General features: G+C 40.5%; 51 protein-coding genes and 1 other RNA gene (2 of these 52 cut by a window edge). 35 read left to right on the top strand and 17 right to left on the bottom strand.

Annotated features, from left to right (window positions below; genetic code table 11):
• Nucleotides 1-1,524: the 3' portion of a SurA N-terminal domain-containing protein gene (locus I6F43_RS13270; protein WP_197102731.1), read on the top strand. It extends 378 nt beyond the left edge of the window; 1,524 of the gene's 1,902 nt are visible here — the last part of the coding sequence; its start codon lies beyond the left edge, outside the window; it ends in the stop codon at nt 1,522-1,524.
• A gap of 108 nt (nt 1,525-1,632) precedes the next feature.
• Here I6F43_RS13270 and I6F43_RS13265 read toward each other — a convergent pair whose 3' ends face one another.
• From I6F43_RS13265 to pspF, 7 genes are all read right to left on the bottom strand, one after another.
• Nucleotides 1,633-2,118, bottom strand: coding sequence for a VOC family protein (locus I6F43_RS13265; RefSeq protein WP_165721610.1), 486 nt, complete (start codon nt 2,116-2,118; stop codon nt 1,633-1,635).
• Between the two features lie 89 nt (nt 2,119-2,207).
• On the bottom strand, nt 2,208-2,969 hold the full coding sequence (locus tag I6F43_RS13260) for an ATP-binding cassette domain-containing protein (protein ID WP_165721611.1): 762 nt from the start codon (nt 2,967-2,969) through the stop codon (nt 2,208-2,210).
• Nucleotides 2,969-3,961 carry a peptide ABC transporter ATP-binding protein gene (locus tag I6F43_RS13255; protein WP_007580952.1) on the bottom strand — a complete coding sequence of 331 codons (993 nt, stop codon included), beginning with the start codon at nt 3,959-3,961 and terminating at the stop codon, nt 2,969-2,971. Before I6F43_RS13255 ends, I6F43_RS13260 begins: the two co-directional genes overlap by 1 nt.
• Nucleotides 3,962-4,855 carry an ABC transporter permease subunit gene (locus tag I6F43_RS13250; RefSeq protein ID WP_007580954.1) on the bottom strand — a complete coding sequence of 298 codons (894 nt, stop codon included), beginning with the start codon at nt 4,853-4,855 and terminating at the stop codon, nt 3,962-3,964.
• Complete coding sequence (locus I6F43_RS13245; RefSeq protein WP_101217618.1) at nt 4,842-5,876, bottom strand: ABC transporter permease; 1,035 nt, start codon at nt 5,874-5,876, stop codon at nt 4,842-4,844. Before I6F43_RS13245 ends, I6F43_RS13250 begins: the two co-directional genes overlap by 14 nt.
• Complete coding sequence (locus I6F43_RS13240; RefSeq protein ID WP_165721612.1) at nt 5,876-7,483, bottom strand: ABC transporter substrate-binding protein; 1,608 nt, start codon at nt 7,481-7,483, stop codon at nt 5,876-5,878. Before I6F43_RS13240 ends, I6F43_RS13245 begins: the two co-directional genes overlap by 1 nt.
• 15 nt (nt 7,484-7,498) lie before the next feature.
• Complete coding sequence (pspF, locus tag I6F43_RS13235; protein ID WP_010553754.1) at nt 7,499-8,563, bottom strand: phage shock protein operon transcriptional activator; 1,065 nt, start codon at nt 8,561-8,563, stop codon at nt 7,499-7,501.
• Between the two features lie 186 nt (nt 8,564-8,749).
• Between pspF and pspA the strand changes: the two genes are divergently transcribed.
• The 9 genes from pspA (at nt 8,750) to I6F43_RS13190 (ending at nt 16,606) form a co-directional block, all read left to right on the top strand.
• The gene (pspA, locus tag I6F43_RS13230) at nt 8,750-9,409 is read left to right on the top strand and encodes a phage shock protein PspA (RefSeq protein WP_002958333.1); all 660 of its coding nucleotides are present in this window, start codon (nt 8,750-8,752) and stop codon (nt 9,407-9,409) included.
• A gap of 67 nt (nt 9,410-9,476) precedes the next feature.
• Nucleotides 9,477-9,710 carry an envelope stress response membrane protein PspB gene (gene pspB, locus I6F43_RS13225; protein ID WP_002958332.1) on the top strand — a complete coding sequence of 78 codons (234 nt, stop codon included), beginning with the start codon at nt 9,477-9,479 and terminating at the stop codon, nt 9,708-9,710.
• Nucleotides 9,707-10,108 carry an envelope stress response membrane protein PspC gene (gene pspC / locus I6F43_RS13220; protein ID WP_007580963.1) on the top strand — a complete coding sequence of 134 codons (402 nt, stop codon included), beginning with the start codon at nt 9,707-9,709 and terminating at the stop codon, nt 10,106-10,108. The genes pspB and pspC overlap by 4 nt, the downstream gene beginning before the upstream one ends.
• A gap of 63 nt (nt 10,109-10,171) precedes the next feature.
• The gene (locus tag I6F43_RS13215) at nt 10,172-11,590 is read left to right on the top strand and encodes a YcjX family protein (RefSeq protein WP_197102730.1); all 1,419 of its coding nucleotides are present in this window, start codon (nt 10,172-10,174) and stop codon (nt 11,588-11,590) included.
• The gene (locus I6F43_RS13210; RefSeq protein ID WP_197102728.1) at nt 11,587-12,615 is read left to right on the top strand and encodes a YcjF family protein; all 1,029 of its coding nucleotides are present in this window, start codon (nt 11,587-11,589) and stop codon (nt 12,613-12,615) included. The genes I6F43_RS13215 and I6F43_RS13210 overlap by 4 nt, the downstream gene beginning before the upstream one ends.
• 148 nt (nt 12,616-12,763) lie before the next feature.
• Nucleotides 12,764-13,945 carry a methionine gamma-lyase gene (gene megL / locus I6F43_RS13205; protein WP_007580969.1) on the top strand — a complete coding sequence of 394 codons (1,182 nt, stop codon included), beginning with the start codon at nt 12,764-12,766 and terminating at the stop codon, nt 13,943-13,945.
• Between the two features lie 236 nt (nt 13,946-14,181).
• A complete protein-coding gene (phhA, locus tag I6F43_RS13200) occupies nt 14,182-14,979 on the top strand; it encodes a phenylalanine 4-monooxygenase (RefSeq protein WP_197102726.1) in 798 nt (265 codons plus the stop codon).
• A 37-nt stretch (nt 14,980-15,016) separates the two neighbouring features.
• Nucleotides 15,017-15,361: a 4a-hydroxytetrahydrobiopterin dehydratase gene (locus I6F43_RS13195; protein WP_002958326.1), complete on the top strand. Its 345-nt coding sequence runs from the start codon at nt 15,017-15,019 to the stop codon at nt 15,359-15,361.
• Between the two features lie 225 nt (nt 15,362-15,586).
• Nucleotides 15,587-16,606: a DUF2971 domain-containing protein gene (locus tag I6F43_RS13190; RefSeq protein ID WP_197102725.1), complete on the top strand. Its 1,020-nt coding sequence runs from the start codon at nt 15,587-15,589 to the stop codon at nt 16,604-16,606.
• Between the two features lie 112 nt (nt 16,607-16,718).
• Here the strand turns inward: I6F43_RS13190 and dapD are convergent, their stop codons facing one another.
• From dapD to map, 3 genes are all read right to left on the bottom strand, one after another.
• A complete protein-coding gene (dapD, locus tag I6F43_RS13185) occupies nt 16,719-17,546 on the bottom strand; it encodes a 2,3,4,5-tetrahydropyridine-2,6-dicarboxylate N-succinyltransferase (protein ID WP_165736407.1) in 828 nt (275 codons plus the stop codon).
• A gap of 9 nt (nt 17,547-17,555) precedes the next feature.
• Nucleotides 17,556-20,174 (bottom strand): [protein-PII] uridylyltransferase, encoded by a 2,619-nt coding sequence (gene glnD, locus I6F43_RS13180; RefSeq protein ID WP_197102723.1) that lies wholly within the window; start codon nt 20,172-20,174, stop codon nt 17,556-17,558.
• Between the two features lie 66 nt (nt 20,175-20,240).
• Complete coding sequence (gene map / locus I6F43_RS13175) at nt 20,241-21,026, bottom strand: type I methionyl aminopeptidase (protein WP_007580976.1); 786 nt, start codon at nt 21,024-21,026, stop codon at nt 20,241-20,243.
• Between the two features lie 271 nt (nt 21,027-21,297).
• On the opposite strand from map, the gene rpsB reads away from it, so the two are divergent.
• The 14 genes from rpsB (at nt 21,298) to I6F43_RS13105 (ending at nt 34,658) form a co-directional block, all read left to right on the top strand.
• Entirely contained in the window at nt 21,298-22,026 is a 729-nt protein-coding gene (gene rpsB / locus I6F43_RS13170) for a 30S ribosomal protein S2 (protein ID WP_007580978.1), read from the top strand.
• A gap of 103 nt (nt 22,027-22,129) precedes the next feature.
• Nucleotides 22,130-22,981, top strand: coding sequence for a translation elongation factor Ts (gene tsf, locus I6F43_RS13165; RefSeq protein ID WP_007580981.1), 852 nt, complete (start codon nt 22,130-22,132; stop codon nt 22,979-22,981).
• Nucleotides 22,982-23,138: 157 nt separating this feature from the next.
• A complete protein-coding gene (gene pyrH / locus I6F43_RS13160) occupies nt 23,139-23,888 on the top strand; it encodes a UMP kinase (protein WP_007580982.1) in 750 nt (249 codons plus the stop codon).
• 49 nt (nt 23,889-23,937) lie between these two features.
• Nucleotides 23,938-24,459, top strand: a complete 522-nt coding sequence (gene frr, locus I6F43_RS13155) for a ribosome recycling factor (protein ID WP_206006177.1) — start codon at nt 23,938-23,940, stop codon at nt 24,457-24,459.
• A gap of 58 nt (nt 24,460-24,517) precedes the next feature.
• Entirely contained in the window at nt 24,518-25,297 is a 780-nt protein-coding gene (locus tag I6F43_RS13150; RefSeq protein WP_007580985.1) for an isoprenyl transferase, read from the top strand.
• A 19-nt stretch (nt 25,298-25,316) separates the two neighbouring features.
• Nucleotides 25,317-26,183 carry a phosphatidate cytidylyltransferase gene (locus I6F43_RS13145; RefSeq protein ID WP_007580986.1) on the top strand — a complete coding sequence of 289 codons (867 nt, stop codon included), beginning with the start codon at nt 25,317-25,319 and terminating at the stop codon, nt 26,181-26,183.
• Nucleotides 26,180-27,385, top strand: coding sequence for a 1-deoxy-D-xylulose-5-phosphate reductoisomerase (gene ispC / locus I6F43_RS13140; protein WP_024590724.1), 1,206 nt, complete (start codon nt 26,180-26,182; stop codon nt 27,383-27,385). The genes I6F43_RS13145 and ispC overlap by 4 nt, the downstream gene beginning before the upstream one ends.
• A gap of 1 nt (nt 27,386) precedes the next feature.
• Nucleotides 27,387-28,739, top strand: coding sequence for a sigma E protease regulator RseP (rseP, locus tag I6F43_RS13135; protein ID WP_197102721.1), 1,353 nt, complete (start codon nt 27,387-27,389; stop codon nt 28,737-28,739).
• A 96-nt stretch (nt 28,740-28,835) separates the two neighbouring features.
• Complete coding sequence (bamA, locus tag I6F43_RS13130; RefSeq protein ID WP_197102719.1) at nt 28,836-31,307, top strand: outer membrane protein assembly factor BamA; 2,472 nt, start codon at nt 28,836-28,838, stop codon at nt 31,305-31,307.
• 11 nt (nt 31,308-31,318) lie between these two features.
• Complete coding sequence (locus I6F43_RS13125) at nt 31,319-31,837, top strand: OmpH family outer membrane protein (protein WP_007580993.1); 519 nt, start codon at nt 31,319-31,321, stop codon at nt 31,835-31,837.
• A 7-nt stretch (nt 31,838-31,844) separates the two neighbouring features.
• A complete protein-coding gene (lpxD, locus tag I6F43_RS13120; protein WP_007580995.1) occupies nt 31,845-32,867 on the top strand; it encodes a UDP-3-O-(3-hydroxymyristoyl)glucosamine N-acyltransferase in 1,023 nt (340 codons plus the stop codon).
• Nucleotides 32,868-32,893: 26 nt separating this feature from the next.
• Nucleotides 32,894-33,346, top strand: coding sequence for a 3-hydroxyacyl-ACP dehydratase FabZ (gene fabZ, locus I6F43_RS13115; RefSeq protein WP_007580997.1), 453 nt, complete (start codon nt 32,894-32,896; stop codon nt 33,344-33,346).
• A 2-nt stretch (nt 33,347-33,348) separates the two neighbouring features.
• Nucleotides 33,349-34,119, top strand: a complete 771-nt coding sequence (lpxA, locus tag I6F43_RS13110) for an acyl-ACP--UDP-N-acetylglucosamine O-acyltransferase (RefSeq protein WP_197102717.1) — start codon at nt 33,349-33,351, stop codon at nt 34,117-34,119.
• 146 nt (nt 34,120-34,265) lie between these two features.
• On the top strand, nt 34,266-34,658 hold the full coding sequence (locus tag I6F43_RS13105) for a septal ring lytic transglycosylase RlpA family protein (protein WP_010553743.1): 393 nt from the start codon (nt 34,266-34,268) through the stop codon (nt 34,656-34,658).
• On the opposite strand, the gene cydC is transcribed toward I6F43_RS13105, so the two are convergent.
• The 5 genes from cydC to I6F43_RS13080 are packed head-to-tail and all read right to left on the bottom strand — an operon-like array spanning nt 34,641 to nt 41,058.
• On the bottom strand, nt 34,641-36,386 hold the full coding sequence (gene cydC, locus I6F43_RS13100; RefSeq protein ID WP_197102715.1) for a thiol reductant ABC exporter subunit CydC: 1,746 nt from the start codon (nt 36,384-36,386) through the stop codon (nt 34,641-34,643). The genes I6F43_RS13105 and cydC overlap by 18 nt on opposite strands.
• Complete coding sequence (cydD, locus tag I6F43_RS13095) at nt 36,379-38,172, bottom strand: thiol reductant ABC exporter subunit CydD (protein ID WP_197102713.1); 1,794 nt, start codon at nt 38,170-38,172, stop codon at nt 36,379-36,381. The genes cydC and cydD overlap by 8 nt, the downstream gene beginning before the upstream one ends.
• Nucleotides 38,162-38,326: a cytochrome bd-I oxidase subunit CydX gene (gene cydX / locus I6F43_RS13090; protein WP_002958303.1), complete on the bottom strand. Its 165-nt coding sequence runs from the start codon at nt 38,324-38,326 to the stop codon at nt 38,162-38,164. The genes cydD and cydX overlap by 11 nt, the downstream gene beginning before the upstream one ends.
• Nucleotides 38,327-38,338: 12 nt before the next feature.
• On the bottom strand, nt 38,339-39,478 hold the full coding sequence (cydB, locus tag I6F43_RS13085; protein ID WP_010553740.1) for a cytochrome d ubiquinol oxidase subunit II: 1,140 nt from the start codon (nt 39,476-39,478) through the stop codon (nt 38,339-38,341).
• On the bottom strand, nt 39,475-41,058 hold the full coding sequence (locus tag I6F43_RS13080) for a cytochrome ubiquinol oxidase subunit I (protein WP_024608695.1): 1,584 nt from the start codon (nt 41,056-41,058) through the stop codon (nt 39,475-39,477). The genes cydB and I6F43_RS13080 overlap by 4 nt, the downstream gene beginning before the upstream one ends.
• Nucleotides 41,059-41,359: 301 nt before the next feature.
• On the opposite strand from I6F43_RS13080, the gene lpxB reads away from it, so the two are divergent.
• The 6 genes from lpxB to I6F43_RS13050 all read left to right on the top strand — a co-directional run bounded on the left by lpxB (nt 41,360) and on the right by I6F43_RS13050 (nt 49,317).
• Nucleotides 41,360-42,517, top strand: coding sequence for a lipid-A-disaccharide synthase (gene lpxB / locus I6F43_RS13075; protein ID WP_165735657.1), 1,158 nt, complete (start codon nt 41,360-41,362; stop codon nt 42,515-42,517).
• Nucleotides 42,507-43,109, top strand: coding sequence for a ribonuclease HII (gene rnhB, locus I6F43_RS13070; RefSeq protein WP_010553737.1), 603 nt, complete (start codon nt 42,507-42,509; stop codon nt 43,107-43,109). The genes lpxB and rnhB overlap by 11 nt, the downstream gene beginning before the upstream one ends.
• Before the next feature lie 2 nt (nt 43,110-43,111).
• Nucleotides 43,112-46,603, top strand: a complete 3,492-nt coding sequence (gene dnaE / locus I6F43_RS13065; protein ID WP_010553736.1) for a DNA polymerase III subunit alpha — start codon at nt 43,112-43,114, stop codon at nt 46,601-46,603.
• A gap of 16 nt (nt 46,604-46,619) precedes the next feature.
• A complete protein-coding gene (accA, locus tag I6F43_RS13060; protein WP_007581016.1) occupies nt 46,620-47,576 on the top strand; it encodes an acetyl-CoA carboxylase carboxyl transferase subunit alpha in 957 nt (318 codons plus the stop codon).
• An 82-nt stretch (nt 47,577-47,658) separates the two neighbouring features.
• Entirely contained in the window at nt 47,659-48,963 is a 1,305-nt protein-coding gene (gene tilS, locus I6F43_RS13055) for a tRNA lysidine(34) synthetase TilS (protein ID WP_197102710.1), read from the top strand.
• A complete protein-coding gene (locus tag I6F43_RS13050; protein ID WP_010553734.1) occupies nt 48,964-49,317 on the top strand; it encodes a hypothetical protein in 354 nt (117 codons plus the stop codon).
• A gap of 29 nt (nt 49,318-49,346) precedes the next feature.
• On the opposite strand, the gene I6F43_RS13045 is transcribed toward I6F43_RS13050, so the two are convergent.
• The gene (locus I6F43_RS13045; RefSeq protein ID WP_024590733.1) at nt 49,347-50,243 is read right to left on the bottom strand and encodes a GGDEF domain-containing protein; all 897 of its coding nucleotides are present in this window, start codon (nt 50,241-50,243) and stop codon (nt 49,347-49,349) included.
• 133 nt (nt 50,244-50,376) lie between these two features.
• Here I6F43_RS13045 and I6F43_RS13040 point away from each other — a divergent pair, with 133 nt between their 5' ends.
• Entirely contained in the window at nt 50,377-52,350 is a 1,974-nt protein-coding gene (locus I6F43_RS13040) for a monovalent cation:proton antiporter-2 (CPA2) family protein (RefSeq protein WP_197102701.1), read from the top strand.
• 28 nt (nt 52,351-52,378) lie between these two features.
• Here I6F43_RS13040 and I6F43_RS13035 read toward each other — a convergent pair whose 3' ends face one another.
• Nucleotides 52,379-53,524, bottom strand: coding sequence for a patatin-like phospholipase family protein (locus I6F43_RS13035; protein WP_007584072.1), 1,146 nt, complete (start codon nt 53,522-53,524; stop codon nt 52,379-52,381).
• A 239-nt stretch (nt 53,525-53,763) separates the two neighbouring features.
• Here I6F43_RS13035 and I6F43_RS13030 point away from each other — a divergent pair, with 239 nt between their 5' ends.
• The 4 genes from I6F43_RS13030 to I6F43_RS13015 all read left to right on the top strand — a co-directional run.
• Nucleotides 53,764-54,639 (top strand): DUF3014 domain-containing protein, encoded by an 876-nt coding sequence (locus I6F43_RS13030; RefSeq protein WP_197102699.1) that lies wholly within the window; start codon nt 53,764-53,766, stop codon nt 54,637-54,639.
• Nucleotides 54,640-54,778: 139 nt separating this feature from the next.
• Nucleotides 54,779-54,875: signal recognition particle sRNA small type (gene ffs / locus I6F43_RS13025), an RNA gene on the top strand.
• 715 nt (nt 54,876-55,590) lie between these two features.
• The gene (locus tag I6F43_RS13020; protein ID WP_197102697.1) at nt 55,591-56,139 is read left to right on the top strand and encodes an RHS repeat domain-containing protein; all 549 of its coding nucleotides are present in this window, start codon (nt 55,591-55,593) and stop codon (nt 56,137-56,139) included.
• 16 nt (nt 56,140-56,155) lie between these two features.
• Nucleotides 56,156-57,671, top strand: partial view of an RHS repeat domain-containing protein gene (locus tag I6F43_RS13015; RefSeq protein WP_197102695.1) — the start only. 2,534 nt of this gene lie beyond the right edge of the window; only the first 1,516 of its 4,050 coding nucleotides appear in the window; it begins with the start codon at nt 56,156-56,158; the stop codon falls past the right edge of the window.

Raw genomic sequence — 57,671 nt, 5'->3', positions numbered from 1 at the left:
TTTCAAATTGGTGAAAAGTTTAATAACGATCGTTACTTACAAGTAATTCGTCAAATGAACTTTCAACCAGATGCTTTTCGTGAATACTTACGTAAAGATATGACACGTAGTCAGGTAGTATCTGCTGTTGCAGGTACAGACTTTGCCCTAGAGAGCGAGCTTAAAAGCGCAATTGCTCTGCAGCAGCAAACTCGTAGTATTGACTACTTAGTCATTAATAAAGAAGCGCTTGCCGCGGACGTAGAAGTATCAGAGCAAGAAGTGTCTGATTACTACGAGCTAAACGCATCACAATTTTTATCTCCAGAGCTTATTTCAGTAAGTTATATTGAGCTTAAAGCAGCAGATATTAATGTTGAATCGGTAACCGAGGATGACGTTAAAGCGTATTACGAGCAAAACAAAGCGCAGTACGTTGAGCCAGAAAAGCGTCGCGTATCACATATCTTAATTGATAACAGTGAAGACGATGATGCAGCAAAAGAAAAAGCCAATGCACTTCATGCACAACTAGAGCAAGGTGCAGACTTTGCTGAGTTAGCAGAATCATCATCTGACGATATCGTTAGTGGCGAAATGGGCGGCGACCTTGAATGGATTGAACGTGACGTAATGGACCCTGCATTTGAAGATGCGACTTTCGCACTGCAAAACAAAGGTGACATTTCTGAGGTTGTTGCTTCTGAGTTTGGTTATCACATAATTAAACTTACAGACATTCAACCACAACAAGTTAAAGCGTATGACGATGTTAAAGCTGACTTACGTGCTGAATTAGAACAAGCTGAAAAAGTAGATGCGTTTTACGAAAAGCAAACAGAAATGGGCGCACTTGCATTTGAAATTTCAGACCGCTTAGACGACGCTGCAGAAGTTGCTGAAGTGGAAGTTAAATCTACACCTCTTTTAGCACTTAATGCTCTACCAGAGCCTTTAAACAGCCCTGCAGTTGTAACAGCACTAACATCAGTTGATTTACTTGAAGATAAAGTAAACTCTGAAGTGATTGAGCTTGGTGAGGAGCATGCAATTATTGTTCGTATTAACGAGCATAAACCTGCTGCTACTAAACCGCTGGATGAAGTAAGCGAGCAAATTAAAGCGCGTTTAGTTAATGAAAAATCATCTGAGCTTGCTAAAGAAAAAGCGCGTAGCTTATTTGCAGAAGTACAAGCAGGTAAGAGCTTAAACGATGTAGCAAACGAGCAAAGCTTGACGGTTCGTCAAGAAGCGCAGTTAACACGTCAAAGCTACACTGTTTCACCTGCTATTGTGACTCAAGCATTTAAAATGGCTCACCCAGCAGATTCTGCGGTAGTTGAGCTTGTTAATTTAAATAATGGTGATGCAGCAATTGTTGCGCTTAAGTCGGTAACAGATGCACAAGTTGCAGCTAATATTGACCCTCAAGCAAAACAAAGCATTACTATGGCGCAAGCTAATAAAAACTACATGGTATTTATTGAAGCGCTTAAAGCCAATGCTGAACTTAACTTACCAACGGCTACACAAACTGTTGAATAATTAATTTTAGCTCATAAAGAAAGGCGCTTTTAAAGCGCCTTTTTTATTGTCTTAAATAAAGTTGGTATATTACCAATTCGCTTAATTAAGTATTATTGCAGGTTGGTATTAATTACCTCTGGCAATAAACTCAATTCGATTGCCGCTAGGCTCTCTTATCATCATATGTTGGGTTGGGCCGTTACCTAAGTTTTCTGGTGCAAACTCTATAATAATATTATTTTGCATTTTTAAGTGTGTATGTAGCTCGCTTAACTTTTTGATACTTTCTACACTGAGTGCTAGATGGTGTAAGCCCACATTTTCTGCCCGATTAAACTCCACACGTTTTTCATCATTTTTTACGCGCCATAATGTAATGGTTATTTTATTGTTTGATAAAAAATAAGCGGGGTAGGTTGGATCACTTCCTAGCGTTTTAAAACCAAGTACATCAGTAAAAAACACTTTAGATGAGTCTAAATTAGAAACTGTTAAACCGAGGTGATCAACGCCGCCTACCCAGCTTTTAACTTCTTGTGATGTATTTGAAATAGCTGAAGCAGATAGTAGCAGTAGGGGAGAAAGACTAAGTAGTAACGTTTTTTTAAGCATAAGATTTCTTGTTAATTAAATGTAGTTAACAACAAGACCCACCTAAATGCGGTTACCTTACAAAAAAGGTATAAATTTATAAGCTGCTTTTAGCAGCTCAGTAATCGCTGCGTTACTTTTGATTGGGGGTTTTGGAAAACGTCTTCAGTAGGGCCGTATTCAACTACTTCGCCTTTATCGAGTACAACCACAAAATCACTGATGTGGCGCACTAGGCTTAAATGGTGGGTGATCATTACATATGTTAGGCCTGTGTCGCGCTGCAGCTTAAGTAATAAATTCACTATTTGAGCGCGTATAGAAGGGTCTAAAGACGAAACGGCTTCATCAAGCACAATCACCTTAGGATCTAAAATTAATGCACGAGAAAATGCAACACGCTGTAGTTGCCCCACACTAAACATATGCGGGTAGTAGTGTTTATGATCGATTAACAAACCCACCTTTGAAAGCGTTGCATCGATCTTTTCAGTGCGTTCACTAGCATCAAGCTCAGTATTATATTGCAGGCAATCATCAAGCATTTCGCCAATGGTCAACCCCGGGTTGAGCGATGCAGCTGAATCTTGAAAAATCATACGAATATCCCGGCATTGATTATCGCGTACGCCATTATCTTCGATAATATTATTCTCGAGCAAAATTTGCCCGCTATCAGCAGTATCAGCTCCTGAAAGTAGTTTTGCTAATGTACTTTTACCTGCACCTGTTTCACCAATTATGGCAATACTTTCGCCTTTACCGACACAAAACGAAATATTTTTAAGTACTTCAAACTTTTTACGTGAAAAAAGCCCTGCTCGCACATTGAATGTTTTTGATAGTGCTTGTACTTTTAGTAGCGGCTGCATTATTTCATGTCCTTAATTAACGGAAAATGGCACGCATAACTATGACCATGATGCTTAGTAAGGGTAGGTGTTACCACGCAGGCTTTTTGTGCTTGCGGACAACGCGGCCCGAGGCGGCAGCCAATAGGCAAGTGTTGCAGGGTAGGGATAGTCCCTTTAAGTGCATAAAAAGGTTCTTTATGGGCTAAACCTTGTTCGTAGTCAGGCAAGCTTTTTAGTAATGCTTGCGTGTATGGATGGCGAGGCTGTTTGAATATTTCATGGGTTGGGCCTGCTTCAACCATTTGCCCGCAATATAAAACATGAATGCCATGCGACCAATGTGCAATCTCTTCAAGTTCATGAGAGATCATCAAAATAGACATATTTTTAAGTTGGTTTAAGCTTTTTAGTAATCTAAATACTTGTGCGCGAGTTGTGCTCTCAAGCGCTGTAGTTGGCTCATCTGCTATCAATAGCTTTGGAGTGCGGGCAATGGCCATTGCAATCATTACTTTTTGACATACGCCTTCTGAGAGCTCATGAGGGTAACTACTTAGTACTGCTTCGTGGTTTTTAATGCCCACTTTATGAATAAGCGCTTTTACTCTGTCTTTTCTCTCGCGGTTGCGCTTTAAAAAGAAACCTTTAGTTGCGATCTCTGGCAATGTTTCGGCAATTTGGTCAAATATTTTAGCGGTTGGGTCAAGGCAGCGACTTGGATCTTGATAGATCATCGCTATATCTTGGCTTACTATTTTACGGCGTTTCTCTGGACTTAAACGCATTAAGTCTACACCGCGCCAATGAATACGGTCGGCAGTAATATCCCAGCGTTCGTTCAATACACCAATAATCGCTTTTGCTATTAGGCTTTTACCAGAGCCAGACTCGCCCACAAGCGCATGTACTTCGCCTTCTTTTAAGCTAAAACTCACTCTGTCTACGGCTCTAATTACAGTTTCAGAGGTACGTAGTTCAATTGTTAAGTTACGAACATCGAGTAATTGCATTTAATCAGCCTTACGTGCTTTTAGCACTTGTCGCAGGCCATCGCCTACTAAATTAGTAGATAACACGGCTAAAAATAACAGTATACCAGGTAGCGCTACAGTCCACGGTGCTAAATAAATGAGGCCTAGGTTTTCGGCTAATATTGCGCCCCATTCGGTCGTCGGTGGCTGAGCCCCTAATTTTAAAAATCCCAGTGCTGAAATATCTAATATAGCGGTAGAAAGCGCCATCGTGAATATAACCACAATATGCTCATAAATATTAGGAAAAATACCACGCGATATAATATGCCAATTAGACGCACCATCTAGTCTAAACGCAGTAATGTAATCTTTACTTAATTCATCAACAATCAGGTTACGCACTGAGTGAATAAACTGCGGCAGTAATGCTAAAATAATTGCCCATACGGTATTCATTAAACCCGGGCCGAGTATGGCGATTATTATTATTGCCAGTAACAAAGAAGGAATAGAAAGCGTTATATCAAGCAAGTGATTTAAAAAGCTTGAACGCAGCCCTTTACTAATCCCTGCAAAAGTACCCACTAACACACCAAAAATAGTCGTGATTAGGGCGGCTACAACAGAGAGGCCAAACGTATACGTAGCACCATTCATTAAGCGCGAGAGTACATCACGGCCTAAATCATCGGTACCTAAAAGAAAGCGTACATCGCCCATTTCTCGCCACGATGGCGGAATAAGCAGTGCATCAGTGTGTTGTTGGTTTACACCATACGGGGCTAAAAAAGGAGCGGTGGCGGCTAATAGTGCAAACGCCATAAATATCCATAAACCAACCAAAGCAGGGTGGTTATTTTTAAACTTTCGCCAAAATCGCGCCAGTGGCGATTTATTCGACTCTTCAGAAAATAAATTAAACTTTGCCATGGGCCTGATTCCGCGAGAGTGGATCGAATAAAGTGTAAGTAAGCTCAGCTGTAATAGAAGCTAAAATAACAAATAAAGACACTGCCATTAACCCGCCTTGAATTGCAGGGAAGTCACGCTGATAAATACTATCGATTAACCATCGGCCAATACCCGGCCACGAAAAAATAACTTCGGTAATCATCGCAAGCGTTATTAGCGTACTAAATTGCAAACCAATTTGCTTAATTACCGGCAGTAATGCATTGCGCAGTGCATGGTGCATGATAAGTTGGCGGCGGTTAAGGCCTTTTGCCCTAGCTGTTTTAATAAAGTTTTGATCCATAACCTTAAGCATAGACTCGCGAGTAAAGCGCACTAATACAGTGGTTGGATACATAGCCAGTACAATAGTCGGAAGTGTTAAATGGCGCAGCGCATCAACAAAGGCCATTCCTTTATATGGAAAGCCAGCCAGTGCAATATCAATTAAAATAAATCCAGTACTGGCGGGTATTTCGTAAAGGAGCCCCATTCTGCCCGACATAGGAAACCAGCCAAGCTTTAATGAAAAAACCATTATTAATAACAATGCGAGCCAAAATACAGGCATTGAATAACCCACCATAGTGGTAGAGTTTATAAGCTTGTCGGGCCAACGTTTATGATACCCAGAGCCTAAAATGCCAGTCGGTACACCAATAATAACCGATACAATTAATGCGTATACGCTTAGCTCTAAAGTAGCCGGTAGCAAATCAACAATATGGCTAAACACACTATTACCAGAGGCAAATGAAAGCCCCCAATCACCCTGAAATATTCGCCCTAAAAAGGCAATGTATTGCATAAAGTAATTGCTGTTATATAAATATTTGTCTTCAAGCTCACTATGCTGTGCAAAGTTACTACTTGGTATGCCGCTTAAATTACTTAGCGGATCACCGGGAAATAAATACGCCAGTGAAAACGTAAATACGCTGAGCATCAGTATCATAAAAAAGAACAAACCTAGGCGACGTAAAATATAATCTAAGATCATTATTTTTTCCTCGCATTGGCAAGCGAAATAGCGCCAAATGGGCCAAGTGTTATGCCTTCCACGTCGGCGCTACTCGCTTGAAAGCGCAGGCCATGAGCAATCGGTAATAACGGCAGCTCTTGAATAATTAAGCTTTGTGCGTCTTCGTAGTATTTTTTACGTTTGTTTAAATCAGTAGTGTCTAGTGCTTGAGTAAGCAATAAGTCAAATTGGGGATTACACCAGTTTGCTGGGTTTTTACCACTAAAAGTAGCGGTACAACTCAGCAGTGGGCTAAAAAAGTTATCAGGATCGGGTGTATCTGCGGCCCAACCAAGTAATACACTGTCGTGCCTATGCTCGCCAATACGTTGAATAAACGTGTTCCACTCATATTCTACAATGCTTACATTAACGCCCACTTTGCGTAAATCACTTTGCATAAGCTCAGCCATTTTTCGCGCGTTAGGGTTATAAATACGACTCACAGGCATAGCCCATATCGTCATATCAAAGCCATCAGGTAAGCCTGCTTCAATTAGTAACTTTTTAGCAAGTTCTGGATCAAACGTAGGTATATCTTCTTGTGGCTCAAACGCCCAAGAGGTTGGCGGCAAAATAGATTGTGCGCGAGTACCGTTACCGTAATAAACCGCCTGCATTATTTTATCTACATCTATTGCATGAGCAAGTGCTTGGCGTACACGCAAGTCGTCAAACGGGGCACGTTCTGTATTAAACGCCCAATAACCTATGTTTAAGTTCGTTTCTTTTTCAACGTTTATATCATCACGTTGCGCTAAAATACTCAATTGCGCACTACTTGGATGAGCCGTTACATCGCACTCTTTAGTCAGCATTTTTGCTATACGCGTAGTGCCGTTAGGGGTTATGTCGTAAACCAATTGTTCAAGTGCAACGTCGTGCTTCCAATAAAGTGGGTTACGGTAAAAGCGTACAAGGTGATCTCGGCGGTATTCTTTATAAATATACGGACCAGTGCCAATAGGATACTGATCAAATAAGTTTTCTTCGTTTTTTTTCTTAAGTTCCATGGCGTATTCTTCTGAAAGCACCACGGCAAAGTCGGTGGCCATATTAGCTAAAAAGCTGCTTTCAGGATTAAACAATTCAAAACGCACTTGGTAGTCAGACACACGCACAATTTTACGAATGAGTTGATCAATCCCCACACTTTGAAAATACGGATAATTGGCATCGCCCACAAAGTGATATGGATTGTATACATCGAATAATCGGCTAAAGGTGAATATAACGTCGTCGGCGTTAAAATCCCGCGATGGGGTAAAATAAGAAGTTGTATGAAACTTTACATCTTTACGCAGGGTAAAGGTAACCGATTTACCATCTTTACTAATTCTCCAATCGGTCGCCAGCTCACTTTGAAACTCTGCCGTAACAGGGTCAATGCTAATTAAACGGTCGTATAATTGGTTAGCAATTATATCAATAGTTGAACCGGTGGTCGTGACTTGCGGATTAAACGACACAGGGTTAGCTTCAGCGCAATAAACTAAGCCTTGGTTTTTTTCTTCTATGATTTCTTCTTTGCTATCAAGGCAACCAACTAAAGTGGTGGCAAGCAAAACAAGTAATAATTTATGCACCCGCATAACCTCTGACTATTGTTGATCCAACAAGTTGTATTTTTTAAGATAACCACGTAATTGATGATACGTTAAACCAAGTACTTCTGCAGTTTTCTTTTGATTAAATTGGCTATGTTCGAGTGCTTTATTAATCATGTTTATTTCAAAGTCGTTTGAACGCTCTTTTAAGCTGCACGGAAATTGAATATCAACGGCAGAATCATTGCTTGTTTGAGTAATCGGCGGCGCAACAACAATAGGCTCTGCATTAACAGTTTGAGCTGCTATAGGTGCTTTAATACGCGCTTTTGGTCTAAATGGGCTATCGAATGGGTCTAAAATAATCTGGTGAACGGGAATATGTTCACTACCGTGGCGATACAAACTGCGTTCAACCACATTTTTAAGTTCACGAATATTACCTGGCCAATCATAACTAAGCAGTGTTTCTGTTGCGCTTCGGGTAAAACCGCTAAACAGTTCCCACTCTAAATCGCGCGCCATATTCATCGCAAACTGCTCAGCAAGAAGCATAATATCGTCTTGGCGTTCGCGCAGTGGTGGTAGGGTAATTACATCAAAGGCAAGGCGATCGAGTAAATCACTTCTAAATTCACCTTGCTCGGCCAAATAAGGAAGATCTTCGTTTGTCGCACACACTAAGCGGGTATCTACTTTTACAGTTTGTTTGCCGCCAACACGTTCAAACTCACCGTATTCTATAACGCGCAGCAGTTTTTCTTGTACCATAGCTGAGGTATTAGCTAATTCGTCTAAAAACAGTGTGCCGCTGTTAGCGCGTTCAAAACGACCTTCGTGACGTTTACTTGCCCCCGTAAAAGCACCGCTTTCGTGGCCAAATAACTCACTTTCGAGTAGGTTTTCGTTAAGCGCTGCACAGTTAAGCTTTACATAGTTTTGATCCCAGCGTTTTGATAAAAAGTGTAAGCGTGCTGCTATTAGCTCTTTACCTGTGCCGCGTTCACCAATAATAAGTACCGGTTTATCTAAATTAGCCAGTTGCGATACCTGATCTAATACAGACAGAAAGCTATCTGATTGGCCGAGTAAATTATCCTGTTGGCGATATTGGCTCATATTTCCTAACTCTTGGTCATTTTTACTAACAGTTAGTGTATTTCATAAGTAGGGATAACTAAAGAAATTTGTATATTTAGTTTAACGTAATGAAAATAAAGTGTATTTTAACTTTTAAAAAGTTGGCAAGCATATTGATACTAGTTATAGCAGACTAACTAAGTTTTAATTACAGAGGTAAATGTTATGGGAATTTTTTCACGTTTTGCAGATATTGTTAATTCTAATATCAACGCCATTTTAGATAAAGCAGAAGACCCAGAAAAAATGGTTCGTCTGATTATTCAAGAAATGGAAGACACGCTTGTTGAAGTACGTTCTACATCAGCTAAAACATTGGCTGAGAAAAAAGAAATTGTACGCCGCTTAGATACGCTTAAGGCACAGGTAAGCGATTGGCAAGATAAAGCCGAACTGGCTTTAAGTAAAGACCGCGACGATTTAGCGCGCTCAGCCCTGCTTGAAAAGCAAAAGTCGGCAGATGCCGTTGCTTCAGTCGCTAGTGAACTTGAACATGTAGAGTCTCATATTGAGAAACTACAGCAAGAAGTAACGACACTACAAGAAAAGCTAGCAGATGCGAAATCTCGTCAAAAAGCAATTATACTTCGCCAACGTTCGGCTGAGTCGCGTCTTGAAGTGAAAAAGACACTTGATAGTTCAAAAGTAGAAGACGCACTTAACCGCTTTGAACGTTACGAAACCAAAATTGATGGACTAGAATCTCAAATTGAGTCTTACGATTTAGGTAAAAAGACGTTAGCGGACGAAATTGCTAATCTACAAAAAAATGAAAAGATAGATGATGAGCTAGCCGAACTTAAAAAGAAGCTAGCTGATAAATAATTTATAAAGGGGCACTTAAAGTGCCCCACTGCTTAAAAACATCAAAACGGATTGTCAGGAGAGGATTATGTTTGATTCAGACGTAATAATTGTACCATTTGTTATATTTATGATTTTTGTTGCACCGCTGTGGTTAATTTTACATTACCGTAGCAAAAAACAAGTAAGCCAAGGTTTAAGTGAACACGAACATCGCCAGTTACTTGAGCTTGCACATAAAGCCGAAAAAATGGCAGACAGGGTTGAAACACTTGAAGCATTACTTGATCAAGAGTCACCACAATGGAGACGCAAAGTATGAGTGCCAAACGCGAATTATTAAGAGACCCACAACGCGGTAAAATAGCCGGAGTATGTGCGGGATTAAGTGACTACTTTAATATGGAGTTATGGTTAGTTCGCATTATATTTGTTAGTGCGGTACTGCTAACGGGTGGCCCATTATTTGTGGTAGCGTATATTGCAGCCTGGTTCATTTTAGATAAAAAAGAGCCCGCAACAGTGCAAACTAAAAGCTCAACTAAAACTGACGATCCGCTAGAAGTAAAATTTAAAGTATGGCAAAAGGGCGAGCCACCGCGCCGCGCATTGCAAGATTTAAAAGAGCGTTTAACGCGTGTAGATACTCGCCTTCAAGATATGGAGCGCCATGTAACTTCAAGCGAGTTTACGGTGAGCCGTGAAATTAACAAACTTTAAAGGATTTAATAGCACCTTATTTGCAGCGTGATAAATTACGGCAAATTAGGTGCAAGACACTTTATGAGCCAATCATTTGCAAAAAAGACCTTTAAAAGTATTAAAGGCAAAGCACAAAAAGCCCTTCATCGCAGTTTAGACCAACACGTAAAACTTGCCGTAACTGGCCTAAGTGGTAGTGGTAAAACAGCCTTTATTACCGCACTTGTTAAACACTTAACAACCCAAGCTGACGATAAAAACTTACCTTTTTTTGATGTAATGCGCGAGCACCGCCATGTGGCCACTAAAGTTGTGCCGCAAGAGGCGTTAAGAGTTCCTACGTTTAATTATACGCGCGCGCTAAATTCATTATTACCAAGCGATGGGATGCCTACATGGCCTGCATCAACCGAGCGGATTAATACGCTGCGCTTGGCAATAAAGTATCAGAGTAATGCAGGGCTGCGCGGCCACTTTTCGCCGCAATCAACGCTTTATTTAGATATTATTGACTACCCCGGTGAATGGCTCCTTGATTTACCTATGCTTGAGCAAAGCTATTCTCAATGGTGCGAGCAGCAATACCCGTTATTAACTCAGCCTTCGCGCGTAAACACATCAAGTGATTTCTTAATGGCCGTTGAGCAACTTGACTTAAACGCTCCCGTTGATGAAAACGCACTTGCTCATATTGCTCAGCTTTATCAAAGCATGTTAGTAGGGCTTAAAAAAGACACCAAACTTGCCATGTTGCAACCTGGGCGCATGCTAATGCCTGGCGACTTACAAGGCGCGCCATTGTTATTGTTTTTTCCGGTATCGGGTAAAGTAAATAGTGACGATGTCGTTGCGGGTTCTAATTTAGCGCATTTAATTAAGCGCTTTAACGCTTATATAAAAGAAGTTGTAAAACCATTTTATAATGAGCATTTTAGACACTTCGATCGCCAAATTGTACTTGTAGATGTACTTAGTGCATTAAACGAAGGGCACGAAACACTCCAAGAGCAAAGCAGTGTAATAAACCAATTACTCGCACACTTTAACTATGGTGAATCGGGCTTTTTTAAACGTTTATTTAAGCCCAACATAGACAAAATATTATTTGCAGCTAATAAGTCAGATCATATAAGTGCTAAGCACCATAAAGATTTAGCACTGCTACTTGATTCGCTCGTGCATGAGCAAAGTAATCACTTAAAGTTTGATGGTGTAAAAATAGAAACCATGGCTATGTCGTCAATTACAGCAACGCAGCCGCGCCAAATTACCGACAAAGGTCAAACACTCGACTGCATTTACGGCAAACCATTATACGAGCCTGATTGGCTTACCTATTTACCGCCGCAACCTCCCTCGCGGATGCTTAATAAAAGTGAGTGGCCAGCACAGGGATTTGAGTTTTTATCGTTCTCTCCAATGCCGAGCCCCGATAAACAACTAAAACATATTCGATTAGATCATGTCATGCAGTACCTGCTAGGAGACAAATTAACATGAGTGAGTCAAACCAACCATTTCAAGCAGGGCGTCGCATAGATACGCAAAGCATTGAGCAAAACGAACCCGTTTTAGCACCTGCAAAAATTATTCAGCACGGACAAAGTGATTACGAAGAACTTGAAGAAGATGAAGCACTAGAGCCAGAAATAGATCTAGAACCAGTGTACAAAAAGTCAAAGTGGCAAACGCTTAAAGGTGTTTTTGCTATTAGTTTTATAGTACTGGTGCTTTTAGAGTTTGCGTACTCGTTAGTATTTGCTTTCGAGCAGTCAATTATTTTAGGCAGCGTTTATTTAACAGCAGTTGTAAGTGGCGTGCTGCTAATAGGGCGCTTATTGTGGCGAGAGTACCGAATGCTGCGCAGTTTAAAGCGTAACCAATTGCACCGAGTTGAAGCCGACAGGCTTTTAAACAGCGAGCAAGTAGGCGGTGCATTACCTTGGCTCGAAAAGCTTAATAAACATCAGGAGCTTGATAACTTTGAAACCTTTAAAAACCAAGTAGCGACGCATCACAGCGACAAAGAAATAATGACGCTGTACGCCAATAGTTTATTAATAACCCAAGACACCAAAGCTAAAAAGCTTATAAATCGTTTTGCGACTGAATCTGCACTGCTAGTTGCCCTAAGCCCACTTGCGCTGGTGGATATGATGGCCGTGCTTTGGCGCGGTACTAAGTTAATAGAACAAATTGGTAAAATTTACGGCATTGGTTTTGGCTACGCGAGCCGTATAAAGTTATACCGTATGCTGATAAAACAAGTGATGTTTGTAGGCAGTGCTGAGCTTGTATCTGACCTTGCTGCAACTGCACTAAGTGCTGAGCTTTTAGGTAAGCTTTCGGGGCGGGCTGCGCAAGGTGTCAGTGCCGGTATTTTTACAGCGCGTATTGGTTACAAAGCAATGGAGCTTAGTCGCCCATTACCACGGCTTGAAAACAAACGCAGCTTGTTAAAAGGCACTGTGCAAAGCATCGCAGGTAAAATTATGAGCCGTAAAAAGGCGGAACCAACACAGTAAAAAGTAGTGGCAATATTTGTGTACAAACATGAGCTGCACGGTTTTTACACAAATAGCCATCTGAGCATCCGGCATGCTTGCTGTTTGTAAGCGCATACGTTTTGATTGTTGAATCGCAAAAACATAATAATCAAAAAATGAGCCTACAATGAGCAAGCATCATATAAACACCCAGTGTATTCACGGACCACAAAAAGCAAACGACCCGCACGGCGCACTCACTTCTCCTTTGTATCAAACCTCTACCTTTCATTTTGAAAATGCCGCACAAGGTGCTGCGCGTTTTGCAGGCGACGAACCTGGCTATATTTATACGCGTTTAGGAAACCCTACAACCACAGAACTTGAACAAAAAGTTGCTCAACTAGAGAGCTGTGAAGCAGCTGCTGCAACCGCAACAGGTATGGGGGCTGTATCTGCCTCAGTACTGAGCTTTTTATCGCAGGGAGATCATCTTGTTGCCTCAAGTGCTTTGTATGGTTGTACCTTTGCGTTTTTCTCGCATATGTTGCCGCGCTGGGGAATCGAAGTCACTTTTGTTGATATGACCAACGAGGACGAACTACGCGCTGCCATCAAACCTAATTCAAAAATGATATTTGTAGAAACGCCAATCAACCCCACTATGGCGGTTATTGATTTGGCACTCATTGGCGCAGTTGCTAAAGAGCACAATTTAATTAGTGTGGTCGACAACACCTTTTTAACGCCGCTACTGCAATCGCCTAAAAAATACGGTATCGACATTATAATGCACAGTGCGACCAAGTACTTAAACGGCCACGGAGACGTAGTTGCCGGTATTGTATGTGGATCGCTTGAGCACATAACACACATTAAAATGACCGTACTAAAAGACATTGGTGCAACCATAAGCCCACACGACGCATGGCTAATTAATCGAGGCCTAAAAACACTCGCTATTAGAATAGAGCGTCATTGTCAAAGCGCACAAACAATAGCCGAATATCTAGAAGCGCATCCACAAGTAAGCACCGTATATTACCCGGGGCTTAAATCGCACCCAGGTTATAAGTTTATTGGTAACCAAATGAAAGCCGCTGGTGGTGTTATTGCGTTTGAAATAAAAGGTACGCTACAAGATGGCGCACAATTTATTGATAGTATGAAACTTTGTACACTTGCAGTAAGCCTCGGCGACGCTGAAACACTGATTCAGCATCCTGCATCTATGACTCACTCGCCTTATACGCCAGAGGAGCGAGCTGCCGCTGGAATAAGTGATGGGCTGATCAGACTCTCGGTTGGGCTTGAAGATGTTAACGACATTATTAGTGATTTAAACCAAGCTTTTACTAAAATTGGTTAGGTGTATTTAATTGTGTACACATAAAATAAGCTATAGGCCTTTATTTAAAGGCCTGTATTTTTAATGTGCCATAGGTGTAATTTTAACTTTACGATTGGGGTGATCGCGCCAAATACTGATGTTAGCCTATCTATTAAACTTTTCTTCACTTTTGCATAGTATGGGGTCATTCGATATTCAATAGGTTTGAGTATCACACTGACACCGATTTAGGGTTCACACCCAAGAAGGTACTTATGGCTAAAGCAAGTAAATACACATCCAAAACACCAGACGAAAATGGTGTTATACACTGGAGTGATGAAGAAAATAAAATTTGGTCTGAGCTTGTAGCGCGCCAACTTGCATGCATTGAAGGCAAAGCCTGCAACGAGTACATGCAAGGGTTAAAAAAGATTAACCTGCCGCACGATCGTATTCCGCAGTTAAGCGAACTAAACGAAGTGTTACTAGCCACTACCGGTTGGCAAGTTGCACCAGTACCTGCGCTTATCGACTTTGATGAGTTTTTTAGATTACTGGCAAACAAGCAGTTTCCGGTAGCTACATTTATTCGTAGCCGCGAAGAATTTGACTACCTACAAGAGCCAGATATTTTTCATGAAATATTTGGCCATTGCGCCATGCTAACTAACCCTGACTTTGCCGAGTTTACGCATAAGTACGGGCAATTAGGTTACGCAGCGCAGAAAAAAGACCGTGTATACCTTGCGCGTATATACTGGTTTACAGTCGAATTTGGTTTAATGCAAACCGAAGACGGTCTGCGTATTTACGGCGGTGGTATTTTATCAAGCCCAGGTGAAACTCAGTACGTATACTCAAATACGCCAGAAATCACCCCAATGAATGTGCTTGATGTACTGCGTACGCCGTACCGTATTGATATTATGCAACCACAGTACTACACCATAAATTCGATTCATGATCTGTTTGATATATCGCAAATGGATATTATGACTTTGGTTGAGCGAGCTAAAGAGCTTGGTTTGCACGACCCAAAATTTCCACCAAAAGAAAAATTAGCCAGTTAAATATTAATGCTAAAAAAGCTAAAAGTAAGGATTTAGAATGTCTTCATTAAGTGCACAAAAATGCGAAGCCTGTCATGTAGATGCGCCAAAAGTATCTGACGAAGAGTTAGCGCAATTAATTACTAAAATCCCAGACTGGGTACCAGAAGTACGTGACGGCATTATGCAGCTTGAGCGTGTTTATAAATTTAAAAACTTTAAACAGGCTATCGCGTTTACTAACAAAGTAGGCGACATGGCAGAAGACGAAGGCCATCACCCAGGTTTATTAACCGAGTGGGGCAAAGTAACGGTTACATGGTGGAGCCATTCAATTAAAGGCCTACACAAAAACGATTTTATTTGCGCAGCTAAAACAGACGACGTATTTAACGCGCTGTAAAGAAAACTAATTGGGCAAACCAACAAAAGCACTTATTTTATAAGTGCTTTTTTGGTTTTGGGAGGTCATTGCTAACAATGAGCAGCTCGGTATTGTTTTTATCGGCGTAGGTTGGGTTGAGTGAAACGAAACCCAACTTTTTACGTCTTAGAATATTCAATTTTATTGTTTTCTCTAAAGAGTTAGACTCAGAATGAAGAAGGTTAATCATTTAAGGCTTTTTATATGGAATATGTTTATCACTACACTTCTGCAGATGGTTTAAAGGGAATTTTAGAGAGTAAAAGTTTATGGGCTACTAATACAGAGTATTTAAATGATTTTAGAGAAATTAAGGAAGGTATTGATACGATAAAATCGCTTAGACAGAACTTGTATGAATTTTCACAAAGAAAACTCGAAAAAATCTATGCCAAGCATAAAAATATGCCTTTAGAGATTATCCAAGAAGCAATGCAAAATAAAAAAGTGCATCTCGCAAATCATTTTTTAAAGTTTCTGTGGGATATAATTGATAATAATAGCATTGATGAAATTTACACGACTTCATTTACAACTAAGCATGATAGTTTAAATCATTGGCTTACCTACGGGTCAGAGCAAACCTCATACTGTATAAAGTTTAACAAAGAAAAGCTATTTGATGATATGTATTTCAGACAACGAAAATTTTTGAGTGGCTATGATAATGTTGACTACGAACCGGCTACGAATATTTTTCACTCTTTGCTCGAGGAACATTACCTTCCAGAGGTTTTAGGTTACATCTTAAATTCAAATTTAGATTTAGATTTAGATAAGAAAGAACTTGATAAAAAATGTGCTATAGCTGCAATTGAAATTTTTAATGAAGTTATTTTTAAGATTGCCAGTATTAAAGATAGAGCATTTAAGTATGAGGAAGAGTATCGTTTTACCCTATTTCATCCTGGTTCGGTAATGCTAAATGACGATGACCAAATTGATTACTTTGATTTCATAGATTCTTCTGATATCGACTTTTTAGAGCAAGGAGAGCAAGGAGATAAAGATGGAAAGCACTTTCCTTTATGCTATCGCACTCTTAAATCTGGCATTATAGCCCCATATAGAGCGATACCTTTTCCTAAAAATTCAATTGAAGAAATTATAATAGGACCATCAGAAAATAATGAGTTGGCTGTTAAAGGCTTAAAGTCCCTTTTGAGTTCATTAAATTTTGATGTAGAAGTGTCTAGTACTAAAACTTCATTTAGAAGAATTTAAAAAAGCTCTAAACCCAAAGGGCTTAGAGCTTTTCTATGTACAATTAAAGTTTAGCTAAAATACTTAACTTTAAAGTACTGTTGGGTTTCGTTTCACTCAACCCAACCTACTATTACTCATCAATTGAGCGGAGTAGGGCGTTTATGCCTACTTTTTCACGTGTTTGCTTATCTACTTTTTTCACGATGATTGCAGCGTAAAGGCTGTGGGTGCCATCTTTTGACGGTAATGCGCCTGGTACAACTACTGCGCCTGCTGGTACGCGGCCGTAGTGAATTTCGCCAGTTTCGCGGTCATAAATACGGGTGCTTTGGCTGATGTAAACGCCCATTGAAATTACCGCGCCTTCTTCAACAATTACGCCTTCAACAATTTCAGAACGTGCGCCAATAAAGCAGTTGTCTTCAATGATGGTTGGGTTAGCTTGTAGAGGCTCTAAAACGCCGCCTATGCCTACGCCACCTGATAAATGTACGTTCTTACCAATTTGTGCACATGAGCCTACAGTCGCCCATGTATCAACCATAGTGCCGTCGTCAACGTATGCGCCAATATTTACGTACGATGGCATAAGTACGACGTTTTTACCTACAAAGCTGCCTTTACGGGCTACTGCGTTTGGCACTACGCGCATACCGCCTTGTTGAAATTGCTCTGGCGTATAGTCGCTAAATTTAAGTGGTACTTTGTCGTAAAACTGGTTTACGCCGTCGTTCATTGGTTGGTTGTCGCGAATACGAAACGACAGTAATACTGCTTTTTTAAGCCACTGGTGTACAACCCATTCACCTGATATTTTTTCGGCAACGCGTGCTGCGCCGCTATCAAGTAAATCAAGTGCGTCGATAATAGCTTGTTTTACGTCGCTTGATACTGTGTTTGGGCTAATGCTATCGCGGTTGTCCCATGCGTTTTCGATCATCGTTTTTAAATCTGACATGTGTGTCCTCTATTCTGTTTCGGCGTTGAATTTTTTACGTAATGCCTGATGAATTTTTGCTTGCTCTTCATCAGTCAGCGCTTGGTATTCGTTATTAGATACGACAAAGAAATCCTCGGCACGTTCACCTACCGTTGTAATGCGGGCAGCGTGAATGTGTAGTAAATGCGCTTGGAAAACTTCGGCTATTTTGGTTAGTAAACCTTGTATATCGACGGCTTGAATTTCTATTAAGCTACGGTCTTTGCGTGCATGTGGGCGCAACACAATTTTAGGTTTAATATTAAAATCTTTAAAGCGTTGAGAGCGGCTCTTTTTAAAGCGAATCTTTTTACGCGGATCGCTCAGAGCTTGCTCAAGCCCGCGTTTAATTGATTGCGCTCGACCACTTGCAATAGGGTCGCCACTTACTTCTAGTATTACAAAGCTAAACAAGACGTAGCCGTCTTTTGTGGTCAGTACTTGCGCGTGTTGTATTTGCGCTTTTTTAGAGCCAATCACACTTACTAATCGGGCAAACAGTGGGCCAGAGTAGGGGCTGTATACAAATACTTGTGTGCCACCATGCATAGCTTTGTTAGATACAACAACACTTGGCTGGCTTAAGTCTGTGCTACTTAATAAATGTTCACTTTGCCATGATATTTGTTGTTCGCTAAAGGCGGTAAAGTAGTTGGCTTTAAAGCGGCTCCAAATTAAATCAATTTTTTCCTCTTGATAACCCAGATTTATTAAGCGTTGTTTAGCTTGGTGCTTTTTATCGCGAATTTGGTCGCGTTGATCCATTGGGTTTTCGAGTCCTAGGCGCAAAGCGCGCTGCGTGTGTAAGTAGAGCTCACGCAGTAGGGTGTTTTTCCAATCGTTCCATAAGTTGTCGTTGGTTGCACGTATGTCGGCAACGGTTAAACAATATAAGTAGTCGAGTTGGCGCTCTGTTTTAACACGTGTAGCGAAGTCTTTTATTACAGCAGGATCGTTAATGTCTTTACGCTGTGCGGTAACAGACATAAGTAAATGATTACTTACAAGCCATGCTATTAGTTTTCCATCTGATGACGCAAAACCATGTAACTTAGCGAATGCAATGGCGTCAACAGCGCCAAGTTCTGAGTGGTCGCCACCTCGCCCTTTAGCAATGTCGTGAAATATACCGGCTAAATAAAGTAGCTCTGGTTTGTCCATTCGAGTGACTATTTCACTGCAAATAGGAAACTCGCTAATGCCTGTTTTATCAAAATATTCGTAAATGTTTTTGATTAATTTGTGAGTGTGCTCATCTACGGTGTAGGCGTGAAACAAATCAAACTGCATTTGCCCAAATATATTACGCCACTGCGGTAAGTAGGCGGCAAGCATGCCGTGCTTGTGCATGAGCGTAAATGCGCGGCCCATGCCGTTAGGATGTTTAACTAAGCGTAAAAAGGCTTCGCGACAGGCTGCGTAATCTTGCAAATCGCCCAATAAACGACGGCGCACTTGGCGAATAGTACGAATAGTACTTGGGTAAATATGCGTTATTGCTGGGTTATCGGCTATGTGCTCAAACAATACAAAGAGTTGGTCGCGTCTAAAAAATACCGACGGGTCTTTTACGCGTATTTGATGACCTACTTGCTCAAAGTTTCTGTCGAGTTCAATTGCTGCCACAGCACTACTTTCGGGCATTATACTTTGTTCAAAGTATGAAAGTAGCATTTGGTTAAGTTCGCGCACGCGGCTCATTATTCTAAACAAGCGCTTCATCATACGCTCAACAGACGCTTTGCCGTCGCTACCAAAACCTAAAATTTCGGCGGCTAGCGGTTGATGATCAAACAATAAGCGGTTTTCCGCTCGACCTGCAGCTAAATGCAGTGCAAAGCGAATGTTCCATAGGTTTTCTAGGCACTCAGAAAGCTCTTGAAACTCTTCGTGAGTTAAGTATCCGTGGCTTATTAACTCTTGCAGGGTTTCGGTTCTAAAATGCTTTTTTGCCACCCAAATAATGGTTTGTAAGTCGCGCAGACCACCGGGGTTTTCTTTAATGTTTGGCTCAAGATTATACGCGGTGCCGTGGCACTTTCTGTGGCGTAAGTTTTGTTCTTGAACTTTGGCAGTAAAAAATTCACCTGAGCGCCATACTGGCGTTTCAAGAATATGCATTTTGAGTTTTTCAAACTCAATGTGGTTACCAAAAATAAGGCGGCTTTCGAGCAAGCTGGTGGCAAAAGTAACGTCTTCACGTTTTTGCTCAATGGCTTGTTCTATCGTACGCACGCTGTGACCAATCTCTAAGTTGAGATCCCATAGCATGGTGACAAACTGGCCTATTTTTTCGCATATTTCTTCGCTTGGCGGTTTAGTTACAAGCAATAAAAAGTCGATGTCGGAGTAGGGATGTAGCTCACCACGTCCGTATCCGCCTACCGCTATTAATGCTAAATCAGGTTCGCGCGCTAAGTCGTAAACATGAAAAAGCTTAATTAGTAGGCGGTCAATAAACTCAGCCCGGGCATTAATTAAATTCCCAACCGGTTGTTTAGAAAATTCGTTATGTAACCATTTATAAAAATAGCTAGAACAATCGCGATAATCACTAAGTTGCTCTGCATCGCTAAGCAACTTTTTTACTTTGTTGGGTAATGCCACGTGGGCTGGCTCCTTGTTGAACCTTTCACACGGATAAGAATTTTCTTATCAAGTGTTTCGGTTTTATTAGTGTTCTATGATCCGCTCGATAGTATCATCTGATCGTAGCGTTAAAATTTCAACACCATTTTCAGTCACTAATAAAGTATGTTCCCACTGTGCAGACAAACTACGGTCGCGTGTTACTACTGTCCAATCATCTTTAAGAAGTTTGCATTGGCGTTTACCCGCATTAACCATAGGTTCAATAGTTAAACACATACCTGCTTTTAAGGCTTCGCCAGTACCGGCTTTACCGTAATGCATTATTTGTGGTTCTTCATGAAATCCTGCGCCGATACCGTGGCCGCAATATTCACGTACAATTGAGTAGTTAAAGCTCTCTGCATATTTTTGAATTGCTGAGCCAATATCACCCAAGCGCACACCTGGTTTTACCATTTTAATAGCAAGGTATAAGCTTTCTTGTGTTACTTCTGCAAGACGCTTAGCTTGAATGTTTGGTGTACCAACGTGGAACATTTTAGATGTGTCGCCGTGGTAACCATCTTTGATGACAGTTACGTCGATATTTACACTGTCGCCTTCTTTTAATGCTTTGTCATTTGGAATTCCGTGACAAATAACATGATTAACTGACGTACAAACTGATTTTGGAAAGCCATGATAATTTAACGGAGCAGGGATTGCTTGTTGCACATTAACAATATAATCATGACAAAGTGTATTTAGCTCATCGGTGGTAACACCTGGCACTACATGAGGGCCGATCATTTCAAGTACATCGGCCGCTAAGCGCCCAGCTACGCGCATTTTCTCTATTTCTTCAGGGGTCTTGATAATAGCGCTCATTGAGGCTCCAAAGTTGAGTTTTTAACATTTATCGTCGAACAAATTTTGCACGCGACGTTGAGTATTTAATTTTAATATGGTATAAAGCGCGCCGTCTTTTTACAAATAAATTCTTAAATGATTTTTTGTATTTAAGGCAAACACAATTTTATTTTAACACACACACGTATCGTCACATACACTTGGGTGCATTTGAAGTTTAATTACTTCGGTGTTGGTGCTATGGGATATGTGGAGGCCTAACCCTAAACAACTATAGAGGATCTATAAAATGGCAAACGTTTCAATGCGCGATATGCTTCAAGCTGGTGTTCACTTTGGTCACCAAGCACGTTACTGGAACCCTAAGATGAAGCCTTTCATCTTCGGCACACGTAACCGTGTACATATCATCAACCTTGAGCAAACTGTACCAATGTTCAACGACGCACTTAAGTTTTTATCAAGTGCTGCAGCAAACAAAGGTAAAGTTCTTTTCGTTGGTACTAAGCGCGCAGCAAGCGACGCAGTTAAATCAGCTGCTTTAGAAAGCGACCAGTTCTTCGTAAATCACCGTTGGTTAGGTGGTATGTTGACTAACTGGAAAACTGTACGTCAATCAATCAAGCGTCTTAAAGACCTTGAAGCACAAAGCCAAGACGGAACTTTCGAGAAATTAACTAAGAAAGAAACGTTAACGCTTAACCGCGAAATGGAAAAGCTTGAAAAGAGCCTTGGTGGTATCAAAAACATGGGCGGTCTTCCAGACGCGCTTTTCGTTATCGATGCTGACCACGAGCACATTGCTATCCGTGAAGCAAACAACCTAGGTATTCCAGTTGTTGCAATCGTAGATACTAACTCTAACCCAGATGGTGTTGATTACATCGTACCTGGTAACGATGATGCTATCCGTGCTGTAAGCCTTTACACTAGCGCTGTTGCAGCTGCTATTACTGAAGGTCGCGAGAATAACATCGTTGCTCAAGCTGAGAAAGACGATTTCGTTGAAGCTGAGTAATTAGCTGTCATCAAGTCTTCATCTTTTTAAGGTGAAGACTTGCTATTCTTGTCGAGCGGGTAACCCGCTTATCTAACCTGATTTCAGATTTGAGGATTTACTAATGGCTGTAACTACTGCCCTAGTTAAAGAATTACGCGAGCGCACAGGCGCTGGCATGATGGATTGTAAAAAAGCGTTAACTGAGACTGATGGCGACATCGAGTTAGCGATTGAAAACATGCGTAAAAGTGGCGCTGCTAAAGCTGCTAAAAAAGCAGGTAACATTGCTGCTGAAGGTACTATCATCATCAAGCAAAACGCGGGTGTTGCAGTACTAGTAGAAGTTAACTGTCAAACAGATTTCGTTGCAAAAGACGTAAGCTTCTTAGCATTTGCTAACAAAGTTGCTGACGCTGCAATTGCTGACACTATCTCTATCGAAGACTTACAAGCTAAGTTTGAAGAAGACCGTGTTGAGCTAGTTACTAAAATTGGCGAAAACATCAATGTACGTCGTTTACAGTACGTAACTGGTGAAAACCTAGTTGAGTACCGTCATGGCGATCGTATCGGTGTTGTTGTTGCGGGTGTTGCTGATGAAGAAACACTTAAGCACGTTGCAATGCACGTTGCTGCATCTAGCCCTGAATACTTAACACCTTCAGATGTACCAGCCGATGTTGTTGCTAAAGAAAAGCAAGTACAAATCGAAATCGCGATGAATGAAGGCAAGCCTGCTGAAATCGCTGAGAAGATGGTTGTTGGCCGCATGAAAAAATTCACTGGTGAGGTTTCTCTTACTGGTCAAGCTTTCATCATGGAGCCTAAGAAAACTGTTGGCGATATTCTTAAAGAGAAAAACGCAACAGTTACTAGCTTCGTACGTGTAGAAGTTGGTGAAGGTATCGAGAAGAAAGAAGAAGATTTTGCTGCTGAAGTTGCTGCTCAAATCGCTGCTGCTAAAGCTAAGTAAGATTACTATTTGTGAAGGATAATGAAATTAGATGCAATTAAAGTACTATTTGGTTTTGCTTCGCAGCTAGAAATTCTTTAAAATAACCGCGCTTTTATGTTTAACATAAGCGCGGTTATTTTTTATCCATAATTCAATAAAAGTTGGCCCCAATACTATGACTATCAATCGCAAACCTATTTTTAGACGTGTTCTTCTCAAATTAAGTGGTGAAGCTTTAATGGGAGACGAAGGCTTCGGCATCGATCCTAAAGTTTTAGACCGTATGGCACAAGAAATTAAAGAGCTAGTAGAGCTCGACGTAGAAGTGGGTTTAGTTATTGGTGGAGGTAACTTTTTACGCGGTGGATCACTTGCAGAAGCAGGTATGAATCGCGTAGTAGGCGATCACATGGGTATGCTTGCAACGGTTATGAACGGCCTTGCAATGCGTGATGCGCTACACCGTGCATTTGTAAATTGTCGTCTTATGTCGGCTATTCCGCTTAATGGTGTATGTGACGCTTATAACTGGGCTGAAGCAATTAGTTTATTGAAAACTGGTCGCGTAGTTATTTTTGCAGCGGGTACTGGTAACCCATTTTTCACTACCGATTCTGCAGCATGTTTACGCGGTATCGAAATTGAAGCGGATACGGTAATTAAAGCGACTAAGGTTGATGGCGTATACAGTGATGACCCTGTTAAAAACCCAGATGCGACGCTTTATACCCACTTAAGCTACAATGAAATCATTGAAAAAGAATTAAAAGTTATGGATTTAGCGGCATTTACTCTAGCCCGCGATCACAATATGCCATTGAGCGTATTTAACATGAATAAATCAGGCGCGCTAAAACGCGTAATTATGGGTGAAGAAGAAGGTACACTTATTTCTTCACAAGCCTCAGATGAAATAATCAAATAATTAGGATTAAACCGTGATTAACGATATTCAAAAAGACGCGCAAGCGCGCATGCAAAAAAGTGTAACTGCACTAGGTAGCCAATTATCTAAAATTCGTACTGGCCGTGCACATCCTGCAATCCTAGATGGCATTATGGTGTCGTACTACGGTGCACCAACGCCTTTAAACCAAGTTGCTAACGTAACAATTGAAGATTCTCGTACACTTGCTATTGGTGTATTTGATAAGTCTTTAGCGCAAGCTGTTGAAAAAGCAATTATGGCATCTGACTTAGGTTTAAACCCTATGTCGGCAGGTACTGTTATTCGCGTACCACTTCCTCCACTTACAGAAGAGCGTCGTAAAGACCTAATCAAAATTGTACGCGCTGAAGTTGAAGGCGGTCGTGTTGCTATTCGTAACATTCGTCGTGATGCTAATGGCGATGTAAAGGGTTTATTAAAAGATAAAGACATATCTGAAGATGAAGCGCGTCAATCAGATGATGCGATTCAAAAGCTTACTGATAAGTTTATTAAAGAAATGGATACTTTATTAGCTGCTAAAGAAACAGAATTGATGGAAATCTAAGCAACTAAAATTATTAGTTTTGAAACGCCGTCTAGGGTATACTAGGCGGCGTTTTTTTATGGAATACTCGATATTTATGGTTCTAGATGCTGACACAATTTCACAGCAATGTTTACCCAAACATGTTGCTATCATCATGGATGGGAACGGACGTTGGGCGCAAGCTAGAAATAGACCTCGTGTGTATGGGCATAAAAAAGGCGTAGACGCAGTTCGTCAATCTGTTCAGTTTTGTACTAAATTAGGGATACAATCGTTAACCTTATTTGCTTTTAGTAGTGAAAACTGGCGCCGCCCTGAAGACGAAGTAAACACTTTAATGGAGCTTTTCTTATTTGTTTTAACAAAGGAAGTTAAAAAGCTTCATAAAAACAATGTAAAACTGACCATTATTGGAGACTTATCACGATTTTCTGAAGGATTACGTAGCAAGGTAGACGCTGCGCATAAGCTGACTGAAAATAACACCGGGTTGCGTTTAAATGTTGCAGCTAATTACGGTGGTCGTTGGGATGTTGCCAATGCGGCAAAACAACTTGCTTTGCAAGTTGCGCAGGGCACACTAAACGCAGAAGATATTACAGAAGAGCGCTTAGCACAGCATATGAGCATGGCAGATCAGGCAGAACCTGATTTACTTATTCGCACTGGTGGCGATGTTCGTATTAGTAATTTTTTACTATGGCAAGTTGCTTATGCAGAACTTTACTTTACCGAGACACTTTGGCCAGATTTTAATGAAGCAGCATTTGCTGAGGCCATTGCGTGTTACGTTGCCAGAGAGCGACGTTTTGGTTGTACGGGCGAACAAATAAAACAATTACTCGCTCAAACCTAAATAGAATAAGGGTCACATTTTGTTAAAACAACGAATTTTAACCTCTCTAGTGCTAGCTCCATTAGCATTGGCTTTGGTTTTTTATACACCGCTTACGTTATTTAGTTACTTTGCTGGTGCAATTGTATTATTAGGCGCATGGGAATGGTCTGCATTTATGGGCCTTTGCGACAAGCTTAAACGTGCTGCCTTTGTTGTGTTTATTGGCGCTTTACTTGCCTTGCTTAATTTACATTGGCCTATTGAATCATTATGGGAAAATGGCAAGCTAGTCGGTGATGCAAATTACGTATTTACGCTTTCGTTTGCTTGGTGGATTGTTGCTAGCTATTTAATTTGGCGCTACCCAGAAATGGCTAAAGCGTGGAATGAAGGCCTAGTTATGCGCGGCATTGCAGGATTATTAACGCTTGTGCCGTTATGGCTTGCACTAAATACACTACGTAGCGCGCAATATGCTGAATCAACTCATTTTGGTTCGGTGCTAATTTTAGTGGTACTCGGTATTGTATGGAGCGCAGATGTGGGTGCTTACTTTACGGGTAAAAGTTTTGGTAAACATAAGTTAATGCCTAAAGTAAGCCCTAATAAAACAATTGAAGGGTTAGCAGGCGGTGTAGTCGCTTCTATTATTTTTGTATTAGCATTTTGTCACTTTACCGATGTTGATTTAGTTGTATGGCCTGTGTACGCGATAATGACAGCATTTATTGCGTTGTTTTCTGCGGTAGGTGATTTACTGGAAAGCATGTTTAAACGTGAAGCTGGTTTAAAAGATAGCGGTCGATGTTTACCAGGACACGGCGGTATTTTAGATAGAATTGACAGCTTAACGGCTGCTGCTCCAATGTTTGTTATGTGCTATGCGTGGACTCTTAGTTTATGAGCCAAAAGCAATTGCTGGTTATTTTAGGCGCAACGGGCTCAATTGGTTTAAGTACACTTGATGTTGTGTCGCGCAATAAAGAGTTATTTGATGTTTTTGTTTTGGCTGCAGGACAAAATGCAAAGAAAATGGCGGAGTTGTGTATTGAACATGAACCGCTTTATGCGATTATGGCTAACCAGCAGGCCGCAGAGCAATTATCTGCGTATTTAGCTAATACTCAGTGCCAAACTCTTGTTATGCACGGTGAGCAAGCAATGAGTGACTTATGTGCTCATCCTGATGTTGACATTGTAATGTCGGCAATTGTAGGTGCAGCTGGTTTACTACCCACATTAAGTGCTGTTGAAGCGGGTAAAAAAGTACTACTAGCTAATAAAGAATCTTTAGTTATGTCAGGTCAGTTGTTTATTGATAAAGTTAAACAACATAAAGCCACTTTGCTGCCAATAGATAGCGAACATAATGCAATTTTTCAATGTCTACCTTCTTCGTTACAAAATGCCAAAGGCGATCAAAAACTACAGCAACATGGCGTAAGTAAAATTTTACTTACCGGCTCTGGTGGCCCATTTTTAACGCGTGATATAAATACGTTAAAAGATGTAACCGTAAGTGAAGCCGTTGCACACCCTAACTGGTCGATGGGTCAAAAAATATCAGTAGATTCCGCAACTATGATGAACAAAGGCTTAGAGTTTATTGAAGCTAAGTGGTTATTCAATTGTGATGCGAGTGATATTGATGTGGTTATTCATCCACAAAGTATCATTCATTCAATGGTGCAGTACCACGATGGTTCTATTTTAGCGCAAATGGGTAACCCCGATATGCGCACGCCAATTGCCCATGCACTTGCGTATCCTGAGCGAATTAATGCGGGTGTTAAACCGTTAAACTTCTCTGACATTTGTGATTTTTCGTTTACTAAACCTGATTTTTCTCGTTATCCAAATTTACAATTAGCGATTGATGCGTGTAGTGCAGGGCAGGGCGCGACAACAACGGTTAATGCAGCAAATGAAATAGCTGTGGGCGCATTCTTAAACGGTAAAATTGGTTTTACCGATATATACAAAATAAATGCACAGACGCTAGAAGCTGCAACTTACACCAATGTGCAAAGCCTAGATGAAATTTTAGAGTGTGATAAATTAGCGCGTATTAGCGCTTCAGAATTTATAACAAAAGTGGCGCATTAATATGTTTGATTTTTTTTGGAATCTTGGCTCATTTATTTTAGCGCTTGGTATTTTAGTGGCCATACATGAATATGGCCATTTTTGGGTTGCACGAAAAATGGGCGTTAAAGTGCTGCGTTTTTCAATTGGTTTTGGTAAGCCACTGTTAAAATGGCATGACAAATATAATACCGAATACGTGATTGCCGCTATTCCATTAGGTGGTTATGTAAAAATGCTTGATGAGCGAGTTGATGACGTACCAGCAAATCAACGCCACTTGTCGTTTAACTCTAAATCTGTACAAGCGCGTATTGCTATTGTTGCTGCGGGACCAATGGCTAACTTTTTGTTTGCCATTTTTGCTCTTGCGGTGATGTATATGGTAGGTGTGCAATCGGTAAAGCCCGTTGTTGGCAGCATAACCGAAGGCAGTCGCGCAGAGCAGGCGGGCATTATGCCTTCTCAACATATTATAAAAATTGGTGATGATGACATAACGACATGGCAAGATGCCACGTTTGCGCTTATGTCTAACTTAGGCGAAGAAAGCGTTAAAGTTATTGTTCGTGATAAAAACCTTCAACCACGTGTTAAAACGCTTAATTTAGAAGGGTGGAAGCTTGACCAGCGAGACGTACCACCATTAAGTTCGTTAGGTATTGTGCCATTTAGACCTCAAGCAACTTTAACAATTGCCGCCGTAACTAAAGACTCAGCCGCAGAACACGCTAATTTACAAGTTAACGACACAATTTTGGCTGTAAACGGTGAAACAATAAGCAATTGGCAGCAATTAGTTAATCTTATTACGCAATCAGCTAACAAATCTTTACAATTTAGTGTAAAAAGACAAGATACTATACAAGCCATTACAGTTACCCCTAAAGGGCGCATTGATAATAACGGTATTGAGCAAGGCTTTTTAGGTGTTGCTCCTGTTGTACAGCAATGGCCTGATGGCTATGTAGAGACAAGGCATTACGGCCCGCTCGATAGTATTGTGCGAGGCACAAAAGAAACGTGGCGCTTAATTACACTCAGTTTTGACATGATTGGTAATTTAATTACTGGCCAGGTTTCGGTTAAAAATTTAAGTGGCCCTGTGGGCATTGCAGTAGGCGCTGGAACTAGCGTAAGCTATGGGTTAGTGGCCTTTTTAAGCTTTTTAGCCTTAATAAGCGTTAACTTGGGTGTATTTAATTTATTACCCTTACCAGTGCTTGATGGCGGACACTTAATGTATTACATAATTGAACTTTTTCGTAAAAAGCCGGTCTCTGAAAAGACACAAGAGTTTGGTTTTAAAGTGGGTGCCTTGTTGCTCATTTTTCTAACATGTTTCGCTTTGTTCAATGATGTATCGCGTTTGTAGTTACAGCGTGGCAAATTACTAATTAGAACACGATTGTAAAGCACCACTAGTAAGGTGTTATGCGGTAATACAGTTGTAAAGGATAAAGATAATAAAATGGCTATAAAAAAACATTTGGCAATAACAAGTTTATTGGGTGCAAGTTTTGCAGCCCTAGGCCAAAACTCCTTTATTGTTGAAGACCTGAAAGTTGAAGGTTTGCAGCGCGTAGCACTTGGTGCAGCGCTAACACATATTCCTATTAACGTAGGCGATAATGTTGATGACTATACGATTTCAAAAACAATAAAGTCACTTTATCGTTCTGGGCACTTTGATAACATAAAAGCACTTCGTGATGGCAACAACGTTATTTTTAAAGTAACGGAACGTCCTACCATCAGCTTTATTGAGTTTGAAGGCAATAAAGACATTAAAGACGAGCAGCTTAATGAGTCTCTTGATCAGCAAGATATTCGCCAAGGTGAACCACTTGATAAAACCGTTATCGATAGTATCGAAAAAGGCTTAGTTGAGTTTTTCCACAGCATTGGTAAATACAACGCTAAAGTAGATATCAGTATTACTAAGCTGCCACGTAACCGCGTTAAACTTAAGTTAGAGTTTGATGAAGGTGATGCTGCTTCTATCCGCCAAATTAACTTAGTGGGTAATGAACTTTTTTCTAATGAAGATTTGCTTAAACTTGCTGAATCGCAGCAAGATTTACCTTGGTGGCAGTTTATGGGTAGCGACCGTTACCAAAAGCAAACCATTGAAGGCGATTTAGAAAAAATTCGTAGTTATTATTTAGACCGTGGTTACCTACGTTTTAATATCGACTCAACGCAAGTTTCAGTGAGCCCTGAACGTGAATCAGTTTACGTTACAGCTAACTTAACTGAAGGCGTAAAATATAAAGTTAAAGGTTTTGATTTTATAGGCGACTTGCTTGGCCGGGAAGACTTAATTAAAAGTGTTATCCCACTTAGAGCGGGTGAGCTTTATAACGGTTCTGTAGTTACTTCATCTGAAGAGTTTATTAAAAGCTACTTAGCACGTTTTGGTTACGCGAATGCTGAAGTGCGTACAATTCCAGAAATTGACGACGAAAAGCAAGAAGTACAATTAACACTATCGGTTAATCCAGGTAAGCGTGTATACGTTCGTCGTATTATTGTTGGCGGCAACCAAAATACGGCAGATGAAGTACTTCGTCGTGAAATGACACAACTTGAAGGCGCATGGTTATCTAATCAAAACCTTGAGCGTTCAAAACTGCAAATTCAACGCCTACCTTACATGGAAACTGTTGATTTTAACGTAGTGCCTGTACCCGGTGTGGATGACCAAGTAGATGTAGACTTTACTGTAAAAGAGCAATCAGCAGGTAGCTTTAATGCTGGTCTTGCTTATGGTTCTTACTTAGGTCTGCAGTTTAATATTGGTGTAACAGAATCTAACTTTTTAGGCACAGGTAACCAAATTGGTTTAAACCTTAATACGTCTACAGGTTCTGAAAGCTTAAGCTTATCGTACACAGACCCATACTTTACGCCAGATGGTGTATCGCAAGGCAGTAGCATCTTTTACAGAAACTACGATGCAAGTAAATTCAGTCTTGTTGAATATAAATCGAAAAGTTATGGCTTAGGCACAAATATTGGTTTTCCAATTGATGCTGTAAATCGTGTTAACTTTGGCGCCCGTTGGATTAAAGAAGAGCTTTCGGACATTGCAGAGTACGAGCAAACGCGTGTACTTCGTGAAACATTCTTAGATCCAGATAACCCAGATGCAGGCTTTGACTTTACTAAGTATGAGCTGAGTGTTGGCTGGTCGCGTATCACCGTTAACCGTGGTTTATTCCCAACAGCGGGTTCGCGTCAAACTCTAAACTTAACAGCAACAACGCCTAACTCAGATCTTCAGTACTTTAAACTGAATTACGATTCGCGTTTTTACTGGCCTATATCAAATGACCACCGTTGGGTATTTTCAACGCGTGCAGCACTTGGTTATGGTAATGGTTATGGTTCTACAAACGGGTATGAGCAAACACTTCCATTTCAAGAGTACTTCCGTATAACTGAAATGGAACTACGTGGTTTTGACCGAAATACAATATTACCACGTGCTGTATCGCGTATACCGCAGTCTATTCCGGGTACGCCAGGTGCAGACGGTACTACAACCGGTAGTATCGGTGGTTCATCAGAATTTGATATTCTAATACCACAAGGCCGTATTGGTGGTAACGCCAAGGCTGTGGCAGGTATGGAGCTAATTGTTCCTACACCATTCTTAGATGAAGAAAATACCAGCTCTGTACGTACTAGCTTCTTTGTTGATGCTGCAAACGTATGGGATACTGAGTTTAACGTAGATCGCTATCAAAACTTAGCACCCGATGAACGTGCTAAATTAGATGACTATTCAGACCCAATGCGTTTTAGGGTTTCAACCGGTCTTTCATTACAATGGATCTCTCCAATGGGTCCAATGCTGATCAGTTTTGCGTATCCATTGCAAAAAGAAGAAGATGACGATACGAAAACCATCAGCTTTAACATTAGTAACACTTTCTAAAGGAGTTTTTTGTGAAAAAATTATTTAAATCAACAGCTGTAGCAGTTTTAGCAACGTTAATGATGGGTACTTCTGTGAATGCATTTGCACACAAAGTAGGTATTGTTGATATGCAGGAAATCTACAAGCAAATTCCTCAAATGGCTAAAATTGAACAGTCTTTACAAACTGAGTTTGCTGAACGTCGTCAAGAGCTTGAAAAGTTACAAGGCGATATTCGTTTTGAAGCTGAAAAATTTAAACGTGAAAGTACAACTATGAGCCAAGCTCAAAAAGATACTCTGCGTGAAAAAATTCAAGGCATGCAAAAAAATCTTGCTGAACAAGGTCGCCCTTTAGAGCAAGAAATTAAAGCGCGTCAAAACCAAGAGCTTGCTAAAGTTCAAGGTGTAATCATCAAAACAATTGAAGAGATTGCTAAAGACGGCGACTTCGACGAAGTTAAAGTAAAAGACACTACTATTTACTTTAACCCTAAAGAAGTGACTGATCTTTCATCTAAAGTTGTAGCCGCTGTTAGTAAGAAATAATCACTCTATGCAAAATTATACGCTTTCGCAAATTGCGGAACTTCTAGGCGCCGAACTTCAGGGTGATGGCGCTTTAGAAATAAAAAAAATAGCGACACTTGCAAATGCCCATTCTGGGCATATTGCATTTTTAGCGAACTCAAAATATCGATCGCAACTTGAAACTACTCAAGCGAGTGCTGTAATAGTAAGCCAAGCCGATGCAGAGTACTTTAGTGGCAGCAAAATTATTGTTGCTAATCCGTATGTAAGTTACGCAAAATTAGCGCAATTTATGGATACAACACCACGCTCAGCCTCGACGGGTATTCATCCAAGTGCAACTGTTCATTCAACAGCGATTGTTAGTGATAGCGCCGCTATTGGTGCTAACGCAGTCATTGAAGCTCATGCAGTGATAGGTGACAACGCGCAAATTGGTCCGAACAGTTTTATCGGGGAACGTGTTAAAATAGGTTCTGGCACTAAGCTTTGGCCTAGTGTGACTATTTATCACGATGTTGAAATTGGTTCAGATTGTTTGTTTCAAGCAAATAGTGTTGTAGGTAGTGATGGGTTTGGCTATGCAAATGAGCGCGGGCAGTGGGTTAAAATACCTCAGCTTGGTTCAGTTATCATAGGCAACAAAGTTGAAATTGGTGCAAGTACGACAATTGATCGTGGTGCACTGGACAATACCATCATTCATAGCAATGTTATTATCGATAATCAGTGTCAAATAGCGCACAACGTTGAAGTTAATTCAGGCACCGCAATAGCGGGCTGCACTGTACTTGCAGGAAGCGTTACCATTGGCAAGAACTGTCAAATTGGTGGCATGGTTGCAATTAATGGTCACATGTCTGTATGTGATGGTGTTATAATTACCGGCATGAGTATGGTGACAAAATCAATCACCGAACCAGGTATTTACTCATCTGGTATGCCCCATACAACAAACAAAGAATGGCGTAAATCAATAGCTCACTTGCGTAACCTTTCAGACATGAAATCTCGTCTTAAAGCGCTTGAAGCATTGGCTAAGTCATAACGTTGAACACTAATAAGGATGCTATTTTGGCAAACGAATTAAATAGCCTTGATATTCAAGAAATTTTAAGTTTATTACCGCACCGTTACCCGATGCTATTAATTGATCGTGTTATTGATTTTACACCTGGCAAGTCTTTACATGCTATTAAAAATGTTTCTATAAATGAACCAATTTTTACTGGGCACTTTCCAAATCAGCCAATTTTTCCTGGTGTGCTAATATTAGAATCAATGGCGCAAGCAACGGGTTTATTAGGTTTTAAAACAGTAGAAAACCGTAGCGAAAACGAATTATATTTGTTTGCTGCTGTTGATAATGCACGTTTTAAACAACCTGTAATTCCTGGTGATACAATGCATCTTCATGTTGAGTTTTTAAAAGAACGTCGCAACATTTGGAAGTTTGCTGCAGAAGCTAGAGTCGACGGCAAAATAGTGTGTAGTGCCGAAATTATGTGTGCGAGAAGAGAGTTTTAATAGTGATCCATTCTACAGCAATAATCGAACCTGGCGCTAAACTAGGCAACAATGTCTCAGTTGGTCCGTATAGTTATATTGGCAATGATGTTGTTATCGGTGATAACTGTATTATTGAGTCTCACGTTGTTGTTAAAGGGCCGTCAACTATTGGCTCTGGCAATCATATTTTTCAGTTTGCGTCTGTGGGCGAAGCCTGCCAAGACAAAAAATACAACAACGAGCCAACCACATTAATCATGGGTGATAACAACGTTATCCGTGAATGTGCCACTATTCACCGTGGTACGATTCAAGACCAAGGTGTTACTAAAATTGGTAGTAATAATTTGTTTATGGCTTATACACACGTTGCACATGACGCGGTAATTGGCGATAACGTAATTTTTGCTAACAACGCAAGTGTGGCCGGCCATGTACATGTTGGTGACTGGGTTATCCTTGGTGGTAATTCGGGTGTTCATCAGTTTTGTAAAATTGGTGCACATGCCTTTATTGGTATGTATTCAGGTGTTAACAAAGATGTACCACCATTTGTTACTACCATTGGTATGCCAGCAGGCCCTGCAGCTATCAATAAAGAAGGCATGAAGCGTCGTGGTTTCGAAAGTGATGAAATTATGGCTGTACGACGTGCATACAAAGCATTTTATCGTAAAAGCTTAGGTGCTGAAGAAGCTATTGAGTCGCTTAGTGAGGATGCCGCAAAGTATCCTGCTGTGAAATTGATGGTCGACTTTGTTAAAAAATCAGAGCGCGGCATTGTAAGATAATTACAGGCTTTGCTTTAAGCATTAAAAAAACCACCCTAGATGATAAATCGAAGGTGGTTTTTTATTGCCCTGCTTTAAGCTAATTCAGTTAATACTCAGGGTAATTGAGTTAGTATGCGGGTAATTTATATAATAAAAGCCGTCCTATGCGTTTACCTAAGTTAGTAGTCACTCTTTTTATTACTTCAGTTTTAGCCGCTTGTAGTAGCCAGCCTATTGTTAAATCATCTGCTGGAGAAATCACTCAAGTTGGGAAAGCATCTTTTTATGCTGATAAATACCACGGAAGAACAACCGCCAACGGAGAGCGCTTTAGCCAACAAGCCGCCACGGCAGCCCATTTAGAATTCGATTTTGGTACTACGGTGGTTGTTACTAATCTAGCCAATAACAAATCAGTCACGGTAAGAATTAACGATAGAGGCCCGTATGTGCGAGGTCGTATTATTGATTTATCAAAAAGTATGTTTAAAAAGATAGCCGACCCTAAGGTCGGCGTTATTGATGTATCAGTAAAGGTTTTAAAACCGGGTAGTTAGCGCAACATAACCAGGATAAGCCCCACTGAGCTCTTTATGAGAGCCTTGTGCGACTACTTTACCGCCTTCTAACCATACAACATTATCCATTTGAGCAAGTAGAGCAGGATCGTGTGTAATTGTGAGCACGCTCGCGTTATTCATAACATGCATTATTGCTTGCATTACCCCTTGCTTAGACTGATTATCAAGACCTTCTGTTGGTTCATCAAGAACTAAAATAGCCGGGCTTTTAAGTAATGCTTGTGCAATAGCTATACGTCTAGACTGACCTTGCGACACATTACGCCCGCCAGTGCCTAATCGTGTTTTTAAACCTTCTTTTAGCTCATTAAACCACGGGCTTAATTGCGCTAACGAGAGCGCTTCAATCATTTGCTCTTTAGTTGCATTTGGCGCGGCATAACGTAAATTTTCACTCAGTGTGCCATCAAAAATATGGTGTTGCTGGGCTAATATATTTATCACACTTGCGCGTATATCATTATTTAACGAGTGTAAGTTAACAACGCTATTTTGATTATTTAGCGTTATGCTGCCTTGTTGTAAAGGCCATAAACCAGTCAGTAAATTTACAAGCGTTGTTTTACCGCTTCCGCTTCTACCTACAATCGCTACTTTTTGCTGGGGCATTAACTCAAAACTGATATTAGTAAGCGCTGTTTGCTCACCATATTGGTAGCTAATATTGTTAAGTGCTAACGTGTGGTTTTGCGAGCTAAAGCTTTTATCAACGTCTACATGTGTATCTTTAACTTGTGAGCTAGCGGCTTTATCTTCAAGTGTAAACAATCGCTCTGCTGCTTTTAAAACACTTGGAAGCTCTATAAACGCGTTAGGTAGTAGCAATACGCTTTCAAAGCTTGCCAGTACAAACAGGCTTAACATAGCAAGTTCTACATTTACCATACTGCTTGCGTAAACCAGCGGGACAATGGTTACTATGCTAGCAAGCATCGCTAATTGAACAACCAACAAGCTTAACCCATCTGAGTTTGCTAGTGCTTTGTGGCGAATAAATAATTGCTGATTGTACTGCTCGCTTAATTCGTCGCACTTATTAAGCTGCTGCGAACGGGCTTGATAAATACTAAGCTCTCTAAGGCCTGTAAGTGTATCTGAAAGCTCAGAGCGAAGTTGTGCACTAAGTTGTGTTTCTTTGTGGCTGTTTTTAGTGAGCTTTGCGCTGAGTAGGGCAGGTATAACAACACCAATAAGTATAATGCCAGTAAAGCAAATAAGGGCGACGTTGCCATTATAGGCCGACATAAACAGCATGATGATTGGCACACTTAAAAGAGCGACTAGCATAGGAAGTAAAACGTTTAAATAAAACTTGTCGAGTGCGTCTACATCGTTTTGTAATCGGTTAACTAGATCAGCACTGCGGCTCATTGCTAAATCAACATTGTTAAGCTTACTTAACGTTGCAAATACATTGGTACGTATTTCACTTAGTAATAAAAACGTGGCGTTATGAGTAACTAGGCGTTCGCCATAGCGCGATGCAGTTCGTACAATTGCTAAAAACCGAATCGTTCCTGCTGGAGTAAAGTAGTTCATTTGCACGCCCGCAAGACCTGCAGCCGCCATTGACGCTAAAAACCAGCCAGAAATAGCCAACAAGCCCACATTAGCTAATACCGTAATCGTTGCTAAAAATGTACCCAATAGCATAGCTTTATAATGAGGAGCACAAAGCTTTAATAAGCGAATAAAATTATGCATGCGCAACCCCTTGTTTAGCCGTTTTTAGTAAGTTAGCAAATGCACCATTTTGCGCTGCAAGTGTTTCAAAGTGACCTTGCTCAGCTATTTTCCCATCGTGCATAACAATGATATTGCTGGCATGTTTAACGGTATTTAATCGATGAGCAATGACTAATACTAAGTTGTTTTTAGCATATTCATTAATAGCATCTTGAATAAGCAGCTCTGTTTGGCTATCAAGGTGCGCTGTAGGCTCATCAAGCACTAAAACTGGTGCTTGTTTGATGAATGCACGTGCGAGTGCGATGCGTTGCTTTTGTCCGCCAGAAAGCCCTTCCCCTTGCTCACCTATCAGTGTGTTAAAACCATCGGGTAGGGTATTTATAAATTCAAGCACACCAGCTTGCTTTGCTGCATGTTCAAGCTGTTGCTGTGTGGCAGTTGGTTTGGCCAATTTAATGTTGGCAGCAATGGTGTCGTAAAACAGCGTCGCTTTTTGTGGTATCCATGCAATGTTATTTTGCAGGTAAGTAATATCGGTTGTGCTTAAACTCTGCCCGTTAATAGATAGGTGGTTTATCACCTCAGGATGAAACCCTAATAGGCAATCAAACAACGTACTTTTACCTGAGCCACTACTGCCCACAACGGCAATTAAGCCTTTATTTGGCAGTGTTAAATTTATATTTTTAATGCCTTCGTTACTATCTGGGTATATAAAATTAAGGTCGGTAATACTTATGGAGTTAATTGCATTTAAAGTTAAATTGTTTTCAGGTGAGCTTGTAGTCACTGACGCATTTTCGTCACTTGGCAGTGGTGCATTTAAAATCGCAACCATATCGGCAGCGGCACTAATGCCTTGTAAACGTGCATGGTAATGGCTACCTAGCTGGCGCAGTGGTAAATAAAATTCAGGCGCTAAAAGTAGCACCACAAAGCCAGTAGCAAAATCAAGAGTGCCAAAAAACAGTCTAAAACCAATAATTACTGCGACTAATGCCACGCTAATGGTGGCTAAAAACTCAAGTGCAAATGATGATAAAAACGCGATTTTTAAAACATCGAGTGTAGCGTGTCTAAAATCATCTGAAATTTTAGCTATTTGTTTAAGCTCGGTACGTGTTGCATTAAATAGCTTGAGTTGAGTTAAACCTTGTACGCGGTCAAAAAAGTAATTGCCCAGTACAGAAAGTTGCTTCCAGCGTTTTTGGTTTAAAGCTTCGGCTTTTGAGCCTACTAAAATCATGAAAAAAGGAATGAGCGGGGCAGTTAATAAAAATATCAGCCCAGCTTTATAATCTGTCGGAAAAATAACAACCAATATTGCCAGCGGAATAAGCGCGCTGTAAGCAGCACCAGGTAGGTATTTAGCATAATAGTCGTGGAGTGCTTCTACGCCATTATGTAGGGTATTTAATGTAGCGCCTTGGCCGTGTTGTTCTATATAGCTTGGGCCAAGTAAGCTGAGCTTATTTAGAAGTGTTTGGCGCATAGCCGATTTTATTTTAAGTGCAGCATATGCACTCAAGCGTTCGCTTAATGCTAAAAACACCGCGCGCAATAAAATAATGCCTGCTAAGGGCCATAATAAATGAGTAACTTGGGCTAAATTATTACCTTCAAACATAACGTTGTGAATAGTTTGCGCAAGTAAATAAGCACCTGCAATCATCAGTAATGCATTAAAAGTACCCAGCGCAATGCTTAATTTTAACCACACTGCGGCGGGTTTACTTTGACGCTTTAAAAAAGCGCGCAGTGATTGCTGCTGCGCGCGATCTGGTCGGGGGTTAGTCGTCATCTTTTGTGTTGTTAGCATCGTTTAATAAATCGTGCATGGCTTGTTCATCATCAGCAATGCTGTTTTTATTTTGATGAAATTCGTACCACATTACATTTATTACACCTAAGGTACAGGCCAAAAGTACACCTAAAATCCAAGCGAAATACCACATAGTTTAGTCTCCTTAGTAGCTACCGTGAGTGTTGTTTTCAATTTCTTCAACCGTTACTCTGCGCCACATTTTTACATAACACCAGGTGGTGTAAGTTAAAATAAGTGGAACAAAAATACACACTGCAACAAACATTACATTGAGCGTTTTATGGCTCGATACCGCATCCCAAATTGTTAAGCTAATATTTGGATTGTTGCTTGATGGCATAATAAATGGGAACAGTGAAACACCGGCCGTCATAATCACGCCAATTAACATTAAGCTTGTTGAAATAAGTCCAAGTGCTGGTTTGTTCAATTTAGAAAACAATAGCGCACTTAGTGCCATTACAAACGCTAAAATAGGAAAGGTCATAGTCCATGGGCGTTCACTGTAATTGCTAAGCCACGCGCCTTGGGCTGTTGTTACTACTTTAGCTAATGGATCTGCATGACTTTGTGTATCAGGCATCGATACAATTTGGTAACCCGTTAAATTAGCAACCCAAAAACCAGCGCCTGCAAACAGTATAATAAACACAATCAGTGAATAACGACCATATTGGCCCGAGCGATCTGCTACTGCATCAGCTGTACGAAGCTGTAACCACATACCAGCATGAGCAATTAGCATAGTGATACTCACTAAGCCAGCAAGTAAACCAAACGGGTTAAGTAAACCAAAAAATGAACCTTGGTAGCTAACGCGCATTAGATTATCAATATTAAATGGTACGCCTAAAAATAAGTTACCAAATGCAACACCAAAAACTAATGCTGGAATTGCGCTGCCTGCAAGCAAGCCCCAATCCCAGTTATTACGCCAGCGTTTTGAGTCTACTTTACTGCGGTAATCAAACCCTAGTGGTCTAAAAAATAGAGCAAAGAGTACTAGCATCATGGCAAAGTAAAAGCCCGAAAATGCAGCTGCATAAACCATAGGCCACGCTGCAAATAACGCGCCGCCTGCGGTAATAAACCATACTTGGTTACCATCCCAGTGTGGACCAATGGTATTAATTACCGTACGGCGCTCTGAATCTGTTTTACCAACTAGGCGAAGCAACATAGCAACGCCCATATCCATGCCATCGGTAATAGCAAAGCCAATAAGCAGCACACCAATGATCAACCACCAAAGCATTTTTAATGTTTCATAATCAAAAATCATGATTGCTCTCCTTCAGTTTGATCAGTTTTATTTGGCAATTCAAAATGATATTTACCAGTATGTAGCGAGCTTGGTCCTTGCTTAACAAAGCGGATCATCAACCAACCTTCAACAATGGCTAAACCAGTATAGAAAACAATAAATCCAGTTAAGCTAATTAAAATATCGTTTACTGTTAGTGACGACGTGGCTAAAAAGGTCGGCAGTATTTCAGATATAGCCCAAGGTTGACGTCCATACTCAGCAACTATCCAGCCAAATTCAATCGCTATCCAAGGTAGTGGAATGCTTAATACGGCAGCCCATAACAACCAGCGCTTTTGCTCAATAACGCGATGTGCGTTGTAGTAAAATGCCAATATAAATACACCCAACATGGCTACACCACAGGCAACCATAATCCTAAATGACCAAAACATAGGGCCTACTTTAGGGAAAGAGTCTTTAACGGCTTTTTGAATGTGCTCTTCGGTAGCATCTACAACATCAGGTGTGTATCGCTTAAGTAGCAAGCCATAACCTAAATCATCTTTTAGGGTATTAAACTTAGCAATATTTTCTGGCGTATCTTCACCGTTTCTGAGTTTTGTAAGGTATTCATAAGCAATCATACCGTTGCGAATACGTACTTCGTGTTGTTTTTCTAGGTCGTTAATACCCGTTACTTGCTCATCAAGTGAACGCGTAGCAATTAACCCAAGTGCGTAAGGTATTTTAACCGCAGCATGTGTTACTTGCTCTTCTGAATCAGGAAAACCAAATGCGGTAAACGCAGCCGGAGCCTCTTCTGTGTGCCATTCAGCTTCAATCGTAGCAAGTTTTACTTTTTGAACTTCGCCTACTTCGTAACCTGATTCGTCACCGAGTAAAATTACACATAAAATTGATGCTAAACCAAAGCCCGATGCGACCGAAAAAGAACGTTTAGCAAACGCTAAATCACGACCTTTTAATATGTACCAACTACTTATGCCCAGTACAAACATAGATGCAGCTACATAACCTGCCGATACGGTATGAATAAACTTAACTTGTGCTACAGGATTAAACACAAGCTCAGCAAAGCTGGTCATTTCCATGCGCATGGTTTGATAGTTAAATTCAGCACCTACTGGGTTTTGCATCCAACCGTTGGCAATCAAAATCCACAGTGCCGACATGTTAGTACCAATGGCCATTAAAAAGGTTGCACCTAAATGTTGGCGTTTAGAGAGTCTGTCCCAGCCTAAAAAGAACATACCTACAAAGGTCGATTCTAAAAAGAATGCCATTAAACCTTCAATAGCCAGGGGAGCCCCAAAAACATCACCCACGTAATGGGAGTAATAAGACCAGTTAGTACCAAACTCAAATTCCATGGTAAGGCCTGTCGCCACACCAATTGCAAAGTTAATACCAAACAATTTTCCCCAAAACTTAGTCATATCACGATAAATTTCGCGACCGGTCATAACATAAACCGATTCCATAATAACTAAAATCCAGGTCATACCTATCGTTAACGGTACGAATAAGAAATGAAAGAGAGCGGTAACAGCAAACTGTAATCGCGATAGATCCACAAAGGTTTCATCTATCATTATTGGCTCCTTGAGAGTGACGGATTAACAGGGCAACATTTAATTGGCAAAGTTAAGGTTTAATAAACTTTCAGTAATTACTGAAAGTTTGTAATAGTATTTACTTTTGTGCAATTTTTGTCAACATACATATTAGTAAAACTTAATATATATTTCCTATGCTACATCAGTATTAAAAACAAACAACATAAAGCCTTAACTTACGTGATAAAAAACCAGTTATTTAAAGCGTTTAACCAAACAGTAAAACACGGTAAACTAACAAGCATGAACGCCTGGTTTACTTGTGAAATAAAATCAAATGAATAAAGATAAAAAACAACTACGAATTGGTATTGTGGCAGGTGAACTGTCGGGCGATATTTTAGGTGAAGGTTTAATTAAAGCCCTTAAAAAACATTTTCCGGACGCTATTTTTGAAGGAATAGCAGGACCTAAAATGCAAGCGCAGGGCTGTAAAACACTTTACGACATGGATGAGCTTTCGGTAATGGGGCTTGTTGAGGTGCTAGGGCGTCTACCGCGTTTGCTTAAAATACGTAAACAACTCGTGCAGCATTTTGTAGATAACCCACCTGATGTATTTATTGGTATTGATGCACCCGATTTTAACTTACGCGTTGAAAAGCCACTTAAAGATGCGGGCATTAAAACAGTACAGTATGTAAGTCCATCTGTTTGGGCGTGGCGCGAAAAGCGTATACATACAATAAGTGCAGCCACTAACTTAGTGCTTGCGTTACTGCCATTTGAAAAAGAGTTTTACGATAAACACCAAGTGCCATGTACATTTGTAGGACATACCTTGGCTGACGATATAGCACTTGAGCACGACGATACTAAAGCACGTGCAGAACTCGGCTTAAGCCTTGATGACAAAGTACTGGCGCTGCTACCTGGTAGTCGAGGCTCAGAAGTTGGTTTACTAAGCGAAACTTACATTAAAACAGCTGCAGAGTTGCAAGCTAAAAATCCCAATCTTAAAGTTGTGGTGCCATTGGTTAACGAAAAACGCAAAGCGCAGTTTACTGCTATTTTAAACGCTACCGCGCCAAACCTTAATGTTAACCTGCTTGATGGACAATCAAAATTAGCGATGCAAGCCGCCGATGCTATTTTATTAGCGTCGGGAACCGCAACACTTGAAGGCATGCTTTATAAAAAGCCAATGGTAGTGGGCTATAAAATAAAGCCTTTGAGCTATTGGATATTTAAAACTTTATTTACGTTTAATATTAAGTATTTTTCGTTGCCTAACTTATTAGCAGACGAAGAGCTAGTGCCTGAGTTTTTACAAAGTGAGTGTAATGTGGCTAATTTAACAAATGCGCTTACTCCTATGCTCAACACTGATAACAAAGAGCTAAAAGCACGCTTTTTAGCTATTCACGAAAAAATTAGATTAAATGCCAGCGAACAAGCAGCCAACGCTGTGGCGGAGTTAATAAATGCAAATTGATAGACCTAATGTATCCTTAATTGCCGGTGTAGATGAAGTAGGGCGCGGCCCGCTTGTTGGTGATGTAGTTACTGCCGCCGTCATTTTAGATCCCACTAAACCAATTGCTGGCTTAGCGGATTCTAAAAAATTAACAGATAAAAAACGCCAAGCACTTGCGATTGAAATAAAAGAAAAAGCATTGTGTTATGCCTATGGGCGCTGCAATCCAACAGAAATTGATGAGTTAAATATTCTGCACGCGACTATGCTTGCCATGACCCGTGCAGTAGAGGCATTAAGTACGCAACCTGAATTTGTATTTATAGATGGTAACCGCTTACCTAAACTCACTATGCCCGCGCAAGCTATTGTTAAAGGCGATAGCTTAGTGGCAGAAATTTCAGCGGCGTCTATTTTAGCTAAAGTAGCACGTGATGACGAAATGATTGAACTTGATAAACGCCACCCTGAATATGGTTTTGCAGGGCACAAAGGGTATCCAACAAAAGCACATTTTGCAGCGCTTGAGCAGTACGGCGCGATTGATGAGCATCGTAAAAGCTTTAAACCTGTGCAGCGTGTATTGGCGCAAGCCAATGGTGAGGGTTAAGCATGGCTGCTCCTGATTTTGTTCATTTAAGAGTTCATTCAGATTTTTCGATGGTTGACGGCCTTGCTAAAACAAAGCCAATAGTTGCTAAAGCGCAAGAGCTGCAAATGCCCGCTATTGCGATTACCGATCAAATGAACTTTTGTGGCTTAGTGCGTTTTTACGGCGCAACACATAACGCCGGTATTAAGCCTATTGTGGGTGCTGACTTTTGGGTTCGTAGCCCAGAATTTCCTGACGAGCCAAGCCGCTTAACCATATTAGCCAAAGACAACGACGGCTATAAAAATATTACCTTATTAATATCAAAAGCGTATCAACGTGGGCATGTGTTTCATCGCCCAGTGATTGACCGAGAATGGCTGGTGGAGCATAAAACGGGCTTAATTATTCTCTCGGGCGCTAAAGATGGTGACTTAGGTAAAGCGTTATTAAAAAATAATCCAAGTGTTATTGAATCGGTAGTTAGCTTTTACAAGCAGCATTTTAGCGATAACTACTACCTTGAGCTTGTTCGCACTAACCGACCGCTTGAAGAAGACTACTTACACATGGCGGTAGAGCTTGCTACCAAAGAGCAGTTACCTGTTGTAGCAACCAACGAAGTAGTGTTTTTAAAGCCTGAAAACTTTGAAGCGCACGAAATTCGCGTTGCTATTTTTGATGGTTACACGCTTGACGATAAACGCAGGCCTAAACGATTCTCTGAAGAACAATACCTAAAAACATCAGAGCAAATGGCTGAGCTGTTTAGCGACATTCCAGAAGCCCTACAAAACACAGTAGAAATAGCTAAACGTTGTAATGTAACGGTTCAGCTAGGGACTTACTTTTTACCTGATTACCCAACTGGCTCACTCAAGATTGATGAGTTTTTAGTTAAAGTGTCAGAAGATGGTCTTGAAGAGCGATTACAGTTTTTATTCCCCGACGAAGAAGAGCGAAAAGTAAAACGTGTTGAATACGATGAGCGACTTGATATAGAGCTTGGCGTAATTAACCAAATGGGATTCCCAGGTTACTTCTTAATCGTAATGGAGTTTATTCAGTGGAGTAAAGATAACAATATTCCGGTTGGGCCTGGTCGTGGTTCAGGTGCAGGTTCGTTAGTTGCATACGCCCTTAAAATTACCGATTTGGATCCACTTGAATTCGACTTGCTTTTTGAGCGATTTTTGAATCCAGAACGTGTATCAATGCCCGATTTCGACGTCGATTTCTGTATGGATAGACGAGACGAAGTAATTGATCACGTGTCGGCTTTGTATGGGCGAAATGCCGTATCGCAAATTATTACCTTTGGTACCATGGCTGCAAAAGCGGTAATACGCGATGTAGGGCGAGTGCTTGGGCACCCTTACGGGTTTGTTGATCGTATTTCAAAAATGATTCCAGGCGATCCTGGGATGACACTTGCTAAAGCGTTTGATATAGAACCGCGCTTGCAAGAAGCCTACGATGGCGATAACGAAGTAAAAGATTTAATCGACATGTGTCGCATCCTAGAAGGGTGTACACGTAACGCCGGCAAACATGCGGGTGGCGTAGTAATATCGCCAACCACTATTACCGACTTTGCTGCACTTTATTGCGATGACGAAGGTAAGTTTCCGGTCACACAGTTTGATAAAAACGACGTAGAAACTGCAGGCTTAGTTAAGTTCGATTTCTTGGGTTTACGTACACTGACTATATTGCAGTGGGCGGTCGAAATGACCAACGTGCGCATGGAGCGCCAAGGTAAAGACCTCGTTGATATAAATACCATCCCACTGGATGATAAAAAAAGTATTGAATTGCTACTTCGCGCCGAAACGACCGCTGTATTCCAGCTAGAGTCGCGCGGTATGAAAGACTTAGTACGCCGACTTAAGCCCGACTGCTTTGAAGATATGATTGCACTCGTGGCCTTGTTCCGACCAGGTCCGCTGCAATCAGGCATGGTAGATAACTTTATCGACCGAAAACTGGGCCGCGAAGAAATCTCATACCCAGATGCGCAGTATCAGCACGAAAGCTTAAAACCAATACTTGATCCAACGTACGGCATTATCTTGTATCAAGAACAAGTAATGCAAATTGCGCAAGTACTAGCAGGTTACACGCTAGGTGGCGCCGACATGCTGCGTCGTGCAATGGGTAAGAAAAAACCCGAAGAAATGGCAAAGCAGCGTTCAACGTTTGAAGATGGCGCAAGAAATAACGGCATTGACGGCGAACTCGCAATAAAAATCTTCGACTTGGTAGAAAAGTTCGCAGGTTACGGTTTTAATAAATCTCACTCGGCGGCGTATGCACTTGTTTCGTATCAAACGCTGTGGATGAAAACGCATCATCCTGCAGAGTTTATGGCTGCGGTAATGTCGGCTGATATGGATAACACCGACAAAATCGTTATTTTGGTGGATGAATGTGAAAACATGAAGCTCACCTTATTGCCGCCAGATGTGAATGCAGGTGAGTTTAAGTTTACAGTAAACTTGCAAGGCGAGATTGTTTACGGCATTGGCGCGATAAAAGGCGTAGGTGAAGCACCGGTTGATGCAATATTAGAAGCGCGTGCAAAAGGGGGCCCATTTAAAGATTTATTTGATTTTTGTGCCCGAGTTGATTTAAAACGCTTAAATAAACGCGTGACCGAAAAATTAATTTATTCAGGTGCACTCGATAATTTAGGGCCAGAAAAAACCCAAGCTGGCCGTGCTACATTACTAGCTAGTTTAAAAAGTGCAATGCGGGCAGCCGACCAACACAACAAAGCTGAGCTATTAGGGCAAAGTGATTTGTTTGGTTTATTAGCCACTGAGCCTGATGAAGTAGAACAAGCCTTTATTAAAGCCACAGGCCTAACTGATAACGAATGGTTAGATGGTGAAAAAGAAACCCTAGGCCTTTATTTAACTGGGCATCCGATAAATCAGTACCGCCGTGAGCTTAGGCATTATACCAGCGGGAAAATAGTTGATTTACAGCCAACGAACCGCGATGTATTTGCAACAGCCGCAGGTTTGGTGATTGCTTCTAGGGTATTAATTAACAAAAAAGGAAATCGTTGGGCCTTAGTAACTTTAGATGACAAGAGTGCACGGATTGATGTACGCTTGTATTCAGACGAGTTTGAAAAGTACCAAGATATGCTCCAAGTTAACAATATCTTGGTAATATCTGGACAGGTCAGCTTTGATAACTTCTCCGGTGGTATTACAATGACCGCCAGAGAAATAAACACCATTGCTCAAGCGCGTGAAAAGCGTATTAAAGCGATTAAAATGACGCTGAACATGGTGCAAGTCGAGGCAGGTTTCTTCGATAAATTACAAAAAGTACTCGAACCCTATAAAATGGGAACGTGTCCGATCAAGGTTTATTACCAACGTCCAGATGCGTTGGCGCAATTAACTCTTGGGATCGAATGGTGTGTTACGCCAAGTGACGACTTAATTCATAAGTTATCACTAATGGCTGCGCAAGATGTAGAACTAGAATTTAACTGATTAGGTAGTTTAGAGCATGAGCCTCAATTATCTTGATTTTGAGCTTCCAATTGCAGAATTAGAAGCAAAAATTGAAGAATTACAAAATATAAGCCGCGCTGGCGAATTAGACCTTGAGTTAGAAGAGGAAGTCAGCAAATTAAAAGAAAAAAGTGCCAAACAAAAACAGGAGATTTTTTCTAATTTAGGCGCTTGGCAAGTATCACAGTTAGCACGTCATCCGTTGCGTCCTTACACTCGAGATTATATCGAGCGCATTTTCACGGAATTTGACGAGTTTGCTGGCGATCGTACTTTTGCTAACGATCCGGCTATTTTAGGAGGCGTTGCGCGTTTAGATGGCGAACCAGTAATGGTTATTGGCCAACAAAAAGGCCGTGACACTGCTGAAAAAATTAAACGCAACTTTGGTATGCCAAAGCCAGAAGGTTACCGTAAAGCATTACGCTTAATGGAAATGGCTGAGCGTTTTAAAATGCCAATCATGACCTTTATCGACACGCCGGGTGCATACCCAGGTGTTGGCGCTGAAGAACGTGGTCAATCTGAAGCAATCGCGCGTAACTTAAAAGTAATGGCGACACTTAAAGTGCCGACAATATGTACGGTTATTGGTGAAGGCGGTTCAGGTGGTGCATTAGCGATTGGTGTTGGCGACAGAGTTAACATGTTGCAATACAGCACTTACTCTGTAATTTCGCCTGAAGGTTGTGCGTCTATTCTTTGGAAAAGCGCCGACAAAGCACCACTTGCAGCAGAAGCAATGGGTGTAACCGCAGAGCGAGTTAAAGAACTAGATTTAATCAGTAACTTAATTGATGAACCTCTAGGTGGCGCGCACCGCAATTACGATGCTATGGCACGTAACTTAAAAGTTCGCCTTAAACGTGACTTAGCAGACCTACAAGCGCTTACGCTTGAAGAAATGCTTGATCAACGTTACAAACGTTTAATGTCGTTTGGTTATTGCTAAACACATTAAATGTTAAAAAAAGCCGCTTATGCGGCTTTTTTGCTTTAAAATGTTCAGAGTTTTTATATAAAAGTGCGCCCATATGCATACATCAGCAATTTATCAGCAATTAAAAAAATCATTAAATAGCTATATTGAGCAAGGTAACACCGCTTTTACAGTGGCGCTTTCTGGTGGCGTTGATTCTGTGGTGTTGTTGCATTTAATGCGCACTTTAAAAGTAGATAACCCTGCAATTAATGTATCGGCTATTTATGTCCACCATGGCTTGAGCCAGTATGCTGATGACTGGCAACACTTTTGCAAAAACGTATGCATTGAGCTTAATGTGCCTTTTGAAGCTGCGAAAGTTGTAATTGAGCAGCAGTCGCGCACAAGTCTTGAAGCCCAAGCACGCGACGCCCGTTATAAAGCACTTGATGAACTAAGCCCACAAGGCAGCATTATTTTACTGGGCCAACACTTAAACGATCAAGTAGAAACGTTTTTATTGCGCTTAAAGCGTGGCTCAGGTTTAAAAGGGCTTGGTTCTATGTATAAAGAGCGCTTGCTGCAAAGTGGGCGTATATGTTTTAGACCATTGCTAAATGTAGCTCGCAGCGATATAGAAGCGTTTGCAACGCAGTTTAGTATTAGCCACATAACCGATGACTCTAATACAGATGAAAGTTTTGATCGTAACTTTTTACGCTCAAAAATAGTACCTGTGTTAGCTGAGCGCTTTAATGGGTTTGAACAATGCACTGCACGAAGTATTGAGCTACTACAGCAGCAACAAACATTACTTGATGAATATACTCAGCTTGATTTAAATAAGTGTATTAACGAGCATCAAGCACTTTGCATTGGCCAGATAAGCGAATACAGCGCAGCGCGCATTGCAAATATAGTACGTGCGTGGCTTGCATTATTTACACAAGTGATGCCATCGCAAAAGCAGCTCGAGCAAATTATTAATCAAGCAATGTGCGCAAAAAACGATGCACAAATGCGTATTGATTTGCTCGATGGGCAAATACGTCGTCATCAAGGTTATTTGTATTTTGTAACACCAAGTGAAGTATTAACAGATATTGAGCTGAATCATTCACAGCTAAAACTGGCAGACGGGCGCTTATTAATTAAAAGCACCGGTTGCGGAGTAAGACCTCCACACGCTAATGAGCAAGTAGTAGTGCGCTTTGATTGCAATAGTGCACGCATTAAACCACTTAAAAAGCCTGGTAGTAATACAGTTAAGCATTGGTTTAAAGATGCAAAAATAGCGCCCTGGCTTCGCGCCAGTGTGCCGCTTATTTTTTATAATGATGAATTAGTTCAAGTGGTTGGTTATTTTATAAGTGCTAAACATATTGATGAAAATGGTATTTTTTGGGAGTGTAAATAAATGAGTAAACAGCCGCATGTTGGTTTGTCGTTAGTTACTAAAGCGCCAGTGGGTATGCTAATAACGGCCGTTATAGCTATTATTGCTAATATTTTACTTGAGCTAAATATAGTTACGCTAGGTTATGCAGTTGCGGGTGGAATTGTATCTGCAGTGCTTTTATTAGCTTATTGGTTAGGTAAAGGTGGATTGTTTTTTATTTTAGGCGTGAGCCTGCCACTGCTTTTAGTATTATTTACACCGCTTGCTACTATTACCGCATTACTTAATTTAATTAGCGGATTCTTTTTTGGTTTTTGTGCCGCGTTGTTTATTTATAAATTGGTAAGTGCAAAGCCTAGCGGGGGAAGCTAGGCTTTTTATTTAATGCAGTTAAGTAAAGACTAATATGCTTTTGCGCAGTTTCTACCAGATGCTTTTGCTTTGTATAAACCTTTATCGGCGCGAGCAAATATTTCAGTTTCGCTGTCTTGGCTGTTAGCTAAAGTAAAACCAATACTGGTTGTAACTTTATACTTAGACATTAGGGGCGATTTTCTTACTAAGCACATTATCCGCTCAGCAATCACTTTATTCGTTGTAAACTCAGGGTCTTCAATAAGTAAAGCAAACTCATCACCACCAAATCTAAATACCGAATCAGTGCCGCGTATGCTGCTACACAGTACTTTTGAAAACTCTTTAAGTGTATCGTCACCAATTTTATGGCCAAAGTTGTCGTTAACTTGTTTGAAATTATCTAAATCAAGCAGCATTAAACTAAATGGACGCTGGTAACGACGGCAGTTTTCAAGCTTTTGTAGTAAAAAGTCATTAAACTGACTACGGTTATTTAAGCCTGTTAACGCATCTTTTGTGGCAAGTTTTAATACTCGGCTATACATCATCGCATTACGAAGTGGATAAACCAGCGCAGTATGCAAAGTATGTAGCTTTTTCTCAATGGCTTGACCAAGCGGGAATTTACTAAAATAAATTAGTTGCCCTAAGTGTTCTTTACCAATCGCCAAATCAAAAATATAGGGTGTACTATTTGTATCACTCTGTGATGTTTGTGTAGTTCCCAGTGTTGACTGAAACTGTAAACCAGAGAAATTTAACAATTGTTTTGTAAATTTTGCGTATATAGCTAAAACATCCTCAATCACTAAGCTAGTTTGTAGCTCTGTAACGAGTTTATGTGTTTCTGTTATTTCATTTGTTGGCGAATGTTCAGCCGAAAACGGCAAAAAATCACCGCGACCAGACACACGCTGCGTCAAAATATGGACGTTTTCCATTAAATTCTCCCCCGAGGGTGTTACTTTGCAATTACTAAGCGATTTTTGTGCCATATTTTAAAACTGGCTGAAAAACAGAAGGTTGCTATATTTAAAGTAAGTCCCTTGGTTTAATTGACGCGTGAGGCCGAATTTGCAGAGTATTAACGTTCAAATTTTTGGCTTGCTAGTGGCAGCAGTTCTTTTTGTGTGGTTTTTTAAACGCATTGGCTTGCCGCCTATTTTGGCGTACCTAGCAACGGGGGTTTTAGCCGGTAGTCATGGTATTGGTTGGTTAGCGCAATCTCATGAAATAGAGTTTGTAGCAGAGCTTGGAATTGTGTTTTTGTTATTTAGTTTGGGGTTAGAATTTTCTATCTCGCGGCTAATGGCAATGCGAAGCCTAGTATTTGGGCTGGGCTCGTTACAAGTAGGTATAACCAGCTTACTCTTCATTATTATTTTATATTGTTTAGACTTTTCCCTACTCACCAGTTTTACCATTGGTACAATTATGGCGCTTTCTTCTACGGCTGTAGTGGTTAAGCTATTAAAAGAAACGGGTGAGCTTAATCAGCGCCGTGGGCAATTGGCCGTTGGTGTACTGCTTTTTCAAGATATTGCTGTTGTTCCTCTATTAATAATACTTCCTTTATTTGCATCAAGCGACTCTCAAAGTATTGGTTGGGCTTTAGCGTTTGCTCTAAGTAAGGGCGCATTTGTATGCGTGCTTCTTTGGGCAATTGGTAAATGGTTATTGCCCATTGTGTTTAAAGAAATAGCGCAAGTACGAACCGATGAGTTGTTTGTGCTTACCACTATATTAGTCGCCTTATTTGCGGGCTTTTTAACGTATATGTTTGGCTTGTCTATGGCATTGGGCGCTTTTTTAGCGGGAATGATGTTAGGTGAGAGCCATTACAGGCATCAGTTAGAGGCCGATATACGTCCATTTCGTGATATTTTAATGGGGCTGTTTTTTGTAACTGTGGGTATGCAGTTGGATATTTTATTTGTACTGGCGCATATAGTAATAATTATTGGCGCATTGCTTGGGTTACTCGTATTAAAAATTACAGTAGTAGCACTTAGTGCGCGGCTAATGCATGAGCGAAACCAAGACTCGCTCGCCTGTGGCATTATGCTGTGGCAAATGGGGGAGTTTGGTTTTGTACTTATCGCACTTGCTGGCCAGCATCAGCTACTAAACTCAGAGCAAGCTTCATTTTTAATTGCCCTTGGTGTGTTATCAATGGCATTTACACCATTTTTGATTGATAAAACGCCATTTATTTTGAAGCGTTTGGGTATACTCGATCGCCCTAGTTTAGCGCTGGAGAGTGAGCCACAAAGTAGTACACTTTATAGTGACCATGTTGTTATTTGTGGTTTTTCGCGTGTTGGGCAAACTATAGCGCGTTTTTTAAAGCCCGAAGCAATAGACTACGTTGCCATTGAAAGTAACCCAATTTTAGTACAAGAAGGCAAAGCGGCAGGTGAGCCTGTTATATTTGGCTATGTTAAACAAAAAGATATTTTAAAGTGCGCAGGAGTAGAGCGAGCTCGCTTGGTTATTATTACTTTTACAGAGCTTGATCACGCACAAGTTGTTATTGATGCCATAAAACAAATAGCGCCCAACGTTAAAATACTTATTCGTACTCGTGACGATAGCCAGTTAGATTATTTAAAAGGGCTAGGCGTAACCGAAGTAGTGCCAGAGTCGTTAGAGGCGAGCTTAATGCTCGTGTCGCATGTGTTGTCTATGTCGGGCGTACCGATGACGCGTATTGTGCGTAGAGTAAGTAAAGAACGTCGTAATCGTTATCCGTTAATGCAAAGCTTTTACTCAGGGTATTTTAAAGATAGCGAAGATGCCTCAAGTGAACGATTAGAATACTTACATGTTGTAGCGCTACCTCAGCAAGCTTATGCCGTGGGTAAAACAATTGAAGATCTTAATTTAGAAAAGCGGCAAGTGCTCGTAAAAGCACTGCGCAGAGAAGGAGCCGAAATAGATACGCCATCAGCGCAAACAACATTATTGGCTAATGACGTTTTAGTATTACAAGGTAAACCAAGGCGTGTTGAGCGGGTAGAGCACTATCTGCTCGACGGAATCGAATAGTGACTTAGATTAATCTAACTCTGAAAGATTAATCTAACTCTAAGAATTCACGCATCTTAGGCAGCTGCGCCATACCGTCTTCATAGCCAATTTGCATTAAATGCTGGGTGTAGCGTTTTTCAAACAATAGGTAACTGGTTAAACTCGATTGCGAATGCTTTTTTACACCTATGGTACGTAGCAATACTTTAATGGCCCATGGCATATCGTCGTAATACTGAGCTGCAATGGCATTAAAGTTTTGCGAAGGGTTAATGACAAAGGTATCTATTTGTTTAAGTTCTTGATGTTTGTCGCGAGCGGGTAATAGCCCTAATGTTCGGTTAACACGAGCCAAACGCTCCAAATCCGATTGCATAGTGTCGGTAAATACACTGTCGAGTAAATGCCCTGCAACAGCAGATAGACCCGGATAATGTGGCGAGTAACCCGGTGGGTGTAATTCTTTGGGTTGGTCGACCCCAATAATAAATATTTTTTCAGCGCCTAAATGAATCGACGGACTCAGCGGAGAAAGTTGATGTATAGAGCCATCCCCAAAGTAATGGTTATAAATATTTACACTTGGAAACACCATAGGGATGGCACTCGATGCCATTAAGTGCTCAACATTAATACGAGTTGCACGGCCTTCGCGTTTAGCACGCTGCCATGATGTTTGCGTATTAGATTGAAAAAATGCAACAGAGTCGCCCGTTGTATAACTTGAGGCCGTAATAGACAGCGCATCTAAATAATTACGATGTAAATTGCGCTCAATGCGGTGTAAATCTAAAATTTCGTTTAATAAACCACGCAGAGGGCGGTTGTTTAGCAAGCTCGCTGGTGGATGGTTAATATGCTCTGACTGAAAGCTCGTTAAAATATTACGCGCAATATGACCAAACACGCTTAAAAAATCACTTTTATAGACCATAGAGGTTGAAAAGTTTTTCCAAACTGATTCAAGTTTTCGTACAGCCAAATGCGCACAAGAAGCGTAACATGCCAATGCAGCTGAGTTAATAGCCCCAGCAGAGGTGCCGTTTATTACTCTAAATGGCAATGGAGCAGTGCGAGGCATACTATGAGCTAGCGCTTTAAGGACACCCACTTGATAAGCAGCACGTGCGCCACCACCTGTGAGTAATAAGGCAATTTTAGGTTTTTGTGGATCAACTTGCTTGATTTTCATATTGGTGGTTAAACTGTTCTACGTCTTTACTTTATTTATTAACTGTAAGTCTTTAAGCTAGAAGAATCAAAGGATAACTGCCCTAATACTTATTACATTGTTTAATCACCCAATTTAGTACGTAACTTACTTTGCTATAATTGCCATATTATAAAATGTAATAGTATTTGTGTAAGAATGAATTTAATCCACTTAGCGTACTCTAAGTGATATCGCATTTTAATTTTTATGGAGTTCGTATGTCAGATAAACCAGAAGCATCAGATGTTCAAAAACGTCCACCTAATAACAATATTCTTTTCGCCGTTATTATTTTAATAGTCGTAGCATGTGCGGCCGCCTTCGTATTGCTAACACCCAGTGACGAGCAAGCAACACGCACTGAGGTAGAGCCCACAGTTAAAGAACAACCTATGATGGAGCTTAAACCCGAGAACGACCCCGTGGTAGATGCGCCGTCTGTAAATCCAGAAAAGCCAGCAGAGCTTGAAGTACCAGCACAAAGTCCAAGTGAGCCAGTGCCAGAAGTAGAGCCACTACCAACGCTTAACGAAAGTGATGCAGTTGTTGTTGCTAAAATGGACGAGTACCTAAGCGACTCAGTAATGAGCTTAATGGTGACCGACGATGTTATTCGTCGTGGTGTGGTATATGTAGATAACTTAGCAAAAGGAAAAATAGCTAAAAAACACATGCCTGTTGTACAGCCAGAAGAAAAATTTAGCGTGAATGAAGGTGATATCCTAACGATTAACCCTAACAGCTACGAGCGTTATACACCGTATGTGAAAATATTTACCAGTATGAGTGCAGCGCAAGCCGTTCGCATGTACGAAGAGTACAAGCCACTTATTAATAATGCATACAGTGAAATTGGTTACGGCGATGACGAGTTTAATCAAACGCTAACCGATGCAATCGATTTATTACTTGATACGCCAGAGCCTGAAGGTGACTTGCCGCTACTTCGCGATTCAGTAACGTATCAGTATGCATTTTCGGAGTGGGAGCAATTACCTGCTGCACAAAAACAGCTTTTACGTATGGGTCCAGAAAACATGAAAAAAGTAAAAGCAGCACTTCGTAATATAAAAGCGCAGTTAGAGAACAATTAATACGCACTAAAACAGCTAAATGCACCGCGATTGTATATGAAGTATGCAATCGCACTTTCTTTTTAGATTATCCCTTGAATAACAGAGCAAAAGTAGAGATAATCCTTCCCGCGCCAACCAAGGCCCTCAATGGTAGTCTTATTGGTCCTCTCGCAACACTAGCAGGCGAACCTGGTCAGGCCCGGAAGGGAGCAGCCACAGTTTGTGACGTGTGTGCCGAGATGTGGCTGGTAAGACTGCCACCCAAATTCCTCATTTGGGTGTTGTTTGAAGTATAAGTTGACATATTTGTACTAAAAGATGGCATAAAACAGAAGCATAAGGTGACATAGCTTAGTATTAATCAAATTGTTAAATGGCTCACTCAATAAAATAAAACACTCCCGTGTAAAAACCCTCATAAATTTGCTAGTAAAAAAATAAATCACTTATTTAGTCGAATCCTCTTTAGAGTTTCATGCATGTTTCCATTTTGAATTTTCACCATCAATAGCCGCATTTGAAGCACAACCACTAGGTTACGAATATGAGTTTGATAACCGTACTTGCCGTTACACACTGACTTTATACTTACCCACACAGACGGCACGCAAAAAATTTATAGAAGTAAAACCACAAAGCAAAATTGCTGACGAAGACTTTCGTGCTCGATTTGTTGAAAAGTCGGATAATAACCTTAATTTAATCCACTTTTTTAATCATGCTTTGTATGGCTAGGGTGTTTTTCTTTATTCTCTGGGGTGGCTTGCCTTCGTTTACTCCATTTGATTACGCTTCTAAAAACGCAATGTTTTAACGGTTTATGTTTAAAATTAGTTTAGTTAATTAGATACAGTGCTTTTTTCGTATATTTATTGTTATTTAATATCGGTACAATTGTATCTCATGTAAATTTAAAGTGAACGAGCGGGTTTGAGTCTTTTGTGCACTTTTTAACTATAAGATAAAATTATGTCCCAACAAAAAAAAGGATTTACTGTTGCGCTTTTCTTTGCTGTTTCAGTTTTACCTATAAATAATTTGTTAGCTTCTACAGTTAATTTTCAATATGACGCAAGAGGAAGATTAATTGAAGTTAAAGAAAGTAATTCCAAATTAATTACGTATGAATATGATGATGCCGGTAATCGCTTATCTTCAGCAAATGCTGCTATATCAACACCAACACCAACACCAACGCCAACACCAACGCCAACACCAACGCCAACACCAACGCCACCTCAACTAGAGCCGGCTATAACGTCATATTCCATTCCAAGTTCAGTCAGGTTAGGTTCATCATTTACAGTATCTTGGGTTTCAACCAATACAAGCTATTGTGCAGTATCAATGTTTGGTGATAGCAGTTCTCATCCACGAGAAGCTACCTCGGGATCTGTTTCGTTACGTATTTATGAAAATACTTCTATTGTTGTTAAGTGTCATGGCTCTAATGATTCGGCTGCAGTTGGAAAGTTAGTGAAAATTTCATTCTCTGGAGGTCCTGGTGGATTTAATTAATATCAAGGAAGAAATAATGACTAAGAGTATAATAAAAGCAATAGCAATTTGCTTTCTCGCGTATTCAACTTATACACATGCTGAAGATGATTACACCCCAATTAAACCTTTAAAAGTTAAGCAAGATGTAAATTCTGTAAATTTACTTAGTGGTAAGTATTATCCAACGTTACCTTCATTGAGCGTTCCTGCAGCTCCAAGACTTTCGTTTGAAACACTTCAAAAATTTAACTCAAAAATAACGGGAACACTTTACAAAAGTACTACTTGGAATAATATCGGTAGTTCTGAAAGGACTGAAATCTATTCTTTAACATATGGTGGTGTTACTTCAGAGCAGTTTAACTGTAAATCATATGACTGTGAATCTACCGATAATTACGGTTCAAGCCTATTTGGGAATATAAACACAAAGAATTCAAGATTAGAATACAGGCAAGGTGGAACAGGAATAAGAGTTGAGTATGACTCCAACTCATCTTTTTTCAGCTGGAATGACCCCTATAATAATAAAGCCAAAGAAGGTACTTGGTACGTAACTAGAGTTTTTTATCCTGATGGTGAAACAATAACATTTGATTATGACAAGGTTTTTGATCCAAATATCAGCCCCTTTATTACATTCCATAGACCTATCAGTGTTGAAAGTAATTTGGGTTACAAGCTAAAACTTACTTATCTATCGGATGACCTAACAACTGGAGCTTCGGGATGGAGTAAGGTTTCAACAGCTACAATTGTTAAAACAAACTCTCCGAGTGAGGCTTTAGCGAAATTTACTTATACAAGCAACACGATTACCGATTTACTTGGAAGAACTTGGAATTATTCAGGGTTTAGTAATGCGCTTGGTTCAAGCGATACAAGTAGAAATTTTTCATTAAGACTACCTTCTGATTCAAGTAATACTATAAGTGTTACTTCTAACAATAAAAATCATGGAGCGGCAACTCACAATTACTTTGTAACCAATGTTACTAAAAATGGTGTTGCATATAATTATACCTATATAGCCGCATCGGGAACTGGAAAAGATCCTAATAAACAGTTTACAAAAGTCACTATTACTGGTCCTGATAGCTACAGCCGAGTTATTGATTTAGATGTTCTAGGGGGGTCAAATAAACGTTCATTTATTACCAAAGATACTAACGCATACGGACAAAGCACTCTCTATAAATACTTAGGTGGTAGGCTTAAAGAAATAACTTTCCCAGAGGGGAATAAAGAGTTATATGAGTTTGATGCCCATGGCAATGTTACAAAAAAAACAAATATAGCAAAATCAGGTTCAGGAATAGCCAATATAGTTACTACAGCTAATTATGATATCTATAATTGTACAAAAGTAGAGTGTTTTAAACCCACCTCAATTACTGATGCTAAGGGCAATACGACAGATTACACCTTCGCAAGCCATGGTGGCATGCTCACTAAACTTGAGCCAGCAGATAAAAACAATAATCGTCGCCTAACAACAAATACTTGGCAAGAAATTAATGGTTTTACGCGCTTAAAAAGCACTAACGTTT

This window comes from Pseudoalteromonas sp. NZS71_1 (genome assembly GCF_015864305.1).
In the GTDB taxonomy this organism is placed as follows: Bacteria; Pseudomonadota; Gammaproteobacteria; order Enterobacterales; family Alteromonadaceae; genus Pseudoalteromonas; species Pseudoalteromonas arctica.
Note: the sequence above shows the minus strand (reverse complement) of the source record. Positions and strands in the feature narration are given on the sequence as shown.

Bases quoted from the DNA above. Each gene is read 5' to 3' on its own strand.
- rseP (WP_197102721.1), top strand. From the start codon at position 27,387: ATGTTTGATTTTTTTTGGAATCTTGGCTCATTTATTTTAGCGCTTGGT.
- cydB (WP_010553740.1), bottom strand. From the start codon at position 39,478: ATGATTTTTGATTATGAAACATTAAAAATGCTTTGGTGGTTGATCATT.
- ispC (WP_024590724.1), top strand. From the start codon at position 26,180: ATGAGCCAAAAGCAATTGCTGGTTATTTTAGGCGCAACGGGCTCAATT.
- lpxB (WP_165735657.1), top strand. From the start codon at position 41,360: ATGAATAAAGATAAAAAACAACTACGAATTGGTATTGTGGCAGGTGAA.
- pspA (WP_002958333.1), top strand. From the start codon at position 8,750: ATGGGAATTTTTTCACGTTTTGCAGATATTGTTAATTCTAATATCAAC.
- I6F43_RS13150 (WP_007580985.1), top strand. From the start codon at position 24,518: ATGGAATACTCGATATTTATGGTTCTAGATGCTGACACAATTTCACAG.
- I6F43_RS13035 (WP_007584072.1), bottom strand. From the start codon at position 53,524: ATGAAAATCAAGCAAGTTGATCCACAAAAACCTAAAATTGCCTTATTA.
- I6F43_RS13260 (WP_165721611.1), bottom strand. From the start codon at position 2,969: ATGCAGCCGCTACTAAAAGTACAAGCACTATCAAAAACATTCAATGTG.
- I6F43_RS13045 (WP_024590733.1), bottom strand. From the start codon at position 50,243: ATGGAAAACGTCCATATTTTGACGCAGCGTGTGTCTGGTCGCGGTGAT.
- rnhB (WP_010553737.1), top strand. From the start codon at position 42,507: ATGCAAATTGATAGACCTAATGTATCCTTAATTGCCGGTGTAGATGAA.
- I6F43_RS13255 (WP_007580952.1), bottom strand. From the start codon at position 3,961: ATGCAATTACTCGATGTTCGTAACTTAACAATTGAACTACGTACCTCT.
- bamA (WP_197102719.1), top strand. From the start codon at position 28,836: ATGGCTATAAAAAAACATTTGGCAATAACAAGTTTATTGGGTGCAAGT.
- dnaE (WP_010553736.1), top strand. From the start codon at position 43,112: ATGGCTGCTCCTGATTTTGTTCATTTAAGAGTTCATTCAGATTTTTCG.
- megL (WP_007580969.1), top strand. From the start codon at position 12,764: ATGAGCAAGCATCATATAAACACCCAGTGTATTCACGGACCACAAAAA.
- I6F43_RS13215 (WP_197102730.1), top strand. From the start codon at position 10,172: ATGAGCCAATCATTTGCAAAAAAGACCTTTAAAAGTATTAAAGGCAAA.
- I6F43_RS13020 (WP_197102697.1), top strand. From the start codon at position 55,591: ATGTCCCAACAAAAAAAAGGATTTACTGTTGCGCTTTTCTTTGCTGTT.
- I6F43_RS13190 (WP_197102725.1), top strand. From the start codon at position 15,587: ATGGAATATGTTTATCACTACACTTCTGCAGATGGTTTAAAGGGAATT.
- accA (WP_007581016.1), top strand. From the start codon at position 46,620: ATGAGCCTCAATTATCTTGATTTTGAGCTTCCAATTGCAGAATTAGAA.
- cydD (WP_197102713.1), bottom strand. From the start codon at position 38,172: ATGACGACTAACCCCCGACCAGATCGCGCGCAGCAGCAATCACTGCGC.
- I6F43_RS13250 (WP_007580954.1), bottom strand. From the start codon at position 4,855: ATGGCAAAGTTTAATTTATTTTCTGAAGAGTCGAATAAATCGCCACTG.
- I6F43_RS13105 (WP_010553743.1), top strand. From the start codon at position 34,266: ATGCGTTTACCTAAGTTAGTAGTCACTCTTTTTATTACTTCAGTTTTA.
- pspB (WP_002958332.1), top strand. From the start codon at position 9,477: ATGTTTGATTCAGACGTAATAATTGTACCATTTGTTATATTTATGATT.
- pspF (WP_010553754.1), bottom strand. From the start codon at position 8,563: ATGAGCCAATATCGCCAACAGGATAATTTACTCGGCCAATCAGATAGC.
- I6F43_RS13210 (WP_197102728.1), top strand. From the start codon at position 11,587: ATGAGTGAGTCAAACCAACCATTTCAAGCAGGGCGTCGCATAGATACG.
- I6F43_RS13245 (WP_101217618.1), bottom strand. From the start codon at position 5,876: ATGATCTTAGATTATATTTTACGTCGCCTAGGTTTGTTCTTTTTTATG.
- dapD (WP_165736407.1), bottom strand. From the start codon at position 17,546: ATGTCAGATTTAAAAACGATGATCGAAAACGCATGGGACAACCGCGAT.
- tilS (WP_197102710.1), top strand. From the start codon at position 47,659: ATGCATACATCAGCAATTTATCAGCAATTAAAAAAATCATTAAATAGC.
- pyrH (WP_007580982.1), top strand. From the start codon at position 23,139: ATGACTATCAATCGCAAACCTATTTTTAGACGTGTTCTTCTCAAATTA.
- I6F43_RS13265 (WP_165721610.1), bottom strand. From the start codon at position 2,118: ATGCTTAAAAAAACGTTACTACTTAGTCTTTCTCCCCTACTGCTACTA.
- I6F43_RS13080 (WP_024608695.1), bottom strand. From the start codon at position 41,058: ATGATAGATGAAACCTTTGTGGATCTATCGCGATTACAGTTTGCTGTT.
- phhA (WP_197102726.1), top strand. From the start codon at position 14,182: ATGGCTAAAGCAAGTAAATACACATCCAAAACACCAGACGAAAATGGT.
- map (WP_007580976.1), bottom strand. From the start codon at position 21,026: ATGAGCGCTATTATCAAGACCCCTGAAGAAATAGAGAAAATGCGCGTA.
- I6F43_RS13030 (WP_197102699.1), top strand. From the start codon at position 53,764: ATGTCAGATAAACCAGAAGCATCAGATGTTCAAAAACGTCCACCTAAT.
- tsf (WP_007580981.1), top strand. From the start codon at position 22,130: ATGGCTGTAACTACTGCCCTAGTTAAAGAATTACGCGAGCGCACAGGC.
- frr (WP_206006177.1), top strand. From the start codon at position 23,938: ATGCAAAAAAGTGTAACTGCACTAGGTAGCCAATTATCTAAAATTCGT.
- lpxD (WP_007580995.1), top strand. From the start codon at position 31,845: ATGCAAAATTATACGCTTTCGCAAATTGCGGAACTTCTAGGCGCCGAA.
- I6F43_RS13195 (WP_002958326.1), top strand. From the start codon at position 15,017: ATGTCTTCATTAAGTGCACAAAAATGCGAAGCCTGTCATGTAGATGCG.
- rpsB (WP_007580978.1), top strand. From the start codon at position 21,298: ATGGCAAACGTTTCAATGCGCGATATGCTTCAAGCTGGTGTTCACTTT.
- pspC (WP_007580963.1), top strand. From the start codon at position 9,707: ATGAGTGCCAAACGCGAATTATTAAGAGACCCACAACGCGGTAAAATA.
- I6F43_RS13050 (WP_010553734.1), top strand. From the start codon at position 48,964: ATGAGTAAACAGCCGCATGTTGGTTTGTCGTTAGTTACTAAAGCGCCA.
- cydX (WP_002958303.1), bottom strand. From the start codon at position 38,326: ATGTGGTATTTCGCTTGGATTTTAGGTGTACTTTTGGCCTGTACCTTA.
- cydC (WP_197102715.1), bottom strand. From the start codon at position 36,386: ATGCATAATTTTATTCGCTTATTAAAGCTTTGTGCTCCTCATTATAAA.